The 57,671-nt window shown below is 56.5% G+C and carries 48 protein-coding genes (2 of these 48 cut by a window edge); 28 read left to right on the forward strand and 20 right to left on the reverse strand.

Going from position 1 to position 57,671, the window contains the following annotated elements; genetic code table 11:
• From glyS to ACQG2Q_RS24420, 3 genes are all read right to left on the reverse strand, one after another.
• Positions 1-1,447, reverse strand: the 5' portion of a protein-coding gene (glyS, locus tag ACQG2Q_RS24410) for a glycine--tRNA ligase subunit beta (protein ID WP_063850295.1). Its footprint begins 623 nt before the window's first position; only the first 1,447 of its 2,070 coding nucleotides appear in the window; it begins with the start codon at positions 1,445-1,447; its stop codon lies off the left edge, out of view.
• Positions 1,448-1,456: 9 nt separating this feature from the next.
• On the reverse strand, positions 1,457-2,368 hold the full coding sequence (gene glyQ, locus ACQG2Q_RS24415; RefSeq protein ID WP_003860141.1) for a glycine--tRNA ligase subunit alpha: 912 nt from the start codon (positions 2,366-2,368) through the stop codon (positions 1,457-1,459).
• Between the two features lie 160 nt (positions 2,369-2,528).
• Positions 2,529-2,834 carry a YsaB family lipoprotein gene (locus tag ACQG2Q_RS24420; protein ID WP_022649742.1) on the reverse strand — a complete coding sequence of 102 codons (306 nt, stop codon included), beginning with the start codon at positions 2,832-2,834 and terminating at the stop codon, positions 2,529-2,531.
• 184 nt (positions 2,835-3,018) lie between these two features.
• On the opposite strand from ACQG2Q_RS24420, the gene ACQG2Q_RS24425 reads away from it, so the two are divergent.
• Positions 3,019-4,014, forward strand: a complete 996-nt coding sequence (locus ACQG2Q_RS24425; protein WP_023298849.1) for an acyltransferase — start codon at positions 3,019-3,021, stop codon at positions 4,012-4,014.
• A gap of 52 nt (positions 4,015-4,066) precedes the next feature.
• Here the strand turns inward: ACQG2Q_RS24425 and xylB are convergent, their stop codons facing one another.
• Both xylB and xylA read right to left on the reverse strand, forming a co-directional pair.
• Positions 4,067-5,521 (reverse strand): xylulokinase, encoded by a 1,455-nt coding sequence (gene xylB / locus ACQG2Q_RS24430; protein ID WP_022649744.1) that lies wholly within the window; start codon positions 5,519-5,521, stop codon positions 4,067-4,069.
• A gap of 59 nt (positions 5,522-5,580) precedes the next feature.
• Positions 5,581-6,903 carry a xylose isomerase gene (gene xylA, locus ACQG2Q_RS24435; protein ID WP_026080557.1) on the reverse strand — a complete coding sequence of 441 codons (1,323 nt, stop codon included), beginning with the start codon at positions 6,901-6,903 and terminating at the stop codon, positions 5,581-5,583.
• A 371-nt stretch (positions 6,904-7,274) separates the two neighbouring features.
• Here xylA and xylF point away from each other — a divergent pair, with 371 nt between their 5' ends.
• The 4 genes from xylF to xylR all read left to right on the forward strand — a co-directional run bounded on the left by xylF (position 7,275) and on the right by xylR (position 12,253).
• Complete coding sequence (gene xylF, locus ACQG2Q_RS24440; protein WP_022649746.1) at positions 7,275-8,267, forward strand: D-xylose ABC transporter substrate-binding protein; 993 nt, start codon at positions 7,275-7,277, stop codon at positions 8,265-8,267.
• Positions 8,268-8,339: 72 nt separating this feature from the next.
• Complete coding sequence (locus tag ACQG2Q_RS24445) at positions 8,340-9,881, forward strand: xylose ABC transporter ATP-binding protein (protein ID WP_015572746.1); 1,542 nt, start codon at positions 8,340-8,342, stop codon at positions 9,879-9,881.
• On the forward strand, positions 9,859-11,040 hold the full coding sequence (gene xylH, locus ACQG2Q_RS24450) for a xylose ABC transporter permease XylH (RefSeq protein WP_003860151.1): 1,182 nt from the start codon (positions 9,859-9,861) through the stop codon (positions 11,038-11,040). Before ACQG2Q_RS24445 ends, xylH begins: the two co-directional genes overlap by 23 nt.
• 34 nt (positions 11,041-11,074) lie before the next feature.
• Entirely contained in the window at positions 11,075-12,253 is a 1,179-nt protein-coding gene (gene xylR / locus ACQG2Q_RS24455; protein WP_038416899.1) for a D-xylose utilization transcriptional activator XylR, read from the forward strand.
• 35 nt (positions 12,254-12,288) lie between these two features.
• Here the strand turns inward: xylR and ACQG2Q_RS24460 are convergent, their stop codons facing one another.
• A complete protein-coding gene (locus tag ACQG2Q_RS24460; RefSeq protein WP_074169655.1) occupies positions 12,289-13,113 on the reverse strand; it encodes a protein bax in 825 nt (274 codons plus the stop codon).
• Between the two features lie 313 nt (positions 13,114-13,426).
• Between ACQG2Q_RS24460 and ACQG2Q_RS24465 the strand changes: the two genes are divergently transcribed.
• Both ACQG2Q_RS24465 and avtA read left to right on the forward strand, forming a co-directional pair.
• The gene (locus ACQG2Q_RS24465; protein WP_426759274.1) at positions 13,427-15,457 is read left to right on the forward strand and encodes an alpha-amylase; all 2,031 of its coding nucleotides are present in this window, start codon (positions 13,427-13,429) and stop codon (positions 15,455-15,457) included.
• A gap of 241 nt (positions 15,458-15,698) precedes the next feature.
• The gene (gene avtA, locus ACQG2Q_RS24470; protein ID WP_063850291.1) at positions 15,699-16,952 is read left to right on the forward strand and encodes a valine--pyruvate transaminase; all 1,254 of its coding nucleotides are present in this window, start codon (positions 15,699-15,701) and stop codon (positions 16,950-16,952) included.
• 7 nt (positions 16,953-16,959) lie between these two features.
• Here the strand turns inward: avtA and ACQG2Q_RS24475 are convergent, their stop codons facing one another.
• Together ACQG2Q_RS24475 and yiaJ are read right to left on the reverse strand one after the other, a co-directional pair.
• Complete coding sequence (locus ACQG2Q_RS24475) at positions 16,960-17,415, reverse strand: 4Fe-4S dicluster domain-containing protein (protein WP_058677327.1); 456 nt, start codon at positions 17,413-17,415, stop codon at positions 16,960-16,962.
• A 3-nt stretch (positions 17,416-17,418) separates the two neighbouring features.
• Complete coding sequence (gene yiaJ / locus ACQG2Q_RS24480) at positions 17,419-18,237, reverse strand: IclR family transcriptional regulator YiaJ (RefSeq protein WP_015572751.1); 819 nt, start codon at positions 18,235-18,237, stop codon at positions 17,419-17,421.
• A gap of 224 nt (positions 18,238-18,461) precedes the next feature.
• Between yiaJ and yiaK the strand changes: the two genes are divergently transcribed.
• The 8 genes from yiaK (at position 18,462) to araD (ending at position 26,040) form a co-directional block, all read left to right on the forward strand.
• Positions 18,462-19,460, forward strand: a complete 999-nt coding sequence (yiaK, locus tag ACQG2Q_RS24485) for a 3-dehydro-L-gulonate 2-dehydrogenase (protein WP_063850289.1) — start codon at positions 18,462-18,464, stop codon at positions 19,458-19,460.
• A gap of 10 nt (positions 19,461-19,470) precedes the next feature.
• Positions 19,471-19,938 (forward strand): YhcH/YjgK/YiaL family protein, encoded by a 468-nt coding sequence (locus ACQG2Q_RS24490; RefSeq protein WP_038416904.1) that lies wholly within the window; start codon positions 19,471-19,473, stop codon positions 19,936-19,938.
• Positions 19,939-19,964: 26 nt separating this feature from the next.
• Positions 19,965-20,891 (forward strand): DUF4862 family protein, encoded by a 927-nt coding sequence (locus ACQG2Q_RS24495; protein ID WP_063850286.1) that lies wholly within the window; start codon positions 19,965-19,967, stop codon positions 20,889-20,891.
• A 45-nt stretch (positions 20,892-20,936) separates the two neighbouring features.
• Positions 20,937-22,256 (forward strand): MFS transporter, encoded by a 1,320-nt coding sequence (locus ACQG2Q_RS24500; protein WP_063850283.1) that lies wholly within the window; start codon positions 20,937-20,939, stop codon positions 22,254-22,256.
• A gap of 76 nt (positions 22,257-22,332) precedes the next feature.
• On the forward strand, positions 22,333-23,838 hold the full coding sequence (locus tag ACQG2Q_RS24505) for an FGGY-family carbohydrate kinase (protein WP_063850281.1): 1,506 nt from the start codon (positions 22,333-22,335) through the stop codon (positions 23,836-23,838).
• Entirely contained in the window at positions 23,835-24,488 is a 654-nt protein-coding gene (gene ulaD, locus ACQG2Q_RS24510) for a 3-keto-L-gulonate-6-phosphate decarboxylase UlaD (protein ID WP_023298862.1), read from the forward strand. Before ACQG2Q_RS24505 ends, ulaD begins: the two co-directional genes overlap by 4 nt.
• Positions 24,489-24,490: 2 nt before the next feature.
• Complete coding sequence (locus tag ACQG2Q_RS24515) at positions 24,491-25,351, forward strand: L-ribulose-5-phosphate 3-epimerase (RefSeq protein ID WP_023298863.1); 861 nt, start codon at positions 24,491-24,493, stop codon at positions 25,349-25,351.
• The gene (araD, locus tag ACQG2Q_RS24520; protein WP_063850279.1) at positions 25,345-26,040 is read left to right on the forward strand and encodes an L-ribulose-5-phosphate 4-epimerase; all 696 of its coding nucleotides are present in this window, start codon (positions 25,345-25,347) and stop codon (positions 26,038-26,040) included. The genes ACQG2Q_RS24515 and araD overlap by 7 nt, the downstream gene beginning before the upstream one ends.
• Here araD and ACQG2Q_RS24525 read toward each other — a convergent pair whose 3' ends face one another.
• On the reverse strand, positions 26,041-26,859 hold the full coding sequence (locus ACQG2Q_RS24525; RefSeq protein ID WP_063850278.1) for an AraC family transcriptional regulator: 819 nt from the start codon (positions 26,857-26,859) through the stop codon (positions 26,041-26,043). It abuts the gene before it with no gap.
• 225 nt (positions 26,860-27,084) lie between these two features.
• Here ACQG2Q_RS24525 and ACQG2Q_RS24530 point away from each other — a divergent pair, with 225 nt between their 5' ends.
• Together ACQG2Q_RS24530 and ACQG2Q_RS24535 are read left to right on the forward strand one after the other, a co-directional pair.
• Positions 27,085-28,485, forward strand: coding sequence for an MFS transporter (locus ACQG2Q_RS24530; RefSeq protein WP_022649754.1), 1,401 nt, complete (start codon positions 27,085-27,087; stop codon positions 28,483-28,485).
• A gap of 10 nt (positions 28,486-28,495) precedes the next feature.
• Entirely contained in the window at positions 28,496-30,445 is a 1,950-nt protein-coding gene (locus ACQG2Q_RS24535; RefSeq protein WP_096216762.1) for a glycoside hydrolase family 127 protein, read from the forward strand.
• 117 nt (positions 30,446-30,562) lie between these two features.
• Here the strand turns inward: ACQG2Q_RS24535 and aldB are convergent, their stop codons facing one another.
• On the reverse strand, positions 30,563-32,101 hold the full coding sequence (gene aldB / locus ACQG2Q_RS24540; RefSeq protein ID WP_023307168.1) for an aldehyde dehydrogenase AldB: 1,539 nt from the start codon (positions 32,099-32,101) through the stop codon (positions 30,563-30,565).
• Between the two features lie 166 nt (positions 32,102-32,267).
• Between aldB and ACQG2Q_RS24545 the strand changes: the two genes are divergently transcribed.
• A complete protein-coding gene (locus ACQG2Q_RS24545; protein ID WP_023298868.1) occupies positions 32,268-33,152 on the forward strand; it encodes an ROK family protein in 885 nt (294 codons plus the stop codon).
• A gap of 3 nt (positions 33,153-33,155) precedes the next feature.
• On the opposite strand, the gene selB is transcribed toward ACQG2Q_RS24545, so the two are convergent.
• From selB to ACQG2Q_RS24560, 3 genes are all read right to left on the reverse strand, one after another.
• Positions 33,156-34,994 (reverse strand): selenocysteine-specific translation elongation factor, encoded by a 1,839-nt coding sequence (gene selB / locus ACQG2Q_RS24550; protein WP_063149495.1) that lies wholly within the window; start codon positions 34,992-34,994, stop codon positions 33,156-33,158.
• Positions 34,991-36,376, reverse strand: a complete 1,386-nt coding sequence (gene selA / locus ACQG2Q_RS24555) for an L-seryl-tRNA(Sec) selenium transferase (protein WP_063850275.1) — start codon at positions 36,374-36,376, stop codon at positions 34,991-34,993. Before selA ends, selB begins: the two co-directional genes overlap by 4 nt.
• 103 nt (positions 36,377-36,479) lie before the next feature.
• Positions 36,480-37,088: a glutathione S-transferase gene (locus ACQG2Q_RS24560; RefSeq protein WP_015572763.1), complete on the reverse strand. Its 609-nt coding sequence runs from the start codon at positions 37,086-37,088 to the stop codon at positions 36,480-36,482.
• 436 nt (positions 37,089-37,524) lie between these two features.
• On the opposite strand from ACQG2Q_RS24560, the gene ACQG2Q_RS24565 reads away from it, so the two are divergent.
• The 4 genes from ACQG2Q_RS24565 to ACQG2Q_RS24580 all read left to right on the forward strand — a co-directional run bounded on the left by ACQG2Q_RS24565 (position 37,525) and on the right by ACQG2Q_RS24580 (position 41,690).
• A complete protein-coding gene (locus tag ACQG2Q_RS24565) occupies positions 37,525-39,432 on the forward strand; it encodes a PTS mannitol transporter subunit IICBA (RefSeq protein WP_022649761.1) in 1,908 nt (635 codons plus the stop codon).
• An 86-nt stretch (positions 39,433-39,518) separates the two neighbouring features.
• Positions 39,519-40,682 (forward strand): mannitol-1-phosphate 5-dehydrogenase, encoded by a 1,164-nt coding sequence (gene mtlD / locus ACQG2Q_RS24570; RefSeq protein WP_080343369.1) that lies wholly within the window; start codon positions 39,519-39,521, stop codon positions 40,680-40,682.
• On the forward strand, positions 40,679-41,269 hold the full coding sequence (mtlR, locus tag ACQG2Q_RS24575; RefSeq protein ID WP_023298873.1) for a mannitol operon repressor MtlR: 591 nt from the start codon (positions 40,679-40,681) through the stop codon (positions 41,267-41,269). The genes mtlD and mtlR overlap by 4 nt, the downstream gene beginning before the upstream one ends.
• Before the next feature lie 58 nt (positions 41,270-41,327).
• Complete coding sequence (locus tag ACQG2Q_RS24580) at positions 41,328-41,690, forward strand: YibL family ribosome-associated protein (protein ID WP_022649764.1); 363 nt, start codon at positions 41,328-41,330, stop codon at positions 41,688-41,690.
• Positions 41,691-41,721: 31 nt separating this feature from the next.
• On the opposite strand, the gene ACQG2Q_RS24585 is transcribed toward ACQG2Q_RS24580, so the two are convergent.
• Genes ACQG2Q_RS24585 through ACQG2Q_RS24600 form a run of 4 tightly spaced genes read right to left on the reverse strand, consistent with a single transcriptional unit; the run spans position 41,722 to position 46,597 of the window.
• Positions 41,722-42,816 carry a fimbrial protein gene (locus ACQG2Q_RS24585; protein WP_063850273.1) on the reverse strand — a complete coding sequence of 365 codons (1,095 nt, stop codon included), beginning with the start codon at positions 42,814-42,816 and terminating at the stop codon, positions 41,722-41,724.
• 9 nt (positions 42,817-42,825) lie between these two features.
• Positions 42,826-45,306 carry a fimbria/pilus outer membrane usher protein gene (locus ACQG2Q_RS24590; protein WP_063850271.1) on the reverse strand — a complete coding sequence of 827 codons (2,481 nt, stop codon included), beginning with the start codon at positions 45,304-45,306 and terminating at the stop codon, positions 42,826-42,828.
• A 4-nt stretch (positions 45,307-45,310) separates the two neighbouring features.
• Positions 45,311-45,985, reverse strand: a complete 675-nt coding sequence (locus tag ACQG2Q_RS24595) for a fimbrial biogenesis chaperone (protein WP_022649767.1) — start codon at positions 45,983-45,985, stop codon at positions 45,311-45,313.
• 30 nt (positions 45,986-46,015) lie between these two features.
• Positions 46,016-46,597 carry a fimbrial protein gene (locus ACQG2Q_RS24600; protein ID WP_032621994.1) on the reverse strand — a complete coding sequence of 194 codons (582 nt, stop codon included), beginning with the start codon at positions 46,595-46,597 and terminating at the stop codon, positions 46,016-46,018.
• Between the two features lie 1,099 nt (positions 46,598-47,696).
• Between ACQG2Q_RS24600 and lldP the strand changes: the two genes are divergently transcribed.
• From lldP to trmL, 5 genes are all read left to right on the forward strand, one after another.
• Complete coding sequence (gene lldP / locus ACQG2Q_RS24605; RefSeq protein ID WP_022649769.1) at positions 47,697-49,352, forward strand: L-lactate permease; 1,656 nt, start codon at positions 47,697-47,699, stop codon at positions 49,350-49,352.
• Complete coding sequence (lldR, locus tag ACQG2Q_RS24610; protein ID WP_023298877.1) at positions 49,349-50,122, forward strand: transcriptional regulator LldR; 774 nt, start codon at positions 49,349-49,351, stop codon at positions 50,120-50,122. Before lldP ends, lldR begins: the two co-directional genes overlap by 4 nt.
• Positions 50,119-51,306 (forward strand): FMN-dependent L-lactate dehydrogenase LldD, encoded by a 1,188-nt coding sequence (lldD, locus tag ACQG2Q_RS24615; protein WP_022649770.1) that lies wholly within the window; start codon positions 50,119-50,121, stop codon positions 51,304-51,306. Before lldR ends, lldD begins: the two co-directional genes overlap by 4 nt.
• A gap of 179 nt (positions 51,307-51,485) precedes the next feature.
• Positions 51,486-52,826: an MFS transporter gene (locus ACQG2Q_RS24620; RefSeq protein WP_022649771.1), complete on the forward strand. Its 1,341-nt coding sequence runs from the start codon at positions 51,486-51,488 to the stop codon at positions 52,824-52,826.
• A gap of 46 nt (positions 52,827-52,872) precedes the next feature.
• Positions 52,873-53,346, forward strand: coding sequence for a tRNA (uridine(34)/cytosine(34)/5-carboxymethylaminomethyluridine(34)-2'-O)-methyltransferase TrmL (trmL, locus tag ACQG2Q_RS24625; protein ID WP_022649772.1), 474 nt, complete (start codon positions 52,873-52,875; stop codon positions 53,344-53,346).
• A 36-nt stretch (positions 53,347-53,382) separates the two neighbouring features.
• On the opposite strand, the gene ilvC is transcribed toward trmL, so the two are convergent.
• Positions 53,383-54,858, reverse strand: a complete 1,476-nt coding sequence (gene ilvC, locus ACQG2Q_RS24630; protein WP_022649773.1) for a ketol-acid reductoisomerase — start codon at positions 54,856-54,858, stop codon at positions 53,383-53,385.
• Between the two features lie 152 nt (positions 54,859-55,010).
• Between ilvC and ilvY the strand changes: the two genes are divergently transcribed.
• Entirely contained in the window at positions 55,011-55,901 is an 891-nt protein-coding gene (ilvY, locus tag ACQG2Q_RS24635) for an HTH-type transcriptional activator IlvY (RefSeq protein WP_017382574.1), read from the forward strand.
• A gap of 45 nt (positions 55,902-55,946) precedes the next feature.
• On the opposite strand, the gene ilvA is transcribed toward ilvY, so the two are convergent.
• Together ilvA and ilvD are read right to left on the reverse strand one after the other, a co-directional pair.
• Positions 55,947-57,491, reverse strand: a complete 1,545-nt coding sequence (gene ilvA, locus ACQG2Q_RS24640) for a threonine ammonia-lyase, biosynthetic (RefSeq protein WP_096216776.1) — start codon at positions 57,489-57,491, stop codon at positions 55,947-55,949.
• Between the two features lie 2 nt (positions 57,492-57,493).
• A protein-coding gene (gene ilvD / locus ACQG2Q_RS24645; protein WP_022649775.1) for a dihydroxy-acid dehydratase crosses the window boundary here: on the reverse strand, positions 57,494-57,671 show its final stretch. 1,673 nt of this gene lie beyond the right edge of the window; the window shows 178 of its 1,851 coding nt (coding positions 1,674-1,851); its start codon lies off the right edge, out of view; the stop codon is at positions 57,494-57,496.

The following is a 57,671-nucleotide window of genomic DNA, read 5'->3' on the forward strand; positions in this document are numbered from 1 at the left end:
CACGACGCAGCGCAAACGGGTCTTTGTCGCCTTTCGGATGCTGACCGATACCGAAGATACCCGCCAGGGTGTCCATCTTATCGGCAATCGCCACGGCGCAGGCAACCGGGTTAGACGGCAGATCGTCACCGGCAAAGCGCGGCTGATACTGCTCGTTCAGGGCCACAGCCACGTCTTCCGCTTCGCCGTCATGACGCGCGTAGTGCATGCCCATCACGCCCTGGGTGTCGGTAAATTCGAACACCATGTTGGTCATCAGGTCGCACTTGGAGAGCAGGCCCGCGCGGGTAGCGTGGTTAACGTCGGCGCCAATTTCACGGGCAATCCAGCCGGACAGCTCCGCGATACGGTCAGTCTTGTCGCGCAGCGTACCCAGCTGCTGCTGGAAGAGTACGGTTTGCAGACGCGGCAGGTTATCTTCCAGACGTTTTTTACGGTCGGTGTTGAAGAAGAACTCGGCGTCCGCCAGACGTGGACGCACCACTTTCTCGTTACCGGAGATAATCTGGCTCGGATCTTTCGATTCGATGTTCGCGACGAAGATGAAGTTTGGCAGCAGCTGGCCGTCGTTGGCGTAAACCGGGAAGTACTTTTGGTCACCCTTCATGGTGTACACCAGCGCTTCAGCCGGAACGGCCAGGAATTTCTCTTCGAATTTCGCGGTCAGCACAACCGGCCATTCGACCAGAGAGGTCACTTCTTCCAGCAGGCTATCGCTCAGATCGGCATTACCGCCAATTTTGCGCGCCGCTTCTTCGGCGTCAGCTTTGATTTTGGCTTTACGCTGTTTGTAGTCAGCAATGACCTTACCGCGCTCCAGCAGGATCTGCGGGTACTGATCAGCATTGTCGATGGTGAACTCCGGCTCGCCCATAAAGCGATGGCCGCGGATCACGCGATCGGACGCCACGCCCAGAATGGTCGCCGGAATAACGGTATCGCCCAGCAGCAGGGTCACGGTGTGAACCGGACGCACAAAGTGTACGTCAGACGCGCCCCAGCGCATCAGCTTAGGAATCGGCAGCTTAGCCAGCGAGGTCGCAATCATATCTGGCAGCAGCGCTTCCGCGCTTTCGCCTTTCACATGGGCACGATACAGCAGCCATTCACCTTTGTCGGTGGTCAGACGTTCGGCCTGATCGACGGTGATACCGCAGCCGCGAGCCCAGCCTTCAGCCGCTTTGCTCGGCTTGCCTTCCGCGTCGAACGCCTGGGCAATGGCCGGGCCACGTTTTTCAACTTCGCGATCCGGCTGAGACGCCGCCAGATTTGCCACTTTCAGCGCCAGACGACGCGGCGCAGCAAACCACTCAATTTTACCGTGCGCCAGGCCAGCGTTATCCAGCTCAGCAGTGACGTTCGCAGCGAAAGATTCAGCCAGGCTGCGCAGGGCTTTTGGTGGCAGCTCTTCAGTGCCGATTTCCACCAGGAAAGTTTTCTCAGACATGGCCGCCTCTTATTTGTTTCGGTTGCACATCGGGAAGCCAAGGGCTTCACGGGACGCGTAGTAAGCTTCAGCAACGGCTTTGGTCAGGGTACGAATACGCAGAATGTAGCGCTGACGTTCAGTCACGGAGATCGCTTTGCGGGCATCCAGCAGGTTGAAGCTGTGGGCAGCCTTCAGAATACGCTCGTAGGCAGGCAGCGGCAGCGGAGTCTCCAGCGCCAGCAGCTGCTGGGCTTCTTTCTCGTACTGCTCGAAGCAGGTGAACAGGAAGTCCACGTCCGCGTATTCGAAGTTATAGGTGGATTGCTCCACTTCGTTCTGATGGAACACGTCGCCGTAGGTGGTTTTACCCAGCGGGCCGTCGCTCCAGACCAGGTCGTAAACGCTGTCTACGCCCTGAATGTACATGGCCAGACGTTCCAGACCATAGGTGATTTCGCCGGTGATCGGTTTACATTCCAGACCGCCAACCTGCTGGAAGTAGGTGAACTGGGTCACTTCCATGCCGTTCAGCCACACTTCCCAACCCAGACCCCAGGCACCCAGCGTTGGGTTTTCCCAGTTATCTTCCACGAAACGAATGTCGTGAATGGTCGGATCCATACCCAGCTCTTTCAGTGACCCGAGGTACAGTTCCTGAATGTTGTCGGGTGATGGCTTAATCACCACCTGGAACTGATAGTAGTGCTGCAAACGGTTCGGGTTTTCGCCGTAACGGCCATCGGTCGGACGACGGGATGGCTGAACATAGGCGGTCGCCATTGGCTCTGGCCCTAACGCGCGCAGGCTGGTCATCGGGTGTGAGGTGCCTGCGCCAACTTCCATGTCCAAAGGTTGAACAATGGTGCAGCCCTGACGAGCCCAGTAATCCTGTAAGGTCAGGATCAGGCCCTGGAAGGTCTTGGTATCAAACTTTTGCATAGTATTTCGTGCTGGATACGTGTGGTTTTAAATGGAAGGGATCAGTATACCCGCTGGCTGCAAGATATACAGTACGAAACGGGGTTGTTTAGGGAAAATTGGGGAATAAGCCCTACAGCCAGAACCTGCGAAGGCTCTGGTTGCTGCTTATACGAGCAATTTAGCGCATTGAGAGATGTAAAAACTGGCCGTCTGCATCAAAAGAGCAGACAAAGCCCTCTTTACGCGCCGTATAGCCTTTCAGTTCATAGCTGCCCTGAAAGCGCTCGAAGCCGTTAATATGAATTTTCTGTGCTTCGGAATTATAGCGGTGAGCCGCCTGATCCCTGCACAGCTGTTCCATATTCAGGGAACGCTCCGGGCTCATTTTCCCCTGCTGCGCTTTTTGGACTGGAGCCTCCTGAGAAGCACTGCACCCTGCTAATAAAAGCAGCAGAAAGAGTGACGCCCCACGCTTCATCATCATTTTTATTACCGCCCTGGTCAGTGGCTGTTATTTTTAGTAGCAACACGTTTATAGATTAATGTTCAACATTCTGCGAATCTCGCCAGCTCCCGACAAGACAGCCTGGCTAAACTCAGAATTTTCCAAGGGAAAAGTTTTACGCAATCGCAGTCACACTTTCTTTATCAGGAATACAGAGGAACTGATGCAGTCAAAAATTAACTGGATTGATAACCTGCGGGGAATAGCCTGTCTGATGGTGGTGATGATCCACACTACGACCTGGTATGTCACGAACGCGCACAGTATCAGCCCTGTTAACTGGGATGTCGCCAATATTCTGAACTCAGCCTCACGCGTGAGCGTCCCGCTGTTCTTTATGATTTCCGGTTTTCTCTTTTTTGGCGAGCGCAGCGCGCAGCCGAGACATTTCATCCGTATTGTCTCCTGTTTGCTGTTTTACAGCGCCATTTCGCTGCTCTATATCATCCTGTTCACTTCAATTAACGCTGAACGTTCCCTGCTCAATTTGTTGCAAAAACCGGTGTTCTATCATCTGTGGTTTTTCTTCGCGATAATGGTTATCTATCTGGTTTCGCCGTTAATTCAGGTAAAAAACGTTAGCGGTAAAATGCTGCTGGCCTTGATGGTAATAATCGGGATCGTGGCAAACCCGAATACCGTCTCACAGAAAATTGATGGCTTTGAATGGCTGCCCGTTAACCTCTATATCAACGGCGATACGTTTTATTACGTGCTGTACGGCATGCTGGGGCGCGCCATCGGCATGATGGAGACGCAAAAGCGAGGAATAAACTGGCTTTGCGCGGCAGCATTTATCGCCGGTGTGTTTATTATCTCTCGAGGGACGCTGCACGAGCTGCAATGGCGCGGAAACTTTGCCGATACCTGGTATCTCTACTGCGGGCCGATGGTCTTTATCTGCGCGGTTTCGCTGCTGACCCTGGTTAAAAACACCCTGAATGCCCGCCCGCTTCCGGTGCTGGGGTTTATCTCTCGCCACTCGCTGGGCATTTACGGTTTTCACGCGCTGGTGATCCACGCCCTGCGCACCCGCGGCGTTGAGCTTAAAAGCTGGCCGGTGCTGGATATTGTCTGGATATTTACCGTTACGCTGGTTGTCAGCCTGCTGCTCTCAATGCTGCTGCAACGCATCGATACACGCAGGTTTGTGAGCTAACCCGGTTGAAGGCTGGCAGGCCGGGTAAACGTTAGCGCCACCCGGCTCCTGTTTATGACATTAGCGGTAAAAGCTGCTGATAGATTTTGCGGAAAACGTCTCGTCTTTCAGCGTAGCGAGCATGATTTTTCGCATCAGGACGATGCTGCTGTTCAAGCGGCAGCTGGGGCAAAAGCTGGGGCAGTGGTTTATCCCGGTTCAGCGCAATTTGCGCCAGCCGTGCCGCACCGAGCGCCGGACCAACATCTCCCCCAGTACGATAGTCCAGCTGCAACCCGCTGATATCAGAAAGCATTTGCCGCCAGTAGCTGCTTCGTGCCCCGCCGCCAATTAACGTAATGCTGGATGGCGTCAGGCCACAGTCATGCACGACATCCATGCCGTCCGCCAGCGCATAGCCGACCCCTTCAAGCACCGCGCGTGCCAGCTCTGCCGGGCCGTGCTGATGGGTAAGGCCGAAGAAGACCCCTTTCGCTTCCGGGTTGTTATGCGGCGTCCGCTCGCCGGAAAGGTACGGTAAAAACCAGACCGCACCGGCAGTATCATCCGCCTGCTGTGCCGCTGCGATAAGCGCCGGGACGTCCGCCATTCCGGTCAGCTTTGCCGCCCAGTCGAGGCAGGAAGCCGCGCTCAGCATCACCGACATCAAATGCCATTTACCCGGCAACGCGTGGCAGAAGCTGTGTACGGCGCTTTCAGGGTTACTACGATAGCCGTCACTGACGGCAAAATAGACGCCGGAAGTGCCGAGCGAGAGCATGGCCTGTCCTGTCTCCACCATCCCCACGCCGACCGCACCCGCCGCATTATCGCCACCGCCGGCAACGACAGGTACGGCTGGCATATTCCAGCGTTCAGCAACAGAAGGCTGCAAAGCGCCCGTGATATCACTGCCTTCAAACAGCGCAGGCATATGATCGCGCGTCAGCTGGCAGGCATCCAGCATCGCTTCGCTCCAGTCCCGTTTCGCCACGTCGAGCCACATCGTGCCCGCGGCGTCAGACATGTCGCTGGCAAAATCCCCCGTCATGCGAAAACGCAGGTAGTCTTTCGGCAACAGAACCTTCGCCACCTGACGAAAAATCTCAGGCTCATGGCGCTGCACCCACAGGAGTTTTGGCGCGGTAAAACCGGGCATCATCAGGTTGCCCGTAATCTCGCGGGACGCAGGCACACGCTCCTCAAGGATCGCGCACTCTTCCGCACAGCGGCCATCGTTCCAGAGAATAGCCGGGCGCAGAACGCGATGCTGGCTATCCAGCAGCGTGGCGCCATGCATTTGCCCGGCAATGCCCAGCGCTTTTACGTCGCGCAGGCTGTGCTGCTCACCTAAGGCTTTCATCGCGCGGTCCGTCGCCTGCCACCACTGCTCCGGATCTTGTTCCGACCAAAGTGGCTGCGGGCGTGAAACCTGCAACTTTTCAGTCTGCGTGGCTAACACATCGCCCTGCTCGCTTAACAGGATGGCTTTCACCCCCGACGTGCCAAGATCGATCCCGATATACATGTGGTGACTCCTTTGACAGAAATGCCCGGTGGCGCTGCGCTTACCGGGCATGAATGCTGTTATTTATCGAACAGGTAGTGATTGACCAGGTTTTCCAGCAGTTCCTGATGGCCGCTCTGATGCTGCGGTGCCAACTGATGCTGTTCAGCGTACTTCGCGATCTCCGCAAGCGATAACTGACCTTTCAAAATTTGCTGGCCCAGCTCACTGTTCCAGCCGCTGTAGCGCTTCGCCACGCGCTTATCCAGCTCACCGTCTTCAATCATACGGGCCGCCACCTTCAGCGCCAGCGCCATGGTGTCCATCGCGCCAATATGCCCGTAGAACAGATCGTATTTGTCGGTGCTCTGGCGACGCACTTTGGCGTCGAAGTTCAGGCCGCCGGTGGTGAAACCGCCCGCTTTGATGATTTCGTACATCACCAGCGCATTTTCTTCGACGCTGTTCGGGAACTGGTCGGTATCCCAGCCCAGCTGCGGATCGCCGCGGTTCGCATCCACCGATCCGAAGATGCCCAGCGCAATCGCAGAGGCGATTTCGTGATGGAACGAGTGGCCCGCCAGCGTGGCGTGGTTAGCCTCAATGTTCACTTTGATCTCTTTTTCCAGACCAAACTGCTTCAGGAAGCCATACACGGTGGCGACATCGTAGTCGTACTGATGCTTGGTTGGCTCCTGTGGTTTTGGCTCAATCAGCAGCGTACCGCGGAAGCCGATTTTGTGCTTGTGGTCCACTACCATCTGCATAAAGCGGCCAATCTGCTCACGCTCCTGACGCAGGTCAGTATTCAGCAGCGTTTCATAGCCTTCACGACCGCCCCAGAGAACGTAGTTCTCGCCACCCAGCTGATGCGTGGCGTTCATCGCAGTCACGACCTGGGTTGCCGCCCAGCTGAAGACTTCCGGGTCCGGGTTGGTTGCCGCGCCCGCGCCATAGCGAGGGTTGGTAAAGCAGTTAGCCGTACCCCAGAGCAGCTTCACGCCGCTTTGCTGCTGTTTTTCAGCCAGCACGTCGACCATCTGCGCAAAATTGTTCAGATACTCTTTCAGCGACGCCCCTTCCGGCGACACGTCCACATCGTGGAAACAGTAGTACGGTACGTTCAGCTTATGGAAGAACTCGAACGCGACGTCGGCTTTACGCTTCGCCAGCTCAATGGCCTCGCCCGGCTGTTGCCATGGACGGTCAAAAGAGCCCACGCCGAACATATCGGCACCGTTCCAGCAGAAGGTGTGCCAGTAGCAGGCGGCAAAGCGCAAGTGATCTTCCATGCGCTTACCCAGCACCAGCTCATCCGGGTTGTAGTGACGAAATGCTAAAGGATTGGTCGTTTTCGTGCCTTCGAAACGAACGCGATCGAGTTGGTCGAAATAAGCTTGCATATTGAGCTCCATAATCAGGGTATGCGGCGTGGTCTTGCTTCTGGAGTAATAGTGAATAGACATTGGAGGTTGCTCAATTACGTTATTTCACACTGCTATTGAGAGAATGCGCAATTGTGCGCTGGCTCGCAAAATAATGTGCAGACAAACTATTTTTCGGCGCGCATTCCAGAATCAAATGTAATTAATAGGTTACGCTTTTTAAAATCCGATCGCGGTCATAAATTCAGAAATAAACCAAATATCGTAATGAGAAGATAAAAATCTGTAATTGCCAGCAGGCCTTTCCACGTTAAAAATTTGCTGCGTCTCAGCAGTGAATGTTTCTTTTATCTCAGCTACACATACCCCTACAAAAAGGCCTAATAATTATGAAGATAAAGAACCTGACCCTAACGCTCTGCACTACTCTCCTGCTTGCAAGCTTTGCCGGCCACGCCAAAGAGGTCAAAATCGGCATGGCGATTGATGACTTACGCCTGGAGCGCTGGCAAAAAGATCGCGATATCTTTGTTAAAAAAGCGGAATCTCTCGGCGCGGAGGTGTTCGTTCAGTCCGCTAACGGCAACGAAGAGACGCAAATGTCGCAAATTGAGAATATGATCAACCGTGGCGTCGATGTGCTGGTCATTATCCCGTATAACGGCCAGGTATTAAGCAACGTGGTGAAAGAAGCAAAACAGGAAGGCATAAAAGTCCTGGCTTATGACCGCATGATTAATAATGCGGATATTGATTATTATATTTCGTTCGACAATGAAAAGGTGGGTGAATTACAGGCTAAAAGCCTGATCGCAAAAGTGCCTCAAGGGAATTATTTCCTGATGGGCGGCTCGCCTGTGGATAACAACGCCAAACTGTTCCGTCAGGGACAAATGAAAGTGCTGAAGCCGTATATCGACGAGGGCAAAATTAAAGTCGTCGGCGATCAGTGGGCTGACGGCTGGTTACCGGAAAACGCGCTGAAAATTATGGAAAACGCGTTGACCGCAAATAACAACAAAATCGATGCAGTGGTGGCCTCTAACGACGCCACTGCGGGGGGCGCCATTCAGGCGCTGAGCGCGCAGGGTCTGGCCGGGAAAGTCGCTATTTCCGGACAGGACGCCGACCTTGCGGGTGTAAAACGCATTATCGCGGGTACCCAGACTATGACGGTCTATAAGCCCATTACCGAGCTTGCCAATACGGCCGCCGAAATTGCCGTTGAGCTGGGAAATGGCCAGCAACCTAAAGCAGACGCGACGTTAAATAACGGCCTGAAAGACGTGCCAGCTCGCCTGCTTACCCCTATCGAAGTCAACAAAGAGAATATTGACGCCACGGTGGTGAAAGACGGTTTCCATAAGAAGAGTGAACTGTAATCCAGCGCAGCCCCTGCCCGGCGGGGGCGCATCGACCTGCCCTGTTCATCTGTCGGGCTATGCGGAGCAGTTATGTCTTATTTACTTGAAATGAAAAGCATCACCAAAGCCTTCGGGGCGGTGAAAGCGGTCGACAACGTAAGCCTGCGGCTGAACCCCGGCGAAGTGATGTCGCTGTGCGGCGAAAACGGCTCGGGGAAATCCACGCTGATGAAGGTGCTGTGCGGGATCTATCCGCACGGCAGCTACGAGGGCGAAATCGTCTTTGCCGGTGAGGTGCTTCAGGCCACGCACATTCGTGATACCGAACGCAAAGGCATCGCTATCATTCACCAGGAGCTGGCGCTGGTGAAGCACCTTACCGTGCTGGAAAATATCTTTCTTGGGGCCGAACTCTCGCGCCACGGCGTACTGGATTACGACACCATGACGCTGCGCTGCGAAAAACTGCTGGCCCAGGTGAGTCTCGCTATCTCACCGGATACGCGCGTGGGCGACTTAGGTTTGGGCCAGCAGCAGCTGGTGGAGATCGCCAAGGCGCTAAATAAACAGGTACGCCTGCTGATCCTCGACGAGCCAACCGCCTCGCTCACCGAACAGGAAACCGCCGTTCTGCTCAATATCATCCGCGACCTGCAAAACCACGGTATCGCCTGCATCTATATTTCGCACAAGCTCAATGAGGTGAAAGCTATTTCCGACACCATCTGCGTCATCCGCGACGGGCAGCACATTGGCACGCGTGAAGCAGAAGGCATGAGCGAAGATGACATCATCACCATGATGGTGGGTCGCGAACTCACCGCACTGTATCCCAACGAACCACACACCATAGGCGAAGAACTCCTGCGCGTGGAAAACCTGACGGCGTGGCATCCCGTTAACCGCCACATCAAGCGCGTGGATAACCTCTCCTTCTCGCTGCACCGCGGCGAAATTCTCGGTATTGCGGGTTTAGTGGGTGCCGGAAGAACCGAGGCCGTGCAGTGTCTGTTTGGCGTCTGGCCGGGGCGCTGGGAAGGCAAAATTTATATCGACGGTCAGCCGGTAAAAATCGACAACTGCCAGCAGGCCATTGCCAAAGGCATTGCTATGGTGCCCGAAGACCGCAAAAAAGACGGCATCGTGCCTGTCATGGCGGTGGGAAAAAATATCACGCTGGCGGCGCTCAGCCAGTTTTCCGGCGCGCTGAGCAGCCTGGATGATGCCGCAGAACAGCAGTGTATTCTTCAGTCACTTGCCAGGCTCAAGGTGAAAACCTCCTCGCCGGAACTGGCGATAGGTCGCCTGAGCGGCGGCAACCAGCAGAAAGCGATTCTGGCGCGCTGCCTGTTGCTTAATCCGCGCATTTTAATTCTGGACGAACCCACGCGCGGGATCGATATCGGCGCGAAGTATGAAATCTACAAGCTGATCAACCAGCTTGTGCAGCAAGGGATTGCCGTCATTGTTATCTCGTCCGAATTGCCTGAAGTGCTGGGGCTGAGCGACCGCGTGCTGGTCATGCATGAAGGGAAACTCAAAGCCAACCTGAACAACCAGAACCTGACGCAAGAGCAGGTGATGGAAGCTGCCTTAAGGAGCGAACGCCATGTCGAAAAGCAACCCGTCTGATATCAAAGTCGCTGTTCCGACGCCCGGTGCGTTCGCAGGACTTAAATCGCTGAATCTGCAAGTTTTTGTAATGATTGCCGCCATTATCGTCATCATGTTGTTCTTTACCTGGATGACCGATGGCTCCTATTTGAGCGCACGTAACGTCTCTAACCTGCTGCGTCAGACCGCCATCACCGGGATCCTGGCGGTGGGGATGGTCTTTGTGATTATCTCAGCGGAAATTGACCTGTCGGTAGGGTCGATGATGGGTCTGCTCGGCGGCGTGGCGGCAATTTTTGACGTCTGGCTCGGCTGGCCGTTGCCGCTGACGATTGCGGTCACGCTGGTACTGGGTCTGCTGCTGGGTGCGTGGAACGGCTGGTGGGTGGCCTACCGTAAAGTCCCGTCGTTTATTGTCACCTTAGCAGGGATGCTGGCCTTCCGCGGTATTCTGATTGGGATCACCAACGGCACTACCGTATCCCCGACCAGCGCCTCGATGTCCCAGATTGGCCAAAGCTACCTCTCTGATGGCGTCGGTTTTACGATCGGTGTGGTTGGGCTGATGGCGTTTGTCGCGTGGCAATGGCGAGGACGCATGCGTCGCCAGGCGCTGGGGCTGGCCTCGCCTGCCTCAACCTCGGTTGTCGGCCGTCAGGCGCTTACTGCGGTGATTGTGCTGGGGGCCATCTGGCTGCTAAACGATTATCGCGGTGTCCCAACGCCCGTTCTGCTGCTGGCGCTGTTGCTGTTAGGTGGGATGTTTATGGCCACACGTACCGCATTCGGTCGCCGTATTTATGCTATCGGCGGCAATCTTGAAGCCGCGCGTTTATCTGGTATCAACGTCGAGCGCACCAAACTCGCCGTCTTTGCCATCAACGGCCTGATGGTAGCCATCGCGGGGCTGATCCTCAGCTCGCGACTGGGTGCGGGTTCCCCGTCTGCCGGTAATATTGCCGAGCTGGACGCCATCGCCGCCTGCGTGATTGGCGGGACCAGCCTCGCCGGAGGCATTGGCAGCGTGGCGGGGGCGGTGATGGGCGCATTTATTATGGCTTCGCTGGATAACGGGATGAGTATGATGGACGTGCCGACGTTTTGGCAGTATATCGTCAAAGGGGCCATTCTTTTGCTGGCAGTCTGGATGGACTCTGCCACCAAGCGGCGCGCCTGAGAACCGTATCGTGACTAATTTGGGAAAGTGAGCCATGTTTGAAAAGCGTCACCGCATTACGTTGTTATTCAATGCCAACAAAGCCTATGACCGTCAGGTGGTTGAGGGGGTTGGTGAATATTTGCAGGCGTCGCAATCCGAATGGGATATTTTCATCGAAGAAGATTTCCGTACCCGTCTGGAGAACATCAAAGACTGGCTGGGAGACGGGGTTATCGCTGACTTTGACGACCCCGTGATTGAACAGTTGCTGAGTGGCGTCGACGTACCTATCGTGGGCGTTGGCGGCTCTTACCATTCAGCGGAACATTACCCCCCCGTTCACTACATCGCCACGGATAACCATGCCCTGGTTGAGACCGCCTTCCTCCATTTAAAGGAGAAAGGCGTCCATCGTTTTGCGTTTTACGGATTGCCCGCCACCAGCGGAAAGCGCTGGGCGATGGAGCGTGAGTATGCCTTCTGCCAGCTGGTTGCCCAGGAGAAGTATCGCGGCGTCGTTTATCAGGGGCTGGAAACCGCGCCAGAAAACTGGCAGCACGCACAGAATCGCCTGGCTGACTGGCTGCAAACGCTGCCGCCCCAGACAGGGATTATCGCCGTGACGGACGCCCGCGCCCGCCACGTATTACAGGTGTGCGAACATTTGCATATTCCTGTGCCTGAAAAGCTGTGCGTGATTGGTATTGATAACGAAGAGCTTACGCGCTATCTGTCGCGCGTGGCGCTCTCATCCGTGGCGCAGGGTACCCGTCAGATGGGCTATCAGGCCGCGAAGCTGCTGCACCGACTGTTAGACAACGAATCCCTGCCGCTCCAGCGTCTGCTGGTTCCGCCCGTTCGCGTGGTCGAGCGTCGCTCAACTGACTACCGTTCCTTAAACGATCCGGCCGTGATTCAGGCGATGCACTACATTCGCAATCATGCCTGCAAAGGGATTAAGGTCGATCAGGTGCTGGATTCGGTCGGCATTTCACGTTCGAATCTGGAGAAGCGGTTTAAAGAGGAAGTCGGTGAGACGATCCACGCCGTGATCCATGCGGAAAAGCTGGAGAAAGCGCGAAGTCTGCTGATCTCCACCTCGCTGTCGATCAACGAGATTTCACAGATGTGCGGCTACCCGTCGCTTCAGTATTTCTATTCGGTGTTCAGGAAAGAGTATGACACCACGCCGAAGGAGTACCGGGAACGGTACAGTGAAGTCCTGCTCTAGAAAAAAGAACGCCTTCCAGTGGAAGGCGTTTTTCATTACATATGTGCGGCAATCAGACGCTGGTTATCCTGGTACATTGAGAACAGGTAGTTGTTGTAGCGCTGTCCCTGGGTGGAATAACCTTTCAGCTTGTGGATCATCGCCGTGGCCGTCACTTCCTGATCCGCCTTACGCAGCTGCGCGCGTGACTTACGGAACGAAGAGTAGGCCGGGTGGGTGTTCAGATTCACCACATAGGCATTCACGGAATCTTTCACCGATTCAAACTGTGAATAGCCCTTCACCTTGCCGGGTGCATTAGTACAACGACCTTTTGCGCATTTCATGCCAAACAGATTGTTGTTGTTGCGCGCCAGCTTCGAGGTACCCCAACCGCTTTCGGCGGCGGCCATTGTCGCGACCATACTGCCTGGAATAATGTCCACACGCTCTAACAGAGTGTTCCACGGCACACGACCCGTGTTCCCGCTCCACTTCACTTTATAGCGTTTGGCGATGTCTTTCAGGCGAGTGCGCTCAGACGGCGACCAGCGGCTATCGTACTGTTTGGCGATCAGCCAGTTACGATCCGCAGTAATCGCGGCATTTTGACTTTTAATGTAAGGCATTACCGTCCGGAGAAACGCTTTTTTCCTTGGTGTCCCGGAAGGGTATTTTCGCAAATCAGGAAGTGAACTACTCTTTGCACTATTGCGAGAATACTCTTGTTTACTGCTAACCTTACTGCTTGTCGTCTTTATTACGTGGGCTTTCTTACTCGTTGTATCCGTGTGCGTCTTTGCAAGCACCTCACCTGAAAATGCCATGGTGAGTAACATGAGTATCGCGGCCCCATATCGTCGAATGGGAGTCGATATCATTAGGTCTCCTGGTCGGATATAAGCATTCCAACACCTTATTTTCTTCAAAATTTGAGAGCGGAATCTCAAATCGTACCAAAAATAGTCTTCAAGAGCACGTCTATAAATAGTCCAATTCCGAAACTATGTCATCCGGAACATGCTCATTAAAGCACCAACACTGGAAAAATGTGCGCGATATCGCAGATAACTACCTAATTTTGCGCGGGATCACTCATCCCTACGCGTCCTCCTGGCAGAAAGCCTCAGAGGAGGAGTTTTTCCCCTGAGCCGAATGGCACACTGGTCAAAAATGCCGCGACAGGAAAATGGAATGAAACGCACTGCATTAGCTGTTCTGATGTTACCCGCATTCGCGCATGCCGACTGGTCATCGCCAGGATTTGACGCATTCAACGCTGAAGGTACCGGCGTCTTTACCAGCCAGGCAACGCTTGCGAAGGGTACCCGTCCACTGACGTTGAGTCTTGACAACGCGTGCTGGCAGCCGACAAAGGCCATTAAGCTCAACGAGATGCTGTCGCTCAAACCGTGCGAAGGCACGCCACCGCAGTGGCGATTATTCCGTGACGGCGTTTATCAGATGCGCATTGATACGCGCTCTGGAACGCCGACGCTGATGCTGACGGTACAAAGTGCGGCGCCACAGCCTGTCGCAAACGTTACCCGCCAGTGTCCGAAGTGGGACGGCAAACCGCTCACGATCGATGTCGTTAACACGTTCCCGGAAGGCACGGTGGTGCGTGATTTTTACAGCAAACAGACCGCGACCGTTCAAAATGGCAAAGTGACTCTTCAGCCAGCCGCCAACAGCAATGGCCTGCTGCTGCTTGAGCGCGCCGAAACGGACAAACCCGCGCCGTTCAGCTGGCAAAACGCCACCGTCTATTTCGTGCTGACCGATCGCTTCGTGAATGGCGACCCCACCAACGACAACAGCTATGGCCGCCATAAAGATGGTATGCAGGAGATAGGTACTTTCCACGGCGGCGATCTGAAAGGGCTTACCAGCAAACTGGATTACCTTCAGCAACTGGGCGTGAATGCGCTCTGGATAAGCTCCCCGCTGGAGCAGATCCACGGCTGGGTTGGCGGCGGCACCAAAGGGGATTTCCCCCACTACGCGTATCACGGTTATTACACCCAGGACTGGACGAAACTCGACGCCAACATGGGCAACGAAGATGATTTACGCCAGCTTGTCGACGACGCGCACAGGCGCGGTATCCGCGTCCTGTTTGACGTTGTCATGAACCACGCGGGCTATGCGACGCTTGCAGATATGCAGGAATATCAGTTTGGCGCACTCTATTTACAGGGAGATGAGCTGAAAAAAACGCTCGGCAAACGCTGGACTGACTGGAAGCCAGGCGCGGGTCAAAGCTGGCACAGCTTCAACGATTACATCAACTTCAGTGACAAAGCCGCATGGGAAAAATGGTGGGGTAAAAAATGGATCCGTACCGATATCGGTGATTACGACAACCCGGGCTTTGACGACTTGACCATGTCCCTGGCCTTCCTGCCGGATCTGAAAACGGAATCAAAAACCCCGTCAGGTTTGCCGAACTTTTATCAACACAAGCCCGACACCAACGCGAAAGTGATGACGAATTTCACGCCGCGAGATTACCTGACCCACTGGCTTAGCCAGTGGGTACGTGACTACGGCATCGACGGTTTCCGGGTCGATACCGCCAAACACGTTGAGCATGAAGCCTGGCAGCAACTGAAAGACCAGGCCAGCCAGGCGCTGGCCGCGTGGAAGGCCGCCAACCCGGACAAAAAACTCGACGATGCGCCGTTCTGGATGACCGGTGAATCCTGGGGCCACGGCGTGATGCAGAGCGATTATTACCGTCACGGCTTCGATGCGATGATCAACTTTGACTATCAGGAGCAGGCGGCGAAAGCAGTGGACTGTCTGGCAGATATGGATTTGACCTGGCAGCAAATGGCAGAAAAGCTGCAAAGTTTTAATGTGCTGAGCTATCTCTCCTCCCACGATACGCGTCTGTTCCGTGAAGGGGGCCAGCGCGCCGCTGAGTTACTGCTGCTGGCGCCGGGAAGCGTGCAGATCTATTACGGCGATGAATCAGAGCGTCCATTTGGTCCGACGGGCTCCGATCCGCTACAGGGAACCCGTTCGGATATGAACTGGCAGGACGTCACGGGTAAACAGGCGTTAACTGTCGCCCACTGGCAGCTTCTGGGGCAGTTCCGCGCCCGTCATCCGGCTGTGGGTGAAGGCAAGCAAACAACGCTGTCAATGAAAGAAGGCTACGGCTTTGTGCGCGAGCACAAGGGCGATAAGGTGATGGTGGTGTGGGCGGGTAATCAGTAGAACAGCCCCCTCACCCTAACCCTCTCCCCAAGGGGCAAGGGGATTGCACGGTGCGGTCTTTCACCCTCGCCCCTTTGGGGAGAGGGTCGGGGTGAGGGGTACATTCATCAGAAGGATTCACTGCAATAATCCCTCTCCACCATACAAAACAACAAATCCGACCACATCCGCCGATTTGCACCAACACGGTGCTGGCGTTATGGTTACTGCCTTTCATATTAAGCCCGACAGATCACCTGCTATGACGTTTTCACAATTCGGCGACAAATTTACCCGCCATTCAGGCATTACCCGCCTGATGGAGGACCTCAACGACGGGCTGCGCACCCCAGGCGCTATCATGCTTGGCGGTGGAAACCCGGCTCAAATTCCGGAGATGAACACCTACTTCCAGACGCTGCTGGCAGACATGCTGGAAAACGGTAAAGCAACCGATGCGCTATGTAATTACGACGGCCCTCAGGGTAAAACAGAACTACTGACGCTTCTGGCGGCAATGCTGCGGGAAGCGCTGGGTTGGGATATCGAACCACAGAACATTGCACTGACAAACGGCAGTCAGAGCGCGTTTTTCTACTTATTCAATCTGTTCGCCGGACGCCGCGCCGACGGCACCACGAAAAAAGTGCTGTTCCCGCTGGCACCGGAGTATATCGGCTATGCCGATGCCGGCCTCGAAGAAGACCTGTTTGTTTCCGCACGTCCGAATATCGAGTTGTTGCCAGAGGGCCAGTTCAAATATCACGTCGATTTTGAACATCTGCATATCGGTGAAGAGACGAGCATGATCTGCGTATCTCGTCCCACCAACCCGACGGGGAACGTGATCACCGACGACGAGCTGATGAAGCTGGATGCGCTGGCGAATCAGCACGGCATCCCGCTGGTGATCGATAACGCCTATGGCGTACCGTTCCCGGGTATCATCTTCAGCGAAGCGCGTCCGCTGTGGAACCCGAACATCATCCTCTGCATGAGCCTCTCCAAGCTGGGCCTGCCGGGCAGCCGCTGCGGCATTATCATTGCTAACGAGAAAATCATCACCGCCATTACCAACATGAACGGCATTATCAGCCTTTCCCCTGGCGGCATCGGCCCGGCGATGATGTGCGAGATGATCAGGCGTAACGACCTGCTGCGCCTGTCAAATGAGGTGATCAAGCCGTTTTACTCTCAGCGCGTTCAGGAAACTATCGCCATCCTTCGCCGCTACTTACCGGAGGAACGCTGCCTGATCCATAAACCGGAAGGGGCAATTTTCCTGTGGCTGTGGTTTAAGGATCTGCCCATTACGACAGAGCTGCTTTATCAGCGTCTGAAAAAGCGTGGCGTGCTGATGGTCCCGGGGGATTACTTCTTCCCGGGTCTGGATAAGCCGTGGCCGCATACGCACCAGTGCATGCGCATGAACTACGTCCCGGATCCGGAAAAAATCGAAGCGGGTGTGAAAATTCTCGCCGAAGAGATTGAGAACGCCTGGCGCGAGGCCGGTTAATAAAACCTCAGGCCAGATTACGCAGCCGTTCCACGCGTAGTCTGGCGGGGTCTATGCAGCGCAGCGCGTGGGTGGGACAGGCTTCGACGCAGGCGAGACCGCCCTCGCGATGCATGCACAAATCACATTTCAGCGCCTGAACGCGATCTCCCACAACCCGAACCTGCATTGCCCCGAACGGGCACGCCACCATACAGCTTTTGCAGCCGATACAGCGAGCCTGCTCAACGAGCCAGGCTCCCGCAGCACGGTAAATGGCCCCCGTCGGGCAGACATTCGCGCAGGGCGCATCTTCACACTGGTGGCAGCCCACGGCCGTGGTGAAGGTTCCCCCCTTAACCACGCGGATACGTGACGTAAATGCTTCTGGCGTGGCGCTGCTTTGATGCGACATCATGCACGCCACCTCACAGGTGCGGCACCCGATACATTTTTCAGGATCCGTCAGAATAAATCGGTTCATCAGTTACGCCTCGCGCACGTTAAACCCCAGTTCTTTCGAGATAGCTTCCGCCGTGTCACGCAGCGGTTTTAACAAGTTTTTCTCGCCCACCTGCTTCATGCGCGACGTCGACAGCGAAATGGAGATGGCATAGGGCACGCGCCCGTGAATATCAAAGACCGGCACGGCGATACATGACACACCCAGCTCGTTCTCTTCTTTATCCATCGCCATACTGTGATCGCGAATTTCCGCCAGCTCATCATACATCGCGCTCAGTTCGGTGATGGTGTTGCGGGTCAAAGGTTGGATCTGTTCCTGGTGGCTTTCCCAGTAGCTCGCCACGTAATCCTGATGACCAAACGCCATATAGATTTTGCCCATCGCAGAACAATAGAGCGGCATATGCTGGCCGATATATGCGCGCGTGCGCAGCATACCGGTTGTCGGCTCAAGCTTATAAATCAGGATCGCGTGATCATCTTCACGGCTGGAGAAGTTGACCGTTTCGCCGGTGGCAATGTTCAGCGCCTCGAGGTGCGGCGCCGCCACGTGAATAATATTGAGCGATGAAAGCGCCTTTTGCCCGACGGCGATAAATTTGGTGGTCAGACGATAGCTCCCTGCCGCCGGCGCCGGCGTCACGTACCCGCACGACTGCAACCCCTGCAATAACCGGTGCACGGTGCTTTTATTCAGCCCCGCCAGTTCTGATAAATGCGCAAGCGGACACCCGTTCGGATAGTTACTGAGGATTTCAATCAGCATCAGGCCGCGAAACAAGCTCTGGCTACCTGCTGGCCTCTCTTTTTCTTGCGTCATTTCGCTCTCTTTTATGCTCATCAAATGGCTCCTGTTTATCGCGCCCTGATGGTAGCGCAAAGTGTGGTTTAGTTCACGATCTCAACAGAAAAAACACAACCATTTGATTTTAATCGATTTTGAAAAGCGTGAATGTCGTTGATCTGACAAAATTTGATCGCTATATTTGAAATCAGATTTCGCATAGTGAAATTTAACGATAAAAAAGCACTCGCACTTGCCCCTAAAAAAACAGGAGAACAGGGATGAAAGTGACCTTCGAAGAGTTGAAAGCGGCGTTCAATCGGGTTCTGCTCGATCGCGGTGTAAAAGCGGATACCGCAGACGCCTGCGCTGAGATGTTCGCCCGCACCACGGAGTCCGGCGTTTATTCACACGGCGTCAACCGCTTCCCGCGATTTATTCAGCAGCTTGACGCAGGCGACATCCTCCCTGACGCCCAGCCGAAACGCGTAACGACATTAGGCGCCATCGAACAGTGGGATGCCCAGCGTTCCATCGGCAACCTGACGGCGAAGAAGATGATGGACCGTGCTACCGAGCTGGCGTCCGATCACGGGATCGGCCTGGTGGCGCTGCGTAACGCTAACCACTGGATGCGCGGCGGCAGCTACGGCTGGCAGGCGGCGGAGAAAGGCTATATCGGCATCTGCTGGACCAACTCTATTGCCGTGATGCCCGCGTGGGGATCAAAAGAATGTTGCATCGGCACAAACCCGCTGATCGTCGCTATCCCGTCGAATCCAATCACCATGGTCGATATGTCGATGTCGATGTTCTCCTACGGCATGCTGGAGGTGAATCGCCTGGCCGGACGCGAATTACCGGTCGACGGCGGCTTTGACGATGAAGGCAGTCTGACCAGAGAGCCGGGCGTGATTGAGAAAAACCGTCGCATTCTGCCCATGGGCTACTGGAAAGGTTCCGGCTTGTCGATTGTGCTCGACATGATCGCCACCCTGCTCTCTGACGGCGCGTCCGTCGCGGAAGTGACCCAGGACAACAGCGATGAATACGGCGTATCGCAGATCTTTATCGCCATCGAAGTGGATCGCCTGATCGACGGTCCAACCCGCGATGCCAAACTACAGCGCATCATGGACTTCATCACCACCGCAGAACGCGCTGATGAAAATGTCGCCGTCCGTCTGCCAGGCCATGAGTTCACACGCCTGCTGGAGGAGAACCGCCGCAACGGCATCACGATTGACGACAGCGTGTGGGCGAAAATCCAGTCTCTGTAAGGAGTGGGTCATGATATTCGGACATATTACACAGCCAAATCCATGTCGCCTGCCGCTGGCGATTGAAAAGGCGCTTAATTTTCTGCGTACCACGGATTTCACCACCCTGGCGCCGGGCGTGATCGAAATTGAAGGCCGCAACATTTTTGCCCAGGTTCTCGACCTCACCACAAAGGAACAGCACGAGAACCGCCCTGAAGTCCATCGCCGCTATCTGGATATCCAGTTTTTGGCCTGGGGCGAAGAAAAAATCGGTATTGCTATTGATACCGGAAATAACAAAATCAGCGAATCATTGCTGGAGCAACGGGATATTATTTTTTATCACGACAGCGAACACGAGTCGCTTATCGAAATGATACCTGGCAGTTACGCCATATTTTTCCCGCAGGATGTTCACCGTCCTGCCTGTATTAAAAACAAGGGATCCGCAATTCGTAAAATTGTGGTGAAAGTGGCCATCAGCGAATTAGATTAATTTTCTGATAAATACAGGAATGCGAAATGACCAACACCGGTTTTATTATTGGTGCGTACCCCTGCGCACCCTCGTTTCACCAGAAAGGGGAGCAGGAAGAACACGCCTTCTGGCGGGAACTTTCCGACACGCCAAATATTCGCGGGCTGGAACAACCTTGCCTTGAAAATCTCCATCCGTTAGGTGATGAATGGCTGTTTCGTCATACGCCGGGCAACTGGCAGATCGTTGTCACAGCCGTTATGGAAACCATGCGCCGCCGCGGCAGCAACGGCGCGTTTGGCCTGGCGTCCGCGGACGAAGAACAACGTAAAGCGTGCATTGAATATTACCGCCATCTGCATCAAAAGATTGATGCCGTTAACACCCGCTTTCCCGGGAAAGTGGTCGCTCTGGAAATGCAGGCCGCACCACAGGCGGGTAATGATTCTGTCGAGCAAGCGACAGAAGCATTCTCCCGCTCGGTAAGGGAAATCGCGAGCTGGGACTGGGGCTGCGATCTGGTGCTGGAACACTGTGATGCGATGAATAGCCCGGCGCCGCGTAAAGGGTTCTTGCCCTTAGAGCAGGTGCTGGAGGTAGTGAGAGAGACCGATATCAGCGTCTGTATCAACTGGGCACGTTCGGCCATCGAAGGTCGCAACACCGCCCTTCCGCTGGAACATGTTCAGGCGGCACTCGCTGCCGGGAAACTGGGGGCGCTGATGTTTTCGGGCACGACCCCTCGCGGTGAGTACGGAGAATGGCAGGATCTGCACGCGCCGTTTTCTTCGTTCTGCGCCGACAGTCTCATGTCCACTGAACATGTAAAAACGCTGTTTACTGCGGCGAGCGCCGCAACATTGAAATTCTCCGGTATTAAATTACTGGAAATAAATGCTAATGCTGACGTCAGCCATCGCATCGCTATTTTGCGCGACGGCATTAGCGCTATGAATAAAGCATCACAATAAAAATAAAGAATACATTTTCCGGTTACCTTCACTGAGATATTAACTATGAATATTTCTTCTAATGCTCTACACGCGGACATTCCGCGCCAGCGCTGGCTAAGGATCATTCCCCCTATTCTTATCGCCTGCATTATTTCCTATATGGACCGCGTAAATATAGCTTTTGCGATGCCCGGCGGTATGGACGAAGAGCTGGGCATTTCCGCCACGATGGCGGGCCTGGCGGGGGGGATCTTTTTTATTGGCTATTTGTTCCTGCAAGTTCCCGGCGGCAAAATTGCCGTGCACGGCAGCGGTAAGAAGTTTATCGGCTGGTCGCTGGTTGCCTGGGCGGTGATCTCGGTTCTGACCGGGCTTGTAACCAACCAGTATCAGCTGCTGGTGCTGCGCTTCTTACTCGGTGTGGCGGAAGGCGGGATGCTGCCCGTTGTGCTCACGATGATCAGTAACTGGTTCCCGGATGCCGAGCGCGGCCGCGCCAACGCGATTGTGATCATGTTCGTGCCCATCGCCGGGATCATCACCGCCCCACTGTCGGGCTGGATTATCACCGCTCTCGACTGGCGCTGGCTGTTCATTATTGAAGGTCTGATGTCCGTTGTTGTGCTGGTGCTGTGGGCGTTCACCGTCTACGACCGGCCGCAGGAAGCGCGCTGGATCTCTGAAGCCGAGAAAAACTACCTGGTAAAAACACTGGCGGCAGAGCAGCAGGCCATTGCGGGTAAAGAGGTGAAAAACGCCTCGCTCAGCGCAGTGCTGTCTGACAAAACCATGTGGCAGCTGATCGCCCTCAACTTCTTCTACCAGACCGGCATTTACGGTTACACCCTCTGGCTGCCCACCATTCTGAAAGAACTGACGCACACCAGCATCGGCCAGGTGGGAATGCTCGCCATTCTGCCTTACATCGGCGCCATTGCCGGCATGTTCCTGTTCTCTACGCTCTCTGACCGCACCGGCAAGCGCAAGCTGTTTGTTTCCCTGCCATTGATTGGCTTTGCGCTCTGCATGTTCCTCTCCGTCGCGCTGAAAGAGCACACCTGGCTGGCCTATGCCGCGCTGGTGGGCTGTGGCTTCTTCCTGCAATCCGCAGCGGGCGTGTTCTGGACCATCCCGGCGCGTCTGTTCAGCGCTGAGATGGCGGGTGGCGCTCGCGGCGTGATTAATGCCCTGGGCAACCTCGGCGGGTTCTGCGGTCCTTATGCGGTAGGCGTACTGATCACCCTGTACAGCAAAGACGCAGGCGTTTACTGCCTGGCGGTTTCGCTGGCGCTGGCATCGCTGCTGGCCCTGATGTTACCGGCGAAATGCGATGCCGGAGCAGAGCCCAACCCCACGGTGAACTCGCATAAGCGTGCGGCCTGAGGCCCTCACCTGATTCACTAAACCAAACCGTAGGCCGGGTAAGCGAAGCGCCACCCGGCAATTAAGCGAGAAGAAGATGAGTGAAAAAGAGCCCTTCTGGCTGGGTATCGATTGTGGCGGTACTTATCTGAAAGCCGGTTTATACAACAGCCAGGGCAAAGAAGTCTGTATTGAACGCCGCTCAGTGGCCACGCTCAGCCCACGCGCTGGCTACGCCGAGCGGGATATGCACCAGCTCTGGCAGCACTGCCACAAAACCGTCGCCCTGCTGCTTAAAAATTCAGGCGCTGACGGCGGTCAGATCAAAGGCGTTGGCATTTCAGCCCAGGGCAAGGGGCTATTTTTGCTCGATAAACAGGATCGCCCCCTGGGTAACGCCATACTCTCCTCCGATCGCCGTGCGCTGGAGATCGTGCAACGCTGGCAGCAGGACGGTATACCCGAAAAGCTCTATCCGCATACTCGCCAGACGCTGTGGACGGGGCATCCGGCCTCACTCCTGCGCTGGGTTAAAGAGAACGAGCCGCAGCGGTATCAGCAAATCGGCAGCGTGATGATGGCGCACGATTACCTGCGCTGGTGTCTGACCGGAGTCAAAGGCTGCGAAGAGAGCAACATCTCGGAATCCAATCTCTACAACATGAATACCGGGCAGTACGATCAGCAGCTCACGCGCTGGCTCGGCATCAGCGACATTGACGGTGCCCTGCCGCCTATTATCGGTTCAGCAGAAATTTGCGGGGAAATCACCGCTCAGGCAGCCGCACTGACCGGTCTCACGGCGGGTACTCCCGTCGTTGGTGGACTGTTTGATGTGGTTTCCACCGCGATCTGCGCCGGGCTGCATGACGAAAATACGCTGAATGCCGTAATGGGGACCTGGGCCGTGACCAGTGGGATTGCCCACGGCATCCGCGACAACGAGCCGTTCCCCTACGTCTATGGCCGCTATGTCCATCCGCAGCAGTTCATCGTTCACGAAGCCAGCCCCACCTCGTCCGGCAACCTGGAATGGCTGACGGCCCAATGGGGCGAAATGTCATTCGATGAGATTAACCACGCCGTGGCCAGCCTGCCAAAAGCTGAAAGCGATGTGTTCTTCCTGCCTTTCCTCTACGGCAGCAACGCCGGACTGGAGATGACCAGCGGCTTCTATGGTTTGCAGGCGCTGCATACCCGCGCGCACCTCCTCCAGGCGGTTTATGAAGGGGTGGTATTCAGCCACATGACCCACCTCAACCGTATGCTCGAACGCTTTCCCCACGTGCAGACCCTGCGCGTGACGGGCGGCCCCACCCATTCGGACGTGTGGATGCAGATGCTCGCGGACGTCAGCGGCCTGGCGATTGAACTCCCGCAGGTGGAAGAGACCGGCTGTTCCGGTGCGGCGCTGGCCGCGCTCGTCGGTACAGGTCTCTATCCCGATTTTTACGCCGCTCAGCGCGCCCTCAGGCATGACATCCGGATGATTGAACCTGACATGCGTGCCCATGCCGCCTACCAGCGCAAATATCACCGTTACCAGCTACTGATTTCAGCATTACAGGGCTATCACGCCCGTGTTAAGGAGTACGACCTATGAGCCGACCATTATTGCAGCTGGCGCTCGACCACACCTCACTTCAGGCCGCGCAGCGGGATGTCGCGACGCTTTCCGATCACGTCGACATCGTCGAAGCCGGCACCATCCTGTGTCTGACCGAAGGGCTAAACGCCGTTCGCGCCCTGCGCGCTCAGTGTCCGGATAAAATTATCGTGGCGGACTGGAAAGTCGCCGATGCCGGAGAAACGCTGGCTGAGCAGGCGTTTGGCGCAGGCGCAAACTGGATGACCATCATCTGTGCCGCCCCGCTGGCCACCGTTGAACGTGGCCACGAGGTCGCACTGCGCGGCGGCGGCGAGATCCAGATGGAGCTGTTTGGCAACTGGACGCTGGACGACGCGCGCGCGTGGCACCGCATCGGGGTGAAGCAGGCGATATACCACCGTGGACGCGACGCACAGGCCAGCGGCCAGCAGTGGGGCGAGGCGGATCTCAGCAAAATGAAGGCGTTGTCCGATATCGGGCTACAGCTTTCCATCACTGGCGGTATCACCCCCGCTGACCTGCCGCTGTTTAAGCAGATCAACGTCAAAGCCTTCATTGCCGGGCGCGCGCTGGCAGGCGCCGCCAATCCGCCGCAGGTGGCACAAGCATTCCATTCGCAAATTCGCGACATCTGGGGAGAGTAACCATGCGTCAGCATCCGTTAGGCATTTACGAAAAAGCGCTGCCAAAAGATCTCTCCTGGCCGGAGCGCCTGGTTCTGGCAAAAAGCTGCGGCTTCGATTTTGTGGAGATGTCGGTGGATGAGACCGACGAGCGTTTATCGCGCCTTGAATGGAGTACCACGCAGCGCGCCTCTCTGGTGGAAGCGATGCTGGAGACCGGCGTGGCCATCCCGTCGATGTGCTTGTCTGCCCATCGTCGCTTCCCGTTTGGCAGCCGCGATGACACCGTGCGCGAACGCGCCCGCGAGATCATGACCAAAGCCATCCGGCTGGCCCGTGATTTGGGTATTCGCACCATTCAGCTTGCGGGTTATGACGTGTACTACGAGGAGCATGACGAAGGCACGCAACAGCGCTTTGCCGAAGGGCTGGCGTGGGCCGTAGAGCAGGCCGCTGCCGCGCAGGTAATGCTGGCGGTAGAGATCATGGACACCGCGTTTATGAACTCCATCAGCAAGTGGAAAAAGTGGGACGACATGCTCGCCTCGCCGTGGTTCAGCGTTTACCCGGACGTCGGCAACCTGAGCGCGTGGGGCAACGACGTCACCGCCGAGCTGACGTTGGGCATTGACCGCATCGCCGCTATCCATCTGAAAGACACCCGGCCCGTAACCGAAAAAAGCCCCGGCCAGTTCCGCGATGTGCCGTTTGGCGAGGGCTGCGTCGATTTCGTTGGCGTGTTTAACACGCTGAATCAACTTAACTATCGCGGCGCATTTCTGATTGAAATGTGGACCGAGAAAGCCAAAGAGCCGGTACTGGAGATCATCCAGGCGCGCCGCTGGATTGAAGCCCGAATGCAGGAAGGAGGCATGACATGTTAGAACAACTCAAAGCCGAGGTGCTGGCGGCAAATCTCGCCCTACCCGCCCACCAGCTGGTGACGTTCACCTGGGGCAACGTCAGCGCGGTTGACCGTGACAGCGGCATGATGGTGATCAAACCATCCGGCGTGGAGTACGACGTGATGACCGCAGAAGATATGGTGGTGGTAAATATCGCCACGGGTAAAGTGGTCGAGGGGAGTAAAAAACCCTCCTCCGACACCCCGACCCATCTCGCGCTGTATCGTCGTTACCCGGAAATTGGCGGCATTGTGCATACCCATTCCCGCCACGCCACCATCTGGTCGCAGGCGGGGCAGGATTTACCCGCATGGGGCACGACGCACGCGGACTATTTCTACGGTGCGATCCCCTGCACGCGGCTGATGACCACGGCTGAAATCGCGGGTGAATATGAATACCAGACGGGGGAAGTCATTATCAAAACCTTCGAGGAGCGCGACATGAGCCCGATGCAGGTCCCGGCGGTGCTGGTTCATTCTCACGGCCCGTTTGCCTGGGGCAAAGACGCTGCCGATGCGGTACACAATGCCGTGGTGCTGGAAGAGTGCGCCTATATGGGGCTTTTCTCGCGCCAGCTTGCACCTCAGCTTCCGGTTATGCAGCAGGAATTGCTGGATAAGCATTACCTGCGCAAGCATGGCGCAAATGCCTATTACGGCCAGTAATCATCCGGAATTAATATGCTCTTTACAGTACCGCCGTTTCCAGACGGCGGGCGTTAACCCGGTATGTTTCGAGAATATTTGCCGGAAATAACCCACGTCATTAAAACCGCACCGGGTGGCCACTTCAGTTAATGAGGCCGCATCGTTCAGCAACAATTTTTCAGCGGCCCTGACGCGCTGGCGGTGTATTGCCTCCGTCAGGGTTAAATGAAACGTCCGGCGAAATACTCGCCCCAGGTAATCTGCGTTGCAGTGCAGCTCTTTCGCCAGCTGTGAAGTGGATATGGGCAAATGAAAGTGAGTGCGGATAAGCTGTTTGGCCTTCCACGCCATTGCTGCGCCCGCATCATCCGCTTTATCTTCATATCCCGGCGAGAGCGATATCTGCTGCAAAATTAACAGCAAAATTATCTCCAGCGCCTGGCTACGCTGTAATTTTTCCTGCTCGCTTAAAAACTGACGGAATAACGCAATAACATATTGCGGATCCCGCACGCTACAGTGTTGCTCAATCGACAGTGGCGTCGCACCTGGCAACGCAGGCAAGCCTTCATCCACCTCAAAATGCAGCCAGTAAAATTTGAGATCGCCCGGAAAATCTTCCACGCCGACATGCCGCCGCTTCGGCCAAAGTAATAAACTCTCGCCGGCGTTTACCTCAAACAGCGTATTTTCCTCCTGGATCGTTAATGTCCCTTTTTCGAGAAAGATTATCTCCCACGAAGATAATTTTCGTGCGGGATGACGACCCACGCCCCGGGAGATAAATAACCCGCCATTTTGAACCTTAATCGGAAGTGCTATGGATAATTCAAGCATGGATATTCAATTTCCCGCTTTTATGGTGGCTAATATTGCGTTTATTGTTTGATTATTAATAAATATCAGCAGAACAGCTCGATCAAACTCACAGTTTTACCATCAGGTCGGAATCGTCACCTTTTTATACTTTTCCCTTCCCTTGTTGGTCTGCCCGTTGAATGCAGAATAAATGGGGTACCTTGCACAAATACGATAATAAATCGTTTATCGAGGAGTTACCCCATGACTTCCACACCGATTACAGACGCAGAAGTTGCAAAACAGGCAGCCGATGACCGACTGTCAGTCCGCGAGAAAATTGGCTACGGCCTGGGCGACGCGGGCGGCACGGTAATTACCTGCCTGATCATGAACTTCCTGACCTTTTTTTATACCGATGTATTTGGCCTGACGCCCGCGCTGGTGGGCACGCTGTTTATTGCTCTTCGGGTATTTGACGCGATTTCCGATCCGGTGATGGGCGTGATTGCCGACCGCACGCAGAGCCGCTGGGGGCGTTTTCGTCCGTGGCAGCTGTGGGTCGCGCTTCCCATCGGGATCGTCGGCGTGCTGACCTTCACCGTCCCGGACGCCAGCATGGGCGTGAAAATCGCCTGGGCGTTCGGCACCTATTTGCTGTTGTCCGTAGGCTATACCGCCATCAACGTGCCGTATTGCGCGCTGATCAACACCATGACCACCCGCCACAACGAGGTAATATCCTGCCAGTCCTGGCGCTTCGTACTGTGCGGCGTGGCGGGCTTTCTGGTCTCCGTTGGCCTGCCGTGGCTGGTGTCAGAGCTGGGACAGGGCAATACCGCCCGGGGTTATCAGCTGGGCGTCGGCGTGCTGTGCGCCATCGCTGTGGTGATGTTCTTGTGCTGCTTCTTCTGGGTGCGCGAGCGCGTCCCGCTTGCGCTGATGGGGAAATTCACCCTGCGCGAGCACCTGGCGGGCCTGCGTAAAAACGATCAGCTGCTGCTGATGCTGGTGATGTCGTTTCTGCTGATCAACGTCTTCAACATTCGCGGCGGCGGGTACATGTACTTCATCACCTACGTGCTTCAGGGCAGCACGGCGTACACCTCGCTGTTTTTCACCATGGTGACCTTTGCCGCCATTCTGGGCGCGGTGATCGTCAACCCGCTGTCGCGGCGGATTGATACCGTCAAACTCTACTACTACACCAACCTGGTACTCGCTGCGCTTGCTATGGGAATGTGGTTCCTGCCAGGTGGCCCGGCGCACCAGACGCTCTGGCTTATCGTGATTTTAAGTAACGGCGTGATCCTGGGCTTCACCCTGCCGCTTCACTTCTCGCTAATGGCCTTTGCCGATGACTACGGCGAATGGAAAACCGGCGTGCGCTCCTCGGGGATGAATTTCGCCTTCAATCTATTTTTCATCAAGCTCGCGTGGGCATCCAGCGCCGGGATCATCAGCCTGGTGTTTATTGCCGTGGCCTATCAGCCAGGCGCGGGCAACCAGACACCCGCCTCATTGCAGGGCATCACCGCCATGGAGACGCTGCTCCCTGCCCTTTTCCACCTGCTGCTGGCGGTCGCTATCCGCTGGTGCAGGCTTAACAATCCCGTGATGTCGCGCATTGCAACCGATTTGCGCCAGCGTCATGTACAGTCCTGAGGAGAACGATATGACCATAATGGAAGCCGACCTGCATCAGCTGAAAATCAACGACCCGTTTCTTGGTCAGTACCAACGGCTGGTCCGCGATGTGGTAATCCCCTACCAGTGGGATGCGCTTAACGATCGCGTGGCGGAGGCTGAACCCAGCCACGCCATCGCCAACTTCCGCATCGCGGCCGGTCTGGAACAGGGGGCGTTTTACGGGATGGTCTTTCAGGACAGCGACGTGGCGAAATGGCTCGAAGCCGTAGCGTGGTCGCTGTGCCAGAAGCCGGATGCCGAACTGGAAAAAACCGCCGACGAGGTGATCGAGCTGGTCGCAGCGGCGCAGTGTGAAGATGGCTATCTCAATACCTATTTCACGGTGAAAGCACCGGCCGAGCGCTGGACCAATCTGGCCGAATGCCACGAACTGTACTGCGCCGGACATATGATTGAAGCGGGCGTGGCGTATTTCCAGGGAACCGGAAAGCGCCGCCTGCTGGACGTGGTGTGCAGGCTGGCGGATCATATCGACAGCGTGTTTGGCCCGGGCGAAAACCAGCTGCACGGCTATCCGGGCCACCCGGAAATCGAGCTGGCGCTGATGCGGCTGTACGACGTCACGCAGGAGCCACGCTATCTCAATCTGGTGAAATACTTTATTGAGGAACGCGGCACACAGCCTCACTTCTACGATATCGAATATGAGAAGCGCGGCAGAACGTCATACTGGAACACCTATGGCCCGGCGTGGATGGTCAAGGACAAAGCCTACAGCCAGGCGCATCAGCCCCTTGCCGAACAACAAACGGCCATCGGCCACGCCGTGCGTTTTGTCTATCTGATGGCGGGCATGGCGCATCTGGCGCGCCTGAGCAACGACGAAGGGAAACGTCAGGATTGCCTGCGGCTGTGGAACAAAATGGCACAGCGCCAGCTGTACATCACCGGCGGGATTGGCTCGCAAAGCAGCGGCGAGGCATTCAGCAGCGATTACGATCTGCCCAACGATACGGTCTATGCCGAAAGCTGCGCCTCCATCGGCCTGATGATGTTTGCCCGCCGAATGCTGGAGATGGAGGCGGACGGCCACTACGCCGACGTGATGGAGCGCGCACTATACAACACGGTGCTGGGTGGCATGGCGCTGGACGGTAAGCATTTCTTTTATGTGAATCCGCTGGAAGTGCACCCGAAAACACTGGCCTTTAACCATATCTATGACCACGTGAAACCGGTGCGCCAGCGCTGGTTCGGCTGCGCCTGTTGCCCGCCGAATATTGCGCGCGTGCTGACCTCGCTGGGGCACTATATTTATACCGTTCGCCCGGACGCGCTGTTGATCAACCTGTACGTGGGGAACGACGTCGCCATTCCGGTGGGGGAACACACCCTCCAGCTGCGGATTAGCGGAAACTATCCGTGGCATGAGCAGGTGAAAATCGAGATAACCTCACCAGTTCCGGTGACTCACACGCTGGCCCTGAGGCTGCCGGACTGGTGTGCGGAACCGGCTGTTTCGCTCAATGGTCAAGCCATTACAGGCGAGGTCTCCCGTGGATACTTATACCTAAACCGCAACTGGCAGGAAGGCGACACGCTGACGCTGACGTTACCGATGCCGGTCCGCCGCGTGTACGGCAACCCGCAGGTGCGCCAGCAGGCGGGGAAAGTCGCATTGCAGCGTGGGCCGCTGGTTTACTGCCTGGAAGAAGCCGATAACGGCGCAAATCTGCATAACCTTTCTTTGCCGCAAGACAGCGCGTTTCGGGTATTTGAAGGCAAAGGCATTTTCGCGCACAAGATGCTGATACAGGCGGAAGGGATCGGGTGTCAGGCGAAGGACACTGATGCCCTGTGGCAGTACGACCACTCGCCGGTAGAACGTCAGCCCCAGACGCTGACCTTTATTCCATGGTTCAGTTGGGCAAACCGGGGAGAAGGGGAAATGCGGATATGGGTGGATGAAGGCTGAATAACTGCGGCCTGTTGCCCTCACCCCAGCCCTCTCCCACGGGAGAGGGAGTAAAAAGTAGGCCGGGTAAGGCGAAGCCGCCACCCGGCTTTAACCCGGCTCAGGCCGCCCGGGAGATTAAAACAGCCCCAGCGGTTTATCGGAGTAGCTGACTAACAGACATTTCGTTTGCTGGTAGTGCTCCAGCATCATCTTATGGGTTTCGCGCCCGATGCCCGACTGTTTGTAGCCGCCAAACGCCGCATGAGCCGGATAGGCGTGATAGCAGTTTGTCCATACGCGTCCGGCCTGAATGCCGCGGCCCATTTTATAGGCAAGGTTACCGTTACGGCTCCAGACCCCCGCCCCCAGGCCATACTGCGTGTCGTTGGCGAGCTCCAGCGCCTCGTCCATGGTTTTAAACGTGGTGACGGCCAGCACCGGTCCAAAAATTTCCTCCTGAAAAACGCGCATGTTGTTCTTACCGAACAGGATAGTCGGCTCAAGGTAGTAGCCCTCCTGCAAATCACCGCCCAGCACCTTACGACGACCGCCGGTCAACACATCGGCCCCCTCTTTTTTACCGATATCAATATAGTTGAGGATGGTTTCCAGCTGGCCATGCGATACCTGCGCCCCCATCTGGGTAACGTTATCCAGCGGATTACCGCTGCGAATCGACTCCACGCGCCGGATCGCCCGCTCCATAAAGCGTTCATAAATGGATTCCTGCACCAGCGCGCGGCTCGGACAGGTGCAGACTTCGCCCTGGTTAAACGCGAACAGCGCAAACCCTTCCAGCGCTTTGTCGAAGAAGGCATCCTCTTCATCCATCACGTCGGCAAAGAAGATGTTCGGCGATTTCCCGCCCAACTCCAGGGTGACCGGAATGATGTTCTGGGTCGCGTACTGCATAATCTGCTGACCCACTTCCGTTGAGCCGGTAAACGCCACTTTGGCGATACGCTTTGAAGTAGCCAGATATTCGCCGATCTCTCCCCCGGCCCCGTTGACCACGTTAATGACCCCCGGCGGCAACAGGTCGCCAATCACCTCCATCAGCAGCAGTACCGAAAGCGGCGTTAAGCGTGCAGGTTTCAGCACAACGCAGTTACCCGCCGCCAGCGCGGGCGCCATTTTCCAGCTCGCCATCAGCAGCGGGAAGTTCCACGGAATAATTTGCCCCACCACGCCGAGCGGCTCGTGGAAGTGATACGCCACGGTATCTTTGTCAACTTCACTTATTCCCCCCTCCTGGGCACGGATGCAGGACGCAAAATAGCGGAAATGGTCGATCGCCAGCGGCACGTCCGCCGCCATGGTTTCGCGGATCGGCTTGCCGTTGTCCCACGTTTCTGCGGTCGCCAGCAGCTCCAGATTCTGCTCCATCCGATCGGCGATTTTGAACAAAATGGCCGCTCTGTCCTGAACGGACATTTGCCCCCACTTATCTTTCGCCTTATGCGCCGCATCCAGCGCTAAATCGATATCCCGTTTGCCCGAACTGGCAATTTCACACAGCGGCTGGCCGGTAACGGGCGTCAGGTTGGAATAGTATTCACCGTCGACGGGCGCCACCCAGTCGCCGCCGATAAAGTTGTCATAGCGGGGCTTCAGCTTAAGGGGAAAACCATACTCGCCAGGCTGGATACGCGATGAGGGAGGATTGTTTGTCATGACCGTCTCCTTGCTGTTGTTGTACAACAAGGGTAGTTCCGGCTGGTGATTTTCTCGCCAGCGGGTAGCGGGTTTACGAGCCGCATCACGGATTACCGTACTTTACGTTTCGTTTCTGCCGCCGCAGCCATACTTAATAGCTCAAGGGCTCATGAGGAATGATGCAATGCAGCTATTTATCGGCTTTGACGTGGGTGGAACCCACATCAAACACGGCGTAATTAATGAAAACGGCGAAGAACTGACATCCGATGAATATGATACGCCGGACGATGAAAGCACCTTCAAAGAGAAGTGGAAAGCGGTAGTGGATAAGTACTGCCAGGAGCACGAGATCGCCAGTATTGGCGTGAGTTTTCCAGGACATATCAATCACCATACCGGCGAAGCGGCCAAAGCCGGGGCGCTGGACTATCTTGACGGCGAAAACCTGTGCGAACTGTTCGCACAGCTGACCGATCTCCCCGTGACAATCGAAAACGATGCCAATTGCGCGGCGCTGGGCGAGCGCTGGCAGGGCGCGGGCAAGGACTATGAGCATTTCGTCTGCATCACCATCGGCACCGGCATCGGCGGCGGTATCGTCATGGAGGGCGATCTCTACCGCGGGTCGCACTACCGGGCGGGTGAGTTTGGCGTGCTGCCCGTAGGCAATGAGGGCGAGCCGATGCATGAAGTGGCATCCGCCAGTGGCCTGATGAAAGCCTGCCGCCGCGCGCTGGCCGTGTCGGAAGATGAGATGCCTGATGGTGAGGAGCTGTTTAAACGCATGGACAGCGACGTGCATCTGCGCGAGGCCATTGAAGCGTGGGCGCATTGTCTGTCGCGCGGTATTTACAGCGTGATCTCTATGTTTGATCCGCAGGCGGTGCTGATTGGCGGCGGCATTAGTGAGCAGGAGAAAATCTATCTCCTGCTGGATAAATATTTACAGCGATTCGAGGAGTGGGAAGCGCTCCGGGTGCCCATCCTTCCCTGCGAGCTGGGTAACCAGGCGGGAAGGCTGGGCGCGGTCTGGCTGGCTAAGCAGAAGCAGGCGCGCAGCGCTTAACGCTTACGGAAATAACTGCGCGTCGCGTAGCACATGGTCATTGCCACGACGACGCGTAAACCCGATGCGGTTGAAATACTCCAGGATCTGAATCGCCAGTTTGCGTCCAACGTTCAGCCGATCGCGGAAGTCTGCGGCGCAGGTTGATCCGCGCGCCTGATCCAGCTCCCGGATCAGGTTCGCAAACGCCACGATCCGATCGTTGCGGTAATAACGATCTTTCACGATCGCCACAATCATGCCCTGCTGCGCCGCATGCCGCAGTACCTGACGCATCAGCTGCTCATCGGTATTGGTTTCACGCGCCAGATCGCGCACCCACCAGGGTTCATCGCCAAACAGCGCCGCCACTTTTTGCCAGACCGCGTCCTGCTCAGCGGTAAAACCGGCCTTGTGTTCCGGTAGGTGCAGCCAGCCGTGATGACTTGCAATCACGCCGCTTTCACGCATGTTTTCAATCAGCAACAGCACCAGCGCGTCGTCTTCCATGGGCAACGCCATGCGCCGCAGACGTTCACGGCCCGGGCCTGGCTCATCCTGATGCTGTTCATGATAGGTCGCCAGCGTGCTCAACACTTTACGCTGCCAGCGCGCCGCCACCGGCGCGTTCAGCAGGCTGTTGCCAGCCTGAATAAAACCCGGCTCCTGCGTCAGAAGACGCAATCCTTCACCGCTGAGCTGGCGCGCCCAGGCGAACGCAGCCAGATCCACCGCACCACGCTCAAGGTGGATATCTAACGCAGACTTGTCGTCACGGGCCTGGGCCAGCGAGGCCAGCCACGCTAAATACTCGGGCTTACGCTTGCCGCGACGGGGCGGATTCAGCATCACCACGCGGGCGCCCGCCAGGGTTTCGCGCGCCGAAATATCGCGCAGAACCAGGCGGTCGTTATCCGCCAGCCAGAGCGGGGAGTCGAACACCAGTTCGGCGAGATCGTTTTCCAGCAGCGACACGCGTCCGGTGATGTGGCTGGCCGCGTGATGGATATGCAGCGGCTGCCACTGGGTCAGCGGCGTGTGGGTCTGTAGAGAAACGATAATCCGTTCAGAAGGCTCCGGCGGCGCGTCGGCCAGCAGCCAGTCGCCGCGGTTAAGCTGGTCTTTTTCGGCATCACCAGCAATATTCAGGGCGATACGCTGCCCGGCGTGGGCCTGTTCCACCGGCTGGTTTTGCGCGTGAAGCCCGCGCACGCGCATGGGTTTGTTCACGCCCGTCAGCCACAGGGTATCGCCCACGTTAACTTCGCCACTCAGCGCGGTACCCGTCACCACCAGCCCAGCCCCTTTCACGGTAAACGCCCTGTCGATCGCCAGACGGAAGCGGTGATGGCTGGCATGCTCACGAGACGGGATCTGCTGCAAATGGTCGCGAAGAGCGTCGATACCGCGGCCTTCTGTCGCCACGGTGACAAACAGAGCGGCATCCTTAAAACCGTATTCACTCAGCGCCGCCAGTACCTCTTCACGCACCTCGTTGATACGCGGCTCATCCACACGGTCCGCTTTGGTAAGGGCGACGGTCAACTGCGGGTTTCCCGTCAGTTGCAGGATCGCCAGATGCTCGCGCGTTTGCGCCATCACCCCGTCATCGCACGCGACAACCAGCAGAGCGTGATCGATCCCGCCCACGCCCGCGAGCATATTGGAAAGAAACTTCTCGTGGCCGGGCACGTCGATAAAGCCCAGCACGCGACCGTCGGGCTGTGGCCAGTAGGCGTAACCCAGGTCAATGGTCATGCCGCGCTTTTTCTCTTCCGGCAGGCGATCGGCATTCACGCCCGTAATGGCCTGCAATAACGTGGTTTTGCCGTGGTCAACGTGACCGGCGGTGGCAATAATCATTTCAACATCATCTCCAGAAACCGCCCTTCATCTTCCAGGCAGCGTAAATCCAGCCACATACGACCATCACCGATCCGGCCAATCACTGGCGTCGGTAATGCACGCCAGCGCGCCGACAGCGCCTCAAGCTGGCTTCCGCGTCCGTCGCGCGGGGTGAACGTCAGCGCTTCGCTCGGTAACCTGTCCACGGGCAGCGAGCCGCTGCCAATTTGCGACAGGCAAGGCTCGATACGAACTTCAAACTCAGGGTAATGAGGAGCAACCTGCGGCAGTAGCGCTTCCGCCCGCGCGCGAACAGAGGCTTCATCACGGCTCAGCAAACGCAACGTGGGCAGGCGGTCAGCCAGTTTCTCCGGGTGGAGATAGAGCCGCAGCGTGGCTTCCAGCGCGGCCAGCGTCATTTTATCGGCACGCAGGGCACGCTTCAGTGGGTGCTGCTGTAGCTGCGCAATCAGCTCGCGCTTGCCGACGATAATCCCCGCCTGCGGCCCGCCCAGCAGTTTATCGCCGGAGAAACTGACCAGGCTTACGCCCGCAGCAACCATTTCCTGCACCATTGGCTCTTTCGGCAGACCGTACTGGCGCATATCCACCAGCGACCCGCTGCCGAGATCGGCAATCACCGGCACGTTTAGCTCGCGCCCGATGGCGGCCAGTTCGGCCTCTTCCACCGTTTTGGTGAACCCCTCAATGTGGTAATTACTGGTATGCACTTTCATCAGCAGGGCGGTGTTTTCATTTACCGCAGCGCGATAATCTTTTGCATGGGTACGGTTGGTTGTGCCCACTTCATGCAGCGTGCAGCCCGCCTGGCGCATGACATCCGGAATACGAAACGCCCCGCCGATCTCCACCAGCTCGCCGCGAGAGACGACAACCTCTTTTCCGCTCGCGGTGGCCGCCAGCATTAACAGCACCGCCGCCGCGTTGTTATTCACAATGCAGGCATCTTCCGCGCCGGTGATCTGGCAGAGAAGATCCGCCAGTGCGCGATCGCGATGCCCGCGCCCGGCGCCGTCCAGATCGTACTCCAGCGTCACCGGCGAGCGCATGGCCCGGGTGACGGCCTCTATTGCTTCTTCTGCCTGCTGTGCCCGGCCCAGATTGGTGTGCAGAACCGTGCCCGTCAGGTTAATAACCGGGCGCAACGCGCTTTGCGCGTGCTTGCTCAGCCTCCATTCAACTTCCTGCGCCCACGCCACGCACCAGCCGGGTAGCGCGTTTTCAGCCTGAATATGGCGACGCGCATCGTCCTGAAGCTGGCGTAGCATGTCGACCGTTGCAGTATGGCCAAACTGCTCCAGCACCGCAGTGATGCGCGGATCACGAAGCAGACGATCGGTAGCGGGGATCTGGCTGTAGAGGGAATGATGAGTAGTCATGAATGCGCCTGGCGAGTAAATATCTTCCCCCCTCCCGACGGGAGAGGGAGTTAACATGTGGGGGGATTGTACCGCCTCCCGCCAGGAAGTGTTATAACCCGCATCAAGCCTTTGGTGGTTCAGTCCGGGCGAAACTTTCGCGCTGGAAGAGCGTCTCCGCCAGTTTGACCAGCAGCGGACGATCCACGCACCAGCCCGGCGAGACGCGGCGGAAATTAAGGTAGCCAATGGCGCAGGCGATGGCGATCGTCGCCAGATTCAGGCTATCGCTCTGAATTTTCCCGTCGCGGATCAGCTGTTCGCACATATCCAGGCTGCGGCTGATTTTTTCGCGCTGGCGCAGCAGCTCATTTTCTGACTGCTGGGCGGCGGGCCTTGCCTGCTCGCGTACGGACGTTAATGCCGCATCCATAATGCCATCCGCCAGGGCTTCAATTTGCTTCATCGCCAGCGCTGCTTTTGGATCCGCCGGCAGCATGGCTGGCGCAACGCCAAGCAGCTCGATGTACTCCGCAATGATCGGGGAATCAAACCAGTAGTCGCCCTCGTCCGTTACCAGCGCCGGGACTTTCCCCAGCGGGTTGTACTGCGCAACGCCGTTCTCTGCGTTGTACGGTTGTTCATTTACGAATTCAAATTCAATCCCTTTCTCCAGCAGGAGAATCGAAATCTTACGCACGAAAGGACTGGTATAACTGCCGATGAGTTTCATTGCTTATCCTTAATGCCCATAAAGAGGTCAGTATGGATCAAGCCGTGAAAAAAGGCAGGTGTACGTATCGCATTCCTGCCGTGAGGGGATACGGGAGAAATCTGCATAAAAATATTTTGTGAATCAAATCACAATCTGGAAACAAACAGCCAACTTAACATTGTGATATTAATCACAAAATAGCCCTCATTTTGGCGTAATTCTGAGCAATGTATTTTTTTTACACACCCATTATGTGATCGCGATCACTTCATTAATATCCTCACCCCCTACATTCATGCGATTCAGATCACACAAAATTCCGCTATCTGGACAGTTGAACGATTCAGTGCCAGATTTCACAGCATCAGAACAGGGCCCGGCTACCTCTGCCGCCGCACATTAACGATAAACCTCGGGCCACAAGCCTAAGCGTAAACATAAGAAGGGGTGTTTTATGTCATCCGATTTCAAGATCAAAGTGCAAAGCTTTGGTCGTTTCCTCAGCAACATGGTGATGCCAAATATCGGCGCGTTTATCGCGTGGGGTATTATCACCGCATTATTTATTCCGACAGGGTGGTTGCCTAACGAAACGCTGGCGAAACTTGTTGGCCCAATGATTACGTACCTGCTGCCGCTGCTCATCGGTTATACCGGTGGTCGTTTGGTGGGCGGTGACCGTGGTGGTGTCGTGGGTGCCATCACAACCATGGGGGTGATTGTCGGTGCGGATATGCCGATGTTCCTCGGTGCGATGATTGCCGGTCCTCTGGGCGGCTGGGCGATCAAGAAATTTGACGTCTGGGTTGATGGCAAGATCAAATCCGGCTTCGAAATGCTGGTGAACAACTTCTCCGCGGGCATCATCGGGATGATCCTCGCGATTCTGGCGTTCCTCGGCATTGGCCCTGCGGTTGAAGTGCTCTCCAAGCTGCTGGCGGCGGGCGTTAACTTCATGGTGGCGCACGACATGCTGCCGCTGGCGTCTATCTTCGTTGAACCGGCGAAAATCCTGTTCCTGAACAACGCCATCAACCACGGTATCTTCTCACCGCTGGGTATCCAGCAGTCACACGATCTCGGCAAGTCCATCTTCTTCCTGATTGAAGCGAACCCGGGTCCGGGTATGGGCGTTCTGCTGGCGTACATGTTCTTTGGTCGCGGCAGCGCGAAACAGTCTGCTGGCGGCGCGGCGATCATTCACTTCCTGGGCGGTATTCACGAAATTTACTTCCCGTATGTGCTGATGAACCCACGTCTGATCCTGGCCGTTATCCTTGGCGGTATGACCGGCGTGTTCACCCTGAGCGTACTGGGCGGTGGTCTGGTGTCTCCTGCTTCTCCAGGCTCTATTCTGGCGGTGCTGGCGATGACCCCGAAAGGCGCCTACTTCGCGAACATCGCGGCGATCTGTGCGGCCATGGCCGTCTCCTTCGTGGTCTCCGCTATCCTGCTGAAAACCAGCAAGGTGAAAGAAGACGACGATATCGAAGCGGCAACCCGTCGTATGCATGACATGAAAGCCGAATCCAAAGGCGCAACGCCGCTGGCGGCGGGTGATGTCTCTAACGACCTGAGCCACGTACGTAAAATTATCGTGGCCTGTGATGCCGGTATGGGTTCCAGCGCAATGGGTGCGGGCGTGCTGCGTAAGAAAGTGCAGGATGCGGGTCTGACCAACATCTCCGTGACCAACAGCGCGATTAACAACCTGCCGCCGGACGTTGACCTGGTGATCACGCACCGCGATCTGACCGAGCGCGCCATGCGTCAGGTGCCGCAGGCGCAGCACATTTCCCTGACCAACTTCCTCGACAGCGGCCTGTACACCAGCCTGACCGAACGTCTGGTTGCGGCCCAGCGCCATGAAGATAACGAAGTGAAGGTGCGCACCAGCCTGCAAGACAGCTTCGACGAGAGCAACGCGCATCTGTTCAAACTGGGCGCAGAAAACATCTTCCTTGGCCGCACGGCGACCAATAAAGAAGAGGCCATTCGCTTCGCCGGTGAGCAGCTGGTGAAAGGCGGCTACGTTCAGCCGGAATACGTTGAGGCGATGCTGGAGCGTGAAAAGCTGACCCCAACCTACCTGGGTGAATCCATCGCGGTTCCGCACGGTACGGTTGAAGCGAAAGACCGCGTGCTGAAAACCGGCGTGGTGTTCTGTCAGTATCCTGATGGCGTGCGCTTCGGTGAAGAAGAGGACGACATCGCCCGTCTGGTGATTGGTATCGCCGCTCGCAACAACGAGCATATCCAGGTGATTACCAGCCTGACCAACGCGCTGGATGACGAAACGGTTATTGAGCGTCTGGCCAACACCACCAGCGTTGAAGAAGTTCTGGCTCTGCTTAACAAGTAACAGCGCCTCTTCCCTCTCCCCCCGGGGAGAGGGCTAGGGTGAGGGGAAAACGTTCCTCACCCCAGCCCTCTCGGGTAAAAACATTGATGAAGGTTAACACTATGAAAGCATTACATTTTGGCGCAGGTAATATCGGTCGTGGCTTTATCGGTAAACTGCTGGCAGACGCAGGCATTACCCTGACATTCGCCGATGTGAATCAGGTGGTTCTGGATGCCCTGAATGCGCGTCATAGCTATCAGGTTCACGTAGTGGGTGAAAACGAACAGGTTGAAACGGTCTCTGGCGTCAACGCGGTAAGCAGCATTGGCGACGACGTGATTGACCTCATCGCGAGCGTTGATCTGGTCACCACAGCCGTGGGTCCGGTGGTGCTTGAGCGTATCGCCCCGGCGATCGCGAAAGGCCTGGCGAAGCGTAAAGCACAAGGCGTTGAAACGCCGCTGAACATCATCGCCTGTGAAAACATGGTGCGCGGCACCACGCAGCTGAAAGGCCACGTTCTGGCCGCTGTGGCTGAGGAAGATAAAGCCTGGGTTGAAGCGCACGTTGGTTTTGTGGATTCCGCCGTTGACCGCATCGTTCCGCCATCAGAATCCGCCACCAACGACCCGCTGGAAGTGACGGTGGAAACCTTCAGCGAGTGGATCGTTGATAAAACTCAGTTTAAAGGCGCGCTGCCGACCATTCCGGGAATGGAATTAACCGATAATCTGATGGCATTTGTCGAACGTAAACTCTTCACGCTGAACACCGGGCATGCTATAACCGCGTACCTCGGGAAATTGGCCGGTCATCAGACGATTCGTGACGCGATCCTCGATGAGAACATCCGTGCGGTGGTCAAAGGGGCAATGGAAGAGAGCGGCGCGGTGCTGATCAAACGCTACGGTTTTGATGCTGATAAACACGCAGCATACATCCAGAAAATCCTCGGTCGTTTTGAAAACCCGTATCTGAAAGATGACGTTGAGCGCGTGGGTCGTCAGCCGCTGCGTAAACTGAGCGCGGGCGACCGCCTGATTAAACCGCTGCTGGGCACGCTGGAATACGGTCTGCCGCACGCTAACCTGGTGAAAGGGATTGCTGCCGCGATGCACTACCGCAGCGAGCAGGACCCGCAGGCGATTGAGCTGGCTCAGCTGATTGATGACAAAGGCGCACAGGCTGCGCTGGCGCAGATTTCCGGTCTGGATGCCAACAGTGACGTGGTTGCGGAGGCGGTCAGCGCATACAACGCAACCAAATGATGCAGAGTCCGGCGCAGGTTAGCCTGCGCCCGAATAACAGATTGTCAGATATGCAGGCAATAATGGAACAAACCCAGGCCTTTGAAAATCGTGTGCTTGAGCGTCTGAATGCTGGCAAAACCGTACGAAGTTTCCTGATCGCCGCCGTCGAGCTGTTAACCGAGGCGGTGAACATTCTGGTGCTTCAGGTGTTTCGCAAAGACGACTACGCGGTAAAGTATGCTGTAGAACCGTTACTGGACGGAGACGGACCGCTGGGCGATTTATCGGTACGGCTGAAGCTGATTTACGGTCTTGGCGTGCTCAACCGTCAGGAGTATGAAGACGCCGAGCTGTTAATGGCGCTGCGCGAAGAGCTCAATCATGACGGCAATGAGTACACCTTTACCGATGATGAGATCCTGGGGCCCTTCGGCGAATTGCACTGCGTAGCCGCGCTCCCTCCCGCACCTCAGTTTGATGACAGCGACCCTGAGCTGTACATGATGCAAAAGCTGCGTTATCAACAAGTTGTCCGCTCCACCATGGTACTTTCCCTGACTGAGCTGATTTCTAAAATCAGCTTAAAAAAAGCGTTTCAGAAGTAAGCCCGCACACATTGGTGTATCCTTCCCTGTAAATTCCCCGTTTTCAGAGTTATTTGTCATGAAAGAAGTCGAAAAGAACGAAATTAAACGCCTGAGCGACCGTCTGGATCTGATACGCCATCAGATGGCTGGCCTCTCCCTTGTTGATTCCGCCGAGAAATATGCCGAGCTGGAAAAAGAGTCCGTGAAGCTGGAGGCGGAAATTGAGCGCCTGCGCGATGTGAAAGGCCAGAAGCTGAGTAAAGAGGCGCAGAAGCTGATGAACATGCCGCATCGCCGCGCGATCACCAAAAAAGAGCAGGCCGACATGGGCAAGCTGAAGAAAAGCGTCCGTGGCCTGGTGGTGGTGCACCCGATGACTGAGCTTGGCCGCGAAATGGGCCTGAAAGAGATGACGGGTTTTAGTAAGACCGCGTTCTGATCGCTCTCCCCTGCCGCTGCGCAGGGGAAACTCAGTTGTAAATCAGGTTAAACGTGGCCATCGCATCCGCTTTTCCCGCCGTTACGTTCTCTTCCGTCTGAATGTAATGCGCATCAAACCAGAAGGTCTGCGTCTGGTTATCCCCCACCTGGCCAAGCGCTGACACCTGCGGGGTGTTCCACGATACCACCTGCCCCTGAACCGAACCGGTATTGTCACCGTAAAGCAGTTCGATCCCGACACCGCTGGCGCTATCCTCCTGCTTCGTCAACGCAAGCGCCCGATCGTTGCCCGGCGTGGTATCGCCAAAGAAACCCATCTTAACCGCCGTGTTATTTTCACAGGTCACCGGAATGCTGAAGCGTCCGCCTCCGGCGCGGGAGCCGATGCCGTGAAATTCACGCTGGCTCACGCTCCCCATGGGAACAAGAATGCTGCGAGAGCCCACTGAGCAGCTGGTACGCCTGACGGTGAAGCTGGCGAGATGGATCTGTACCGGTGTCGCCACGTTGGTGGCGCTGGCTTGATTTTCTCCCGCCTGCAATATCAGCGAGCCGACATTTTGCTCCTGGGAGTTGGCGTTATCGTCAGGCATGGCGCTGGTCGTCGGGATTTTATAAAACACCACCCAGAACTGCATTTTGTACGTTGAGGCGCTGGCAAAGGCAGGATTCTGTGAGGCATCGCAGATACGCCGGGACTCGTTGCCGTCTACCGGGCTGGTGCCGTCAATATACTGTACGGCATCCGCACCACAGTACTGCTGCTCGCGGAACCCGAGCGCGTAGCCGATGCCGTCAATCTGGGTTTTGTAGACGTGCCGCGACGCACCGTCTTCCCCCACCACGGTGCCGACGGGGTTATCCAGCTCGACAAATCCGATACTACGCCAGGGGTCACTACCGCCATCACAGTTGTAGAAGTCTTGCCCGGTAGACTGTATCGGCGCGGAAACCGGCGTCCAATCCGCGGTGCCGGGAGCATATCCAATGGCGTAGGGTACCTGGACAACCCACTGATCGCGCGTGGTGCGGCAGGGCGAGGCCTGAGCGTGCGCATGAAAACTCAGCATGCCAAAAAGCGAAAGAAGGCTCAGATAGAAAAACCAGTGAATAAAGTGACGCATGATATTCCTCTAGTGGCACTCAAGAGACAGCGTAGCGATGCCGGGGGCCATATGAGCTTTCCCCAGTCTGAAAGGTGTCTGGCATTGCTGCTGCTCCCCGTTTTCATACCAGGTGACGCGCAGGGTGCCGCGCTCGGGTACTCCGCTCAGGTAGGCCTGACCGCCGTCAGCGACCATGCTTCGGTTTGCAGAATGGCGGTTCTGCTCCACCACTTCAGCCTGCGCGCCAAACGGCAACGGTTCGCCGTGGTAGCGCAGGGAAAACAGAACGCGATAACCAATGTGGGTTGTGTAATTGGCCAGCACCACCGCGCCGCTGGTGGGAATGAGCGTCAGACCGCTTTGCTCAATGTCGACGTTCTCACCCAGCGTCGCCGTATCAAGGCTGACGGTATTTTTGCGATACGCCGAGAGCGTTGGCATGACCGCATAGCCGCGGCTGTCGGTATGGATCCCGTTGTAGCCCTCCGGCTCAACGTTCGCCGCGCCGGGCACGCGCAGCAGGGCGACGGTATCGCCCAGCGGCTGGCTAAGCGTGACGCCATACTGCGTGGCGATAACGCCTCCGGCGAGTCCAAGACTCGCGTTGCTACCGTTTCGGCTGTGGTCATAACCGAGGCTGACGTTGCCGTAGCCACCATTGTATTGCAGCGCCAGGCTGGTGCTGTCGGCCTCTCCCTCACTGGTCTTACTCTGCTGAACGCTGTAATTCAGGTTGCGGTTCGCCAGCGCGCTGCCGTTGAGTGACACCTGCTGCGTGGTCATCCCACGATTGTTGTGGTTGGCGTAGTAACTGACCGAACTGCCCGGCAGCCAGTTGCCAAGCGGAACATTGACGTTAAACGATACGGTGCGATCGGGATGCTGCTCAAGCGCTGAGTCGGTGTAGTCATACCCCGCGCCCCAGGAAATACCCCGCCAGCTGGTGTACCAGCCAATGTGGATGGTTTTATCCTGCCCGGACGTATGCCAGTAATCCTGCATCCATGCCGAGACGCTGAGGCTGCCGAACTGACCCAGCGTCTGTGAAAAAGTGACCTGCGAGCGGCTACGGCGATTATTGAGTTGCAGCTGTTGGCTGTCAGACTGATTCAGTTCACTAAATTCGTAGTAATTGCGCGAGGCATAGCGATAGCTCGCCAGGTTGAAGGCGGTGCCGGTAGCGCTGAAATCTTTCTGGTACTGAATGCGCCACGCCTGCCCCATCGCGCTTTTGCCGTCGGGTAAACGGCTTTTTGCCAGCGTATCGTCAATACCCAGCGAGCCAAATGCGCCAAACCCTCTGCCTACGCCAATTGCACCGGCCTGATAGTTGCTCGCCGTACGAAAGCCGCCATACACCGTCATCCTGGAGAGCAGACCGTAGAAGAAAGCGCCTTCAACAAATTCGGGCGAACGCGCATCACCGGAGCCGGAGTGAAATCGTCCTGCATTGAGACTGTATTTCAGGCTGCCCTGGCGTCGCATAAACGGCACCGCAGAATAGGGCTGGGTAAAGACGCGCGTTGAGCCGTCACTTTCCGTGACCGTAACCTGTAGATCGCCACTTTGTGCGCCCGGGAACAGATCGTTAATGATAAATGGCCCGGCGGCCACCCAGGTTTCATAGATCACATAGCCATTTTGCGAAACGGAGACTTTAGCGAAGCTGTGTGCGACGCCGCGGATGGTTGGTGCGAAGCCGCGCTGGCTGTCGGGCAACATGCTTTCGCTTGATGAGAGCTGTACCCCGCGAAACGCCACGCTATCGAAGACGTCGCCTGTGGTCCAGGCATCACCGATCCGTAGCTGGCTGTTAAGACGGCGAATATCCCGGGTCAGCCAGCTACTTTGCGACTGAAAATGGTCGCCGCCCGCGTCGCTGTGGCTCCAGGCCGAGGTGTTACGCAGCCGCCACGCCCCCAGATTGATACCGTTACGCAGGCTCAGATAGCTGGATGTTGTGACCCCGCTCTGATGACGGGCCTGACCGCCCGACAGACTGTAATCAGTAAATGCCGCCGGGATACCATCGTCCCACTGTGACTGCGGCACGTAGCCACGGCTGCGGTGTTTCATTGCCGCCTGCGGCAGGCTGAGAAAGAGACGCTGCTGGTTGAAATCATAAGAGGTTCGCGCTGCCGGAATAAAATCCTCGAGGTGCGTGAACGTTTCTCCCTCCTGCAACCGGGAGAATGCAGGAATGGCCCCTACATTTACGCCAAGCGCTTCCAGCAGCGATACGCTAAAAACGGGTTGCAGGCTGCCTTTCTCATTGACGAAGGTGATCTCCTGATGCCGCTCCTCGCGTCCGTTAATCTCCAGCGTCACGAGCCAGGTGCCTGGCATCTGCCCGCCCTTTTCAGAGAAATAGTGCAGATCCGCCGTTTTCTGTTCAGTAGAGGAAAGCTCCAGCGCGGCGGGATCAAAGTAATCCTCGGCCATCCCCGTGCGGCTGAAGCTAAGCAGCAACACCGAAAGCGGCGCGTAACAAAACAGGCGAAAAGGCATGGTCTTAAAGAGGCTGGGTGTGGGTGGCGGTGATGGCACCAAAATCATTAATAGCCGACCAGCTTACGCCCCCGGAGGCGGACACAGGCCATTCCCGGGTTTCCCCTGGACCGATCATGCCCGGCTGCTCAATTTTATGCCCGCCAACGGTCAGACGATAAAAAGAGACGTAGTATGGCGTCGGGTTAGCGGCCTTAAGCCCTTTTCCCGTTCGCGAAAACGTTATTTTCTGCCAGGCCGTGGCGGCGTCCCCTTTCAGGTTGTCCGGGCGGTAGAAGATTTTAAATTTCGATTTGACGTTTACCTGTAATTCGTTGCTGCTCTCTTTTGGCTTTGGCGCTATCGCTTTAATATCGAGCCAGAATACAGATTCACGATCTGTGGGCAGCGGAGCGCCGGTATATTGAATACGCAGCGTGTTGGTCTGCTCCGGATCAAGTCTGAACAGAGGTGGCGTGACAATAAATGGCGCAGCGTTATTTTTATCCGGCCCATCGCCTTCAACCCACGACTGAATAAGATAGGGAACCGCACTTTCCATATTAGAAACAGAAAATGCCACCTCCTTGCTGTTTTGCGGGTATACGATCCGTGTTCCCCCCATTACAACGCCAGCGGAAACTGACGCAGAACTAACCATTAATGCAGTGAGCATAATATACGATAAACGTTTCATCATTATTATCTCTGGAGGTGGCTGACAGTGAAATCAGTTATAAACCATCAGGAAGTTGGATACGGCGTTAACATCGCCGGCGTTGATTTCCGTGCCATCTTTGTCAAGTGCGGCATAGAAAGTTAATTCAGCATTGCCTTGATCATCCGGTGCGGTTGTTTCAGATACCGTACCCGGTTTAATCGCGGTGCTGCGATCGCTGTTATAAAGCTTCACGCCGACACCCGTCGCCATACCTTCACCCGGCGTAACCTGAAGCAGTGTGTCATTCACCGTATCTTTGGTTCCGTCAAACAGTACCGCAACCGATTCAACCGTCTCCGGGCAGTTTTCCACGTTGATTTTGAACTCGCGCGGCGTCGTTTCGTTGTGATCGTCAAAGTAGCTTTTTGCCCACGCCCCAAGGTCTACCGTTTTGTTTTTAGAGGCCGGAGTAATATCACAGGAAATAAGGGTAATCTTCCCGGTAAAATTGATCACCCCGCCCGTACTTTGCGAACCCGCACCGGTATCCAGAGAAGCATTAACGCCAGAATCACTGCTTGCCAGTACTGATTGAGAAGATAACAGCAGCCCCGCCGCGGCAATCGCCAGCGCCACATTTTTGATTTTCATTTGGAACACTTTCCCCTCTGTAAATTAAACAGATATAGATTTGTTGTACCAGGTACAATAACCGCTATAAGGATTTAAAAACGCCACCGAAAGGTTTTTAGCAGAATGGGTGACGCGACCTTATAGAATAAAGCAGGGTCCATCCCATGGTGATAATCCGTATATTTTCAGAAGGCCATACACAGATATCCTTCAACTGAGGAATGACTTCTGGCCGAAAATAACACTGAATACGTTGTGGTTAGTAATAAATTTAAAATCTTCTGTTACGTTGCTTCTGAATAAATAGTAAATCAAATGCCTTTTAACGTCTACGCATTGAAAAGCAATATGCCGCGTCTGTAAACACTCAGAAATTAACACTCAACTAACAAATTTAACCCCTTTCGATTGCCATAATAATTATTAATCTGCTTTTAATACCGCAACTAAATTACAAGAGAGTTAACTGATCATTGTTTGATCAATTTATTTCAGAATATTATTAGCCAAAAAATGTCTGTTCAGCGCAAAATTCTTACCCTTTATCCTGAAAAACCGCAATTGGGCAGGATATTTCTTTATCGATCATCAATTGATCGTTTGTAATACACTGTTAAAATCTATATGTGAAATTTACCTTAATTAAAATTTTTTGCTACAGCTTAGATTTCGCATTTTTAACCAAAAAAAATTTTTATTTATAGGAAATATATCACTCTGCTCACACATATACAGCTTCTCAAAAACACAAATAAAACAAACAAACCTCATTCAATTCACGAAATATTATCACCTCTCCTTTTTATATAACCTCTTTTACGCGCCGTATCTGCTTAAAAGGCGAGTGTAAGGCTCTCCACCTGACCACCGCTCCCAACGCACACGGTGATTTGATTTTGCGGGTTTGGTCCTACCAATCACGCACAAAGCTATCCATCGTTCACAATTTCGATGCTCCACTTCACAAAACAATTGCTGAATAGCAACACTTGGTTAACCATTTGTTGTCATTAACCCTACATCACAATATTGGAAGGACCACTTTTACACTAAGTGTGACGCAGAGATGAGCAGAGACTCACCCGACGAACACCTGTGTGGTCCTCAGGAGACCTGCATGAGCCTCTGGCAACAAAACTACGATCCGGCCGGAAATATCTGGCTGTCGAGCCTGATCGCATCGCTACCGATCCTGTTTTTCTTCTTTGCGCTAATTAAGCTCAAGCTGAAGGGCTACCTCGCCGCAACGTACACCGTTGCCATCGCCCTGATGGTGGCGTTGTTCTTCTACAAAATGCCGGTCGATCGCGCGCTGGCCTCCGTCGTCTATGGCTTCTTCTACGGACTGTGGCCGATTGCGTGGATCATCATCGCCGCCGTCTTTGTCTACAAAATCTCGGTCAAAACCGGGCAGTTCGACATTATTCGCTCGTCGATTCTCTCCATCACGCCGGACCAGCGTTTGCAGATGCTGATCGTCGGCTTCTCCTTCGGAGCATTTCTGGAAGGGGCGGCAGGATTCGGCGCACCGGTGGCCATCACCGCCGCCCTGCTGGTCGGTCTGGGCTTTAACCCGCTGTATGCCGCTGGCCTGTGCCTGATTGTGAATACCGCGCCGGTGGCGTTTGGCGCGATGGGCATTCCTATTCTGGTGGCGGGCCAGGTGACCGGGCTGGACAGCTTCGAGATCGGCCAGATGGTGGGCCGCCAGCTGCCGTTCCTGACCATTATCGTGCTGTTCTGGATCATGGCGATTATGGACGGCTGGCGCGGCGTGAAGGAGACCTGGCCTGCGGTGATGGTAGCGGGCGGTTCGTTCGCCATTGCCCAGTATCTCAGCTCCAACTTCCTCGGCCCGGAACTGCCGGACATCATCTCTTCCCTGGTGTCGCTGGTCTGTCTGACGCTGTTCCTGAAACGCTGGCAGCCGGTACGTATCTTCCGCTTTGCTGACATGGGCGCATCGCACGTGGATCAGACGCTGGCGCGCACCGGCTATACCGCCGGACAGATTGTGCGCGCGTGGTCACCGTTCCTGTTCCTGACCGCCACCGTGACGCTGTGGAGTATTCCGCCATTTAAAGCCCTGTTCGCCCCGGGCGGCGCGCTGTACGACATGGTGATTAATATCTCCGTGCCGTTCCTCGACAAAATGGTCGCCCGTATGCCGCCGGTGGTACACGACGCCACGCCGTATGCGGCAGTGTTTAAGTTCGACTGGTTCTCAGCCACCGGCACGGCGATCCTGTTTGCCGCTATCCTTTCCGTAGTGTGGCTGCGCATGAAGCCTGCCGCCGCGGTGCAGACCTTTGCGGCGACGATTAAAGAGCTGATGCTGCCGATTTACTCCATCGGCATGGTGCTGGCGTTCGCGTTTATTTCGAACTACTCCGGCCTGTCGTCGACGCTGGCGTTAGCGCTGGCGCATACCGGCCACGCGTTTACCTTCTTCTCGCCGTTCCTCGGCTGGCTGGGGGTGTTCCTGACCGGTTCAGATACGTCATCTAACGCCCTGTTTGCCGCCCTACAGGCCACAGCCGCGCAGCAGATTGGCGTCTCGGACGTGCTGCTGGTCGCCGCGAACACCACCGGCGGCGTGACCGGGAAGATGATCTCACCGCAGTCCATCGCCATTGCCTGTGCCGCGGTGGGGCTGGTAGGCAAAGAGTCGGATCTGTTCCGCTTTACCGTTAAACACAGCCTGATATTTACCTGCATGGTGGGCGTGATCACCACATTGCAGGCCTATGTCTTAACCTGGATGATTCCATGATAGTGATGCCCAGACGCCTGTCCGACGAGATTGCCACTCGCGTACGGGCGCTGATAGAAGAACAACAGCTGGAAGCGGGCATGAGATTGCCCGCCGAGCGTCAGCTTGCCGCCCAGCTTGGCGTGTCGCGCAATTCACTGCGCGAGGCGCTGGCGACGCTGGTCAGCGAAGGGGTGCTGCTGAGCCGTCGAGGCGGCGGCACCTTCGTGCGCTGGCAGCATGACGACTGGTCCGAACAAAACATCGTGCAGCCGCTTAAGACGCTGATGGAAAACGACCCGGACTACAGCTTTGACATCCTCGAAGCGCGCCACGCCATCGAAACCAGCACCGCGTGGCATGCGGCGATGCGGGCAACCGAGGCCGATAAAGAGAAGCTCAAAGCCTGCTTTGAGGCCACGCAAAGCAGCGACCCGGACATCGCCTCCCAGGCGGACGTGCGTTTTCACCTCGCGATTGCCGAGGCCTCGCACAACGTGGTTCTGCTGCAAACCATGCGCGGGTTCTTCGACCTGCTGCAATCCTCCGTGAAGCAGAGCCGCCAGCGCATGTATCTGGTGCCGCCGGTATTTGCCCAACTGACCGAACAGCACGAGGCGGTGCTCAACGCCATTCTGGCCGGTGATGCCGAGGCCGCGCGCAAGGCGATGATGGCGCATCTCGGCTTCGTGCATACCACCATTAAACGATTCGATGAAGATCAGGCCCGACAGGCGCGTATTACCCGTCTGCCTGGCGAGAGTGATATTTCCAGGGAGAACAAAGCATGATTATTTCCGCAGCCAGTGACTATCGCGCCGCGGCACAGCGCATTTTGCCGCCATTCCTGTTCCACTACATTGACGGCGGGGCGTACGCCGAATATACCCTGCGCCGCAACGTGGAGGACCTGTCGGAAGTGGCCCTGCGCCAGCGCGTGCTGAAGAATATGTCTGACCTGAGCCTTGAGACGAAGCTGTTTAACGAGACGCTCTCCATGCCGGTGGCGCTTGCGCCCGTCGGCTTATGCGGCATGTATGCCCGCCGGGGCGAAGTGCAGGCCGCCGCCGCCGCAGATGCCAAAGGCATTCCGTTTACCCTTTCCACCGTGTCCGTCTGCCCGATTGAAGAGGTCGCCCCGACCATCAAGCGCCCGATGTGGTTCCAGCTGTACGTCCTGCGCGATCGCGGCTTTATGCGTAACGCGCTGGAGCGCGCCAAAGCGGCGGGCTGCTCTACGCTGGTCTTTACCGTCGATATGCCCACGCCCGGCGCCCGCTACCGTGATGCGCACTCCGGCATGAGCGGTCCGAACGCCGCGATGCGCCGCTACTGGCAGGCGGTGACGCACCCGCAGTGGGCGTGGGATGTCGGCGTGAATGGCCGTCCGCACGATCTGGGCAATATTTCGGCCTACCTGGGTAAACCGACCGGGCTGGAAGATTACATCGGCTGGCTGGCGAACAACTTCGATCCATCCATCTCCTGGAAAGACCTGGAGTGGATCCGCGAATTCTGGGACGGCCCGATGGTGATCAAAGGGATCCTCGATCCGGAAGATGCGCGCGACGCGGTGCGTTTTGGCGCCGATGGGATCGTGGTCTCTAACCATGGTGGCCGCCAGCTTGACGGGGTGCTCTCCTCCGCCCGCGCCCTGCCAGCCATTGCCGATGCGGTGAAAGGCGATATTGCGATTCTGGCCGACAGCGGCATCCGTAACGGGCTGGACGTGGTGCGCATGATTGCCCTGGGCGCAGACAGTGTGCTGCTGGGCCGTGCTTACCTGTACGCGCTGGCCACCAGCGGCCAGGCGGGCGTGGCGAATCTGCTGAACCTGATCGAGAAAGAGATGAAGGTGGCGATGACCCTGACCGGTGCGAAAACAATCGGTGAAATCAGCAAAGACTCTCTGGTGCAGGAGCTCAGTAAGCTGCCTGCGGCGCTGGCCCCCCTTTCTCAGGGAAACGCGGCCTGATCTCCCCCGGTTAGCCTCCCCTTCTTCCGCGCCCGACTTCCCCCTCGGGCGCTTTTTTTGTCGAAAATAACACCTGCGTAACATTCTGGATAAGAAAATTTGACACAGCCTGCCCTCCGCAATTGTATAGACAAGCAAATACAAGAACACAAAAACAACATCACATCGGAGGGGAACGTATGACGTATTCAGGTCGGGTGGATATTCAGCAGGTGATCGATGAGAGTCCTTTTTCAGGGTTTCACTGGCTTCTTATTGTGCTGGGCTTTCTGGTGCTGGCGATCGATGGTTTCGATACCGCCGCGATGGGTTACATTGCGCCTACGCTGTCGGCGGAGTGGGGAATACATAAACAGGATCTGGGGCCGGTGTTGAGTGCGGCGCTACTGGGGCTGTCGCTGGGAGCTCTTATTGCAGGTCCGGTATCGGACCGTATGGGACGCAAGCGCGTACTGGTCTTTTCATGCCTGTTCTTCGGCCTGGCGAGCCTGGGCACGGCCTGGGCGCAAAGTCTGAATACCCTGACGCTGTGGCGATTTCTGACCGGTCTCGGGCTGGGCGCCGCGATGCCTAACGCCATCACGCTGATCTCAGAGTTTGCCCCCCAGCGCTGCCGCGCCATGGCAATTAACACCATGTACTGCGGCTTTCCGCTGGGTGCGGCGGGCGGCGGGGCGATCTCGTCCTGGCTTATCCCTCACCATGGCTGGCGAAGCGTGCTGCTGACCGGCGCGATTGCGCCGCTGATTTTAACGGTGCTGCTGGCGCTGCTGTTGCCGGAGTCGGTGAAGTTTCTGGTGCAGCGCGGAAAAGACGTCGCGCAGGTTCGCCGCATCGCCAGCCGGTTCGCCCGCAGCACGCTGGATAGCGTCACGGGCTTTTTCCTGGCGGAGGAGAAGGTCGCGTCGAAAAAAGGCAGCGTGTCGCAGCTGTTTTCCATGCCCTGGCTGCCCGGCACCCTGATGCTGTGGGTCACCTACTTTATGGGACTGGTGATTTATTACGTCCTGCTGAGCTGGATGCCAACGCTGATGCAGGGGATGGGGTATGCGCTGGCGGAATCCGCCTGGCTCACCTCGCTGTTCACCTTCGGCGGCACCGCTGGCATTCTGCTCGCGGGCTGGATGATGGACCGCTGGGAAGCGCACAAGGTGGTCGCGTGTGGTTTCGTGCTGACGATGGGCCTGATTCTTTTACTCGGCATTGAGCATAATCATATCGCCCTGTTTGGCGGGTTAATCTTCCTGATGGGGATCGCGATGAATGGCGCGCAGTCGGGGATGCAGACCCTGGCCGCCACCTTTTACCCTACCGAGTGCCGTGCGACGGGTATCGCCTGGATGCAGGGGATCGGCCGCTTCGGCGGCGTGGCGGGCACCATGACCAGCGCCCAGCTTCTCTCCATGCAGTGGCAGGCGGACAGTATTTTGATGATCCTCAGCGTGCCTGCTCTCGTGGCCGCGGCGGCAACCGTCTACAAAATGCTGTATAGCCGCTCGCAGGAGCCGGGCGTCGCCTAGTCCCTCTCTTTTCTGCTATTCTGCCCCCCGCAATTAAGGGGGCAGCATGCTTAACATCGTCTTATTCGAACCAGAAATCCCACCCAATACCGGCAATATCATCCGCCTGTGCGCCAACACCGGTTTTCGTCTGCACATCATTGAGCCGATGGGCTTTACGTGGGACGACAAACGTCTGCGCCGCGCGGGGCTGGACTACCATGAGTTTACTGCCGTCGTTCGTCATCACGATTACGCCGCGTTTCTGGACGCAGAGAAGCCGCAGCGCATGTTCGCCCTGACCACCAAAGGCACGCCAGCGCACAGTGCCGTAAGCTATCAGGACGGGGATTATCTGATGTTTGGTCCGGAAACCCGCGGCCTGCCGGCCACCATTCTGGATGCCCTGCCCGCTGAGCAAAAAATTCGTATTCCGATGATGCCGGACAGCCGCAGCATGAACCTGTCGAATGCGGTGTCGGTGGTGGTGTATGAGGCGTGGCGCCAGCTGGGTTATCCCGGCGCGATACTGCGTAGCTAAAACAGTTCGGGTGGCTTGCGCCACCCGATTGTCTTTTTAGTCTGCTACTGCGATACGTTTCATATCGGTCATGTAGCCACGCAGTTTCTGGCCCACTTTCTCGATTTCGTGGCTGCGAATCGCTTCGTTGACGTCACGAAGCTGCGCGTTATCAACCGCACCTTCCGCAATCGCTTTACCCAGATCGCCTGCTTGCAGGGTAGTCATGAACTCTTTCAGCAGCGGTACGCAGGCGTAAGAGAACAGATAGTTACCGTACTCGGCGGTATCGGAGATCACCACGTTCATCTCATACAGACGCTTACGGGCGATGGTGTTTGCGATCAGCGGCAGCTCGTGCAGCGATTCGTAGTACGCAGATTCTTCAATGATGCCGGAATCCACCATGGTTTCGAACGCCAGCTCAACGCCCGCTTTCACCATCGCGATCATCAGTACGCCTTTATCGAAGTACTCCTGCTCGCTGATTTTACCCTCGAACTGTGGTGCCGTTTCGAACGCGGTTTTACCGGTCTCTTCGCGCCAGGTCAGCAGTTTCTTATCGTCATTCGCCCAGTCCGCCATCATGCCGGAAGAGAACTCGCCGGAGATGATGTCGTCCATGTGTTTCTGGAACAGCGGTGCCATGATGGTTTTCAGCTGTTCAGAGAGTGCGAACGCGCGCAGTTTTGCCGGATTGGACAGACGGTCCATCATCAGCGTAATGCCGCCCTGCTTCAGCGCTTCGGTGATGGTTTCCCAGCCGAACTGAATCAGTTTTTCCGCATATGCCGGGTCGGTGCCCTCTTCCACCAGCTTGTCGAAGCACAGCAGGGAGCCAGCCTGGAGCATGCCGCACAGAATGGTCTGCTCGCCCATCAGGTCAGATTTCACTTCCGCAACGAAGGAAGATTCCAGTACGCCCGCACGATGGCCGCCGGTGGCCGCTGCCCAGGCTTTGGCAATCGCCATGCCTTCGCCTTTCGGATCGTTTTCCGGGTGAACGGCGATCAGCGTCGGTACGCCGAAACCACGTTTGTACTCTTCGCGCACTTCGGTGCCCGGGCACTTCGGTGCCACCATCACTACGGTGATGTCTTTACGGATCTGCTCGCCCACTTCAACGATGTTGAAGCCGTGGGAGTAACCCAGCGCGGCGCCGTCTTTCATCAGCGGCTGTACGGAACGTACAACGTCTGAGTGCTGCTTGTCTGGCGTCAGGTTAACCACCAGGTCCGCCTGCGGGATCAGCTCTTCGTAGGTACCTACTTTGAAGCCGTTTTCGGTCGCTTTACGCCAGGAAGCGCGCTTTTCAGCAATCGCTTCTTTGCGCAGGGCGTAGGAGATATCCAGACCGGAGTCACGCATGTTCAGGCCCTGGTTCAGACCCTGTGCGCCACAGCCGACGATGACCACTTTTTTACCCTGAAGGTAGCTCGCGCCATCGGCAAATTCGTCGCGCGCCATAAAGCGGCATTTGCCCAGCTGCGCCAGCTGCTGGCGCAAGTTCAGTGTATTAAAGTAGTTAGCCATGGGTGATACCTCGTGATGTTGTGTGTCTTATTGTTCGGTTCGCGTTTCAGCGAGAATGTACCCACATTACAACAGGAAATTTATTGCGGAAATTGATATATTCACAACGTCACATTGCAATTTATGCAATGTAAAAAGAGGGAGTGGAATCGGTGGATTTACGCGATCTGAAAATGTTCCTGCACCTGGCGGAAAGCCGTCACTTTGGCCGCAGCGCCCGGGCGATGCACGTCAGCCCCTCCACGCTGTCGCGCCAGATCCAGCGCCTTGAGGAAGACCTCGGCCAGCCGCTGTTCGTGCGCGATAACCGCACCGTCACCCTCACGGAAGCCGGTGAAGAGCTGCGCATCTTTGCCCAGCAAACCTTGTTGCAGTACCAGCAGCTGCGGCACACCATCGACCAGCAGGGGCCGTCGCTTTCCGGCGAGCTGCATATTTTCTGCTCCGTGACCGCCGCCTACAGCCATCTTCCCCCCATTCTCGACCGCTTCCGCGCGGAACATCCGTCGGTTGAAATTAAGCTCACCACCGGCGATGCCGCCGACGCGATGGAAAAAGTGGTCACGGGCGAAGCGGATCTCGCGATTGCCGGGAAGCCGGAAACCCTGCCGGGCGCGGTAGCGTTCTCAATGCTGGAGAATCTGGCGGTAGTACTGATTGCCCCGGCGCTGCCCTGCCCGGTGCGCAACCAGGTCTCGGTGGAGAAACCGGACTGGTCGACGGTGCCGTTTATCATGGCCGATCAGGGGCCGGTGCGCCGCCGCATTGAGCTGTGGTTCCGCCGCCAGAAAATCAGCAACCCGTCGATTTACGCCACGGTCGGCGGCCATGAGGCTATGGTGTCGATGGTGGCGCTCGGCTGCGGCGTGGCGCTGCTGCCAGAAGTGGTGCTGGAAAACAGCCCGGAGCCAGTGCGCAATCGCGTGATGATTTTAGAACGCAGCGACGAAAAAACGCCGTTCGAGCTTGGCGTGTGCGCACAAAAAAAGCGGCTGCATGAGCCGCTTATTGATGCGTTCTGGAAGATATTGCCGAACCACTAAAGCCGGGTGGCGCTGCGCTTACCCGGCCTACACGCAGCTCAACCCCTAGCCCGCGAGGAAGAAGCGGAACGCCGGGTTGTGGGTTTCGTCATGGCACTCATAGCCCAGCTCGTTCAGGCGCGTTTCGAAATCCGGCTCGTGCTCGCCCAGCTCGAACGCCGCCAGCACGCGGCCGTAGTCGGTGCCGTGGCTGCGGTAGTGGAACAGAGAAATGTTCCAGTGGGTGCCCAGCGTGTGCAGGAACTTGAGCAGCGCGCCCGGCGATTCCGGGAACTCGAAGCTGAACAGGCGTTCCTTGAGCGGCTTGGATGGACGGCCGCCGACCATGTAACGCACGTGCAGCTTCGCCATCTCGTCGTCGGAGAGATCGACCACGCTATAGCCGCCCTCATGCAGCAGGTTGAGGATCTCTTTGCGCTCCTCTACGCCGCGGCTCAGACGCACGCCGACAAAAATGCAGGCGTCTTTGGCATCGGCAAAGCGGTAGTTAAACTCCGTCACCGAACGACCGCCCAGCAGCTGACAGAACTTCAGGAAGCTGCCCTTCTCTTCCGGAATGGTCACCGCCAGCAGCGCTTCACGCTGTTCGCCGAGCTCGCAACGCTCGGACACGTAGCGCAGGCCGTGGAAGTTCACGTTGGCACCGGAAAGCACGTGCGCCAGACGCTCGCCGCGGATGTTGTGCTGGGCGATGTATTTCTTCATCCCCGCCAGCGCCAGCGCGCCGGACGGTTCCGCCACCGCCCGAACGTCTTCGAACAGATCTTTCATCGCCGCGCAGATCGCATCGCTGTCCACCGTGACGATATCGTCGAGATATTCCCGGCACAGGCGGAAGGTTTCGTCGCCAATGCGCTTCACCGCCACGCCCTCGGCGAACAGCCCGACGCGCGGCAGATCCACCGGATGTCCGGCGTCCAGCGCCGCCTTCAGGCAAGCAGAGTCTTCCGCTTCAACCGCAATCACTTTGATCTGCGGCATTAGCTGTTTGATCAGCACCGCCACACCAGCGGCTAAGCCACCGCCGCCCACCGGAACGAAAACGCGGTCGAGATGGGCATCCTGCTGCAAAAGTTCCAGCGCCAGCGTACCCTGCCCGGCAATCACCATCGGGTGATCGAACGGCGGGACCCAGGTGAAGCCCTGCTGCTGCGCCAGCTCAATCGCTTTGGCTTTCGCTTCGTCAAAATTCGCGCCGTGGAGCAGCACTTCCCCGCCAAAACCGCGCACCGCGTCGACTTTGATATCCGCCGTGGCAACCGGCATCACGATCAGCGCTTTCAGCCCTAAACGGGCCGCGGAGAACGCTACGCCCTGCGCGTGGTTGCCCGCCGACGCGGTAATGACGCCGCGCGCTTTCTGCTCATCCGTCAGCCCGGCCATCATCGCGTAGGCGCCGCGCAGCTTGAAGCTGTGCACCGGCTGCCTGTCTTCGCGCTTCACCAGAATGACGTTGTCGAGGCGCGAGGAGAGTTTGTCCATTTTTTGCAGGGGCGTGACCTGCACGGCTTCATAGACCGGCGCGCGCAGCACCGCTCTCAGGTATTCCGCCCCCTCGGGGGCGGCGGATAAAGGTTGTGACTCGGCCATCATTAGCCCCCAAGTTTAGATTTATCGCGCACCGCGCCTTTATCTGCACTGGTGGCAAGACTCGCGTAAGCGCGCAGGGCGAAGGAGACTTCGCGCTGGCGGTCTTTCGGCGTCCAGGCTTTGTCGCCGCGGGCTTCCTGCGCTTCACGACGGGCCGCAATCTCCTGGTCACTCAGCTTC

This window comes from Enterobacter cloacae complex sp. 370H10 (assembly GCF_050031535.1).
Lineage (GTDB): Bacteria > Pseudomonadota > Gammaproteobacteria > Enterobacterales > Enterobacteriaceae > Enterobacter > Enterobacter intestinihominis.

Bases quoted from the DNA above. Each gene is read 5' to 3' on its own strand.
- glyQ (WP_003860141.1), bottom strand. From the start codon at position 2,368: ATGCAAAAGTTTGATACCAAGACCTTCCAGGGCCTGATCCTGACCTTA.
- ACQG2Q_RS24420 (WP_022649742.1), bottom strand. From the start codon at position 2,834: ATGATGATGAAGCGTGGGGCGTCACTCTTTCTGCTGCTTTTATTAGCA.
- ACQG2Q_RS24425 (WP_023298849.1), top strand. From the start codon at position 3,019: ATGCAGTCAAAAATTAACTGGATTGATAACCTGCGGGGAATAGCCTGT.
- xylB (WP_022649744.1), bottom strand. From the start codon at position 5,521: ATGTATATCGGGATCGATCTTGGCACGTCGGGGGTGAAAGCCATCCTG.
- xylA (WP_026080557.1), bottom strand. From the start codon at position 6,903: ATGCAAGCTTATTTCGACCAACTCGATCGCGTTCGTTTCGAAGGCACG.
- xylF (WP_022649746.1), top strand. From the start codon at position 7,275: ATGAAGATAAAGAACCTGACCCTAACGCTCTGCACTACTCTCCTGCTT.
- ACQG2Q_RS24445 (WP_015572746.1), top strand. From the start codon at position 8,340: ATGTCTTATTTACTTGAAATGAAAAGCATCACCAAAGCCTTCGGGGCG.
- xylH (WP_003860151.1), top strand. From the start codon at position 9,859: ATGTCGAAAAGCAACCCGTCTGATATCAAAGTCGCTGTTCCGACGCCC.
- xylR (WP_038416899.1), top strand. From the start codon at position 11,075: ATGTTTGAAAAGCGTCACCGCATTACGTTGTTATTCAATGCCAACAAA.
- ACQG2Q_RS24460 (WP_074169655.1), bottom strand. From the start codon at position 13,113: ATGATATCGACTCCCATTCGACGATATGGGGCCGCGATACTCATGTTA.
- ACQG2Q_RS24465 (WP_426759274.1), top strand. From the start codon at position 13,427: ATGAAACGCACTGCATTAGCTGTTCTGATGTTACCCGCATTCGCGCAT.
- avtA (WP_063850291.1), top strand. From the start codon at position 15,699: ATGACGTTTTCACAATTCGGCGACAAATTTACCCGCCATTCAGGCATT.
- ACQG2Q_RS24475 (WP_058677327.1), bottom strand. From the start codon at position 17,415: ATGAACCGATTTATTCTGACGGATCCTGAAAAATGTATCGGGTGCCGC.
- yiaJ (WP_015572751.1), bottom strand. From the start codon at position 18,237: ATGAGCATAAAAGAGAGCGAAATGACGCAAGAAAAAGAGAGGCCAGCA.
- yiaK (WP_063850289.1), top strand. From the start codon at position 18,462: ATGAAAGTGACCTTCGAAGAGTTGAAAGCGGCGTTCAATCGGGTTCTG.
- ACQG2Q_RS24490 (WP_038416904.1), top strand. From the start codon at position 19,471: ATGATATTCGGACATATTACACAGCCAAATCCATGTCGCCTGCCGCTG.
- ACQG2Q_RS24495 (WP_063850286.1), top strand. From the start codon at position 19,965: ATGACCAACACCGGTTTTATTATTGGTGCGTACCCCTGCGCACCCTCG.
- ACQG2Q_RS24500 (WP_063850283.1), top strand. From the start codon at position 20,937: ATGAATATTTCTTCTAATGCTCTACACGCGGACATTCCGCGCCAGCGC.
- ACQG2Q_RS24505 (WP_063850281.1), top strand. From the start codon at position 22,333: ATGAGTGAAAAAGAGCCCTTCTGGCTGGGTATCGATTGTGGCGGTACT.
- ulaD (WP_023298862.1), top strand. From the start codon at position 23,835: ATGAGCCGACCATTATTGCAGCTGGCGCTCGACCACACCTCACTTCAG.
- ACQG2Q_RS24515 (WP_023298863.1), top strand. From the start codon at position 24,491: ATGCGTCAGCATCCGTTAGGCATTTACGAAAAAGCGCTGCCAAAAGAT.
- araD (WP_063850279.1), top strand. From the start codon at position 25,345: ATGTTAGAACAACTCAAAGCCGAGGTGCTGGCGGCAAATCTCGCCCTA.
- ACQG2Q_RS24525 (WP_063850278.1), bottom strand. From the start codon at position 26,859: ATGCTTGAATTATCCATAGCACTTCCGATTAAGGTTCAAAATGGCGGG.
- ACQG2Q_RS24530 (WP_022649754.1), top strand. From the start codon at position 27,085: ATGACTTCCACACCGATTACAGACGCAGAAGTTGCAAAACAGGCAGCC.
- ACQG2Q_RS24535 (WP_096216762.1), top strand. From the start codon at position 28,496: ATGACCATAATGGAAGCCGACCTGCATCAGCTGAAAATCAACGACCCG.
- aldB (WP_023307168.1), bottom strand. From the start codon at position 32,101: ATGACAAACAATCCTCCCTCATCGCGTATCCAGCCTGGCGAGTATGGT.
- ACQG2Q_RS24545 (WP_023298868.1), top strand. From the start codon at position 32,268: ATGCAGCTATTTATCGGCTTTGACGTGGGTGGAACCCACATCAAACAC.
- selB (WP_063149495.1), bottom strand. From the start codon at position 34,994: ATGATTATTGCCACCGCCGGTCACGTTGACCACGGCAAAACCACGTTA.
- selA (WP_063850275.1), bottom strand. From the start codon at position 36,376: ATGACTACTCATCATTCCCTCTACAGCCAGATCCCCGCTACCGATCGT.
- ACQG2Q_RS24560 (WP_015572763.1), bottom strand. From the start codon at position 37,088: ATGAAACTCATCGGCAGTTATACCAGTCCTTTCGTGCGTAAGATTTCG.
- ACQG2Q_RS24565 (WP_022649761.1), top strand. From the start codon at position 37,525: ATGTCATCCGATTTCAAGATCAAAGTGCAAAGCTTTGGTCGTTTCCTC.
- mtlD (WP_080343369.1), top strand. From the start codon at position 39,519: ATGAAGGTTAACACTATGAAAGCATTACATTTTGGCGCAGGTAATATC.
- mtlR (WP_023298873.1), top strand. From the start codon at position 40,679: ATGATGCAGAGTCCGGCGCAGGTTAGCCTGCGCCCGAATAACAGATTG.
- ACQG2Q_RS24580 (WP_022649764.1), top strand. From the start codon at position 41,328: ATGAAAGAAGTCGAAAAGAACGAAATTAAACGCCTGAGCGACCGTCTG.
- ACQG2Q_RS24585 (WP_063850273.1), bottom strand. From the start codon at position 42,816: ATGCGTCACTTTATTCACTGGTTTTTCTATCTGAGCCTTCTTTCGCTT.
- ACQG2Q_RS24590 (WP_063850271.1), bottom strand. From the start codon at position 45,306: ATGCCTTTTCGCCTGTTTTGTTACGCGCCGCTTTCGGTGTTGCTGCTT.
- ACQG2Q_RS24595 (WP_022649767.1), bottom strand. From the start codon at position 45,985: ATGATGAAACGTTTATCGTATATTATGCTCACTGCATTAATGGTTAGT.
- ACQG2Q_RS24600 (WP_032621994.1), bottom strand. From the start codon at position 46,597: ATGAAAATCAAAAATGTGGCGCTGGCGATTGCCGCGGCGGGGCTGCTG.
- lldP (WP_022649769.1), top strand. From the start codon at position 47,697: ATGAGCCTCTGGCAACAAAACTACGATCCGGCCGGAAATATCTGGCTG.
- lldR (WP_023298877.1), top strand. From the start codon at position 49,349: ATGATAGTGATGCCCAGACGCCTGTCCGACGAGATTGCCACTCGCGTA.
- lldD (WP_022649770.1), top strand. From the start codon at position 50,119: ATGATTATTTCCGCAGCCAGTGACTATCGCGCCGCGGCACAGCGCATT.
- ACQG2Q_RS24620 (WP_022649771.1), top strand. From the start codon at position 51,486: ATGACGTATTCAGGTCGGGTGGATATTCAGCAGGTGATCGATGAGAGT.
- trmL (WP_022649772.1), top strand. From the start codon at position 52,873: ATGCTTAACATCGTCTTATTCGAACCAGAAATCCCACCCAATACCGGC.
- ilvC (WP_022649773.1), bottom strand. From the start codon at position 54,858: ATGGCTAACTACTTTAATACACTGAACTTGCGCCAGCAGCTGGCGCAG.
- ilvA (WP_096216776.1), bottom strand. From the start codon at position 57,491: ATGGCCGAGTCACAACCTTTATCCGCCGCCCCCGAGGGGGCGGAATAC.